Here is a 56,711-nt window from a genome sequence, read left to right on the forward strand (position 1 = left end):
GCTTGCACAGGGCGGCCATCTCGGCCACCCACGCGATCAGCTTCGCGTTCTTGACGTAGGAGGGCGCCTGCATGGCAAGACCCTTCAGCGGTGCGTTCATCGTCTATCTCCTAAGTTGAAAATCGTTTTTTCGAACGGGACGCGACGCCGCGGGGCGATCGAAATCCGTTGGAGAAAACGCTTCCGTCTAGGGAGGGGGCTGGATGGAAGACCGTGTGGACCGGGGCAGGGGTCGGCGCGGCGACGACCGACCCGGCAGCGGCATCGCGCCCCGCTGGCGGCACGCAATGCCGCGCGGTGGCGCTGCCGGGTTCAGGCCATGTAGATGGCGATGGAGGCCAGGAGGAGCATCAGCACCCCGCCCACCAGCGGCAGAACCAGGGGCATGAGAGGGACGATCGACTCGACCGCGTCTTGTTCGACCGCGGCGGCGTGGCCGGGTTCGATGGGGGTGGGGTTGGACATCTGGGTTCCTTGTATTCTCACGACTGGGGCCATTTTACCGGCTGGGCCCCGGGCCGCGGTCTAGGGGGTTGCCAGACCTTTTTCGGGTCGCGGAGGCGACCGATCGAGCCATTCACCCCAGTCGGTGGCGCACCACGGGTTCCTGGATTTCGCCGCCGCCCGGTACTTGAGCTCGCGCCAGCCCGAGCGCCTCCAGGGCCAGGCCTCGGTCAGTGCGAGCCGCCGGTGATGCGCATAGCGGGGGAACCACGGCTTGCCCAGGCTGCCGATCGAAAAATACAGGAACGCCCACCAGGCCATGTGCCAATAGGTGTTGCCTAGTTCCTTGCGGCAGTCGCCGAACAGCAGGACGACGTCGATGTCCAGCCGGTCGAGCAGGGCGTCCAGCCAGGCGGCCAATCGGCCATCGCACCCTTGAAGGAGAAGGCGCCGCGCCGGTAGAACAGGTGGTCGCCGGCATTGAAGTTGACCTTGAACACACGGGCGCCCGCCAGTTGCAGGTCGTGGGCCAGGCGGCTGAAAAAAGGCCCCACCGGGCCTTGCAGCAAGAGGACGCCTTGTGTTCGGAAGGCGTGTATTCCGCGTTCGATCATGTCGCCCGGAGGCGAATGGCGAAGCGGCGTGAATCCGAGCGGCCTGGTGCGTGCGAGCACTTTCCGCGCGAATTGACCGAATTTTCCGAAAGGTTGGCCGACCCGTTTTCAGCGCTGCTCGACGGCCTCGAACCCTGCCGCCGTCAGGGCCGCCAGCACGGCCGCCAGATGCTCCCGCCCCCGGGTCTGCAGCACCAGTTCGACGTCGACGTTCTGTGCCGCCAGCATGGTGAAGGCGCGCTGATGGTGGACTTCGTCGATGTTGGCACCCGCTTCGGCGACAGTGGCCGTGATATGGGCCAGGGAGCCCGGCACGTCGCGGGCGCTGACCCGCACGCGCGCGAGCCGGCCGGCGCGCACCATGCCGCGCTCGATGATCGCCGCCAGCAGCAGCGGGTCGATGTTGCCGCCCGACAGCACCAGGCCGACGCGCTGGCCCCGGAAGCGGTCGGGATGGCGGATCAGCGCGGCCAGTCCGGCGGCGCCCGCGCCCTCCACCAGCGTCTTCTCGATCTCGAGGAGCATCAGCACCGCCTGCTCGATGTCGCCCTCGTCGACCAGGAGCAGCTCGTCAACCTCCCGGGCGATGATCTCGCGCGTCAGCACGCCGGGCGTGCCCACGGCGATGCCTTCGGCGATGGTGCTGGTCCCCTGGGGGTGGTGCGTGCCCTGCACCGCGTTCACCATGGCCGGGAAGCGCGAGGTCTGGACGCCCACGATGCGGATGTCCGGCTTGCGCGCCTTGGCGGCCAGCGCCATGCCGGCGGCCAGGCCGCCGCCGCCGACCGACACCACCAGCACGTCCAGGTCGGGGACCGCATCAAGCATCTCGAGCGCCACCGTGCCCTGGCCGGCGATGATCGCCTCGTCGTCGTAGGGATGGACGAAGGCCAGTCCCTCGCGTTCGGCCAGCGCCAGCGCATGCGCGCGGGCCGCCTCGAGGGTGTCGCCGTGCAGCACGACTTCGGCGCCGAATCCGCGCGTGCGTTCGATCTTCACGCCCGGCGTGAAGCGCGGCATGACGATCAGGGCCCGCAGTCCGAGGCGCTGCGCGTGGTAGGCCACGCCCTGCGCGTGGTTTCCGGCCGACATGGCGATCACGCCACGGGTGCCGCCTTCGGCCAGGTCGACGAGTTTGTTACAGGCTCCGCGCTCCTTGAACGAGGCGGTGAACTGCAGGTTCTCGAACTTCAGGAACACCTGGGCGCCGACGATCTCGGACAGGGTCCGCGATTCGACGCAGGGGGTTTCGAGCAACTGCCCGTTGAGACGGAGGGCCGCGCGCTCAATGTCTTCGATTCCAACCATCGGCGTCATTGTGGACGGAATCGCAACATCCTGGTATTTCGTGTCCGCAGGCTTCCCGAAGCCAATACTCTGCGTTATGGTCGCTTCCAGATTCACACATCCCCTCGCGGGAGGTTGCCAGATGGTCAAGCGTTCCGGTGTCGATGCAGTGGCTGCGGCTTCCCGCGGCCATGCACTGCCGTCGCCCGGACTCAAGGAAGCGCCGGTGCTCGAACTCATGTGTTCGCACTTCGTGCTCACGCTCGCGGCCAAGCAGGGCCCGCGCTTCAACGTGCGCCGGGACCTCAACGGCCTGCTGTCGCTCACCGGCCGCCACCTGGTCTGGCCGCTGCCGGTGCTGCACCGGCTGCGCGAGTTCCTCGGCCGGCGTTGCGTCGGCAACGAGGTCTGGAAGGGGGTCGAGGGTTTCGACGGCCGCACGCTGCTCGACCGCCACGGCGTCTGGCGCGGCCCCTACGAAGAGGGCACGCTGTTCTTCTACCTGGACGAATACGCCAAGGACCAGCCCAAGGACCTGCTGTCGGTGCTGTCGGTCACGCGCGACTGGCTCACCCATGCGCTGCGCAAGCAGTCGACCCTGGTCGAGAAGAACATCGATGCGCTGGCCGGCCTGCTGCAGCTCAACAAGGCCGAGCGCGCGCTGCTGCTCTACGGCACCCTGGCGCGCTACCAGCGCGACCTGCGTTCCCTGCTGGTCGAGTTCAAGGTCAACAACGCGCCCGAGGCCTACGCCGCGATCGCCGAGGTGGCCGGCGTCAATGCGAGCGAAGTCGGCGAGGCGCTGCGTGCGGGCTCGCGGCTCGAGCGCATCGGGCTGGTCGAGAACCTGATCTCCGAGCACAACATCACCGACCTGGCCGACCTCATGAAGGTCAGCGAGAAGCTGCCGCCGGTGCTGATGCGCGAGTACCGCGACCGCAACGAGCTGATGGCCGTGTTCACGCGGCCGTCCGCCAAGAGCAGCCTCTCGGTGCACGATTTCTCCTTCGTCGAGGACGAGGCCCGGATGCTGGTCACCTTGCTGCGGGCGGCGGTCGCTCGCAAGGAGCCCGGTGTCAACGTGCTGCTCTACGGCCCGCCCGGCACCGGCAAGACCGAACTCGCCAAGGTGGTGGCGCAGGCCGCGGGACTGGAGCTGTTCGAGGTCGAATACGCCGACCGCGACGGCAACTCGCTGTCGGGCCGCGACCGCTACCGTTCGCTGCAGATCGCGCAGGTGTTCCTCAAGGGCAGCGAGCAGTCGGCGCTGCTGTTCGACGAGGTCGAGGACGTGTTTCCGCCCATCAGCACCGAGGCCGCGCAGCTGATGGCGCGCGCCGAGCAGATTCCCTCGCCGGCCAGCGGCAGCGTGAGCGGCAAGGCCTGGGTCAACCAGATCCTCGAATCGAACGCGGTGCCGACCTTGTGGGTCACCAACCGCATCGAGCAGATCGACCCGGCTTTCCGGCGCCGCTTCGCCTACCACCTCGAGCTCAAGTCGCCGCCGCCCGGCGCCCGCGAGCAGCTGGTGCGCAAGACGCTCGAAGGCGTCTCGGTGTCCGAGGCCTTCACCGCCAAGCTGGCCGGGCGCAAGGGCCTGACACCGGCCCAGATCCGCACCGCGGTGCGCTTCGCCGAGCTCGCCATGACCGAGGGCGGCTCGGTCGAGAAGCTCATCGAGCGCCAACTCAAGAACGCCGACCTCGCGCTCGGCACGCCCGATGCCCTGGGCGCGCGCCGCAGCGTCACGACCTACGACCTCGACATGCTCAACGTCGAGACCCGCTTCGAGATCCCGCGCATCGTCGACGCCCTGAAGGCCCGCGGCCACGGCACCCTGTGCTTCTACGGCGCGCCCGGCACCGGCAAGACCGCCCTGGCGGAGCACATCGCGAAGGCGATCGGCCGGCCGCTGATCATCAAGCAGGCCAGCGACCTGATGAGCAAGTACGTGGGCGAGACCGAGCAGAACATGGCCGCCATGTTCAAGGAGGCCGAGGCCGAGAAGGCGGTGCTGCTGCTCGACGAGGCCGACAGCTTCCTGCAGGACCGCCGCGGCGCCCAGCGCACCTACGAAGTGACCGAGGTCAACGAGATGCTGCAGGGCATGGAGCGCTTCGACGGCATCTTCGTCTGCACCACCAACCTGCTCGACCGGCTCGACCAGGCAGCGCTGCGCCGCTTCACCTTCAAGATCAAGTTCATGCCGCTGACCGGCGAGCAGCGCGAGCGGATGTTCGTCACCGAGGCGCTCGCCGGCGATGCGGACCAGCTGACCCACGAGATCAAGTTGCGGCTCGCCAGGCTGCCGCAGCTGTGTCCGGGCGACTTCGCGGCCGTCAAGCGCCAGACCGACATCCTGGCGGTGGCCTTCTCGGCCGACGAGTTTCTCGACCAGCTCGATGCCGAACACCGTATCAAGCCCGAAGTGCGCGAGTCCCGCGGCATCGGCTTCGTTCAGTAGGGCTCCACACAAGAAAAGCGCGGGTCGCCGCGCGCGGGGGAGAGCGATCGATGAGGGCTGTCCGGACCGCCCGGAGGATGGACGCGGCGCGCGGCGCCTTGAGCGCTGCCGCACTGGCGCTGGTGGGTCTGCTCGGTGCCTGCGGCGGTGGCGGTGGCGGTGGCGGCGCAGCGTTGCCATTGGCCGCGCCGGCCGCCTTGGCGCCGGGCGACGACCCGATCGTCCCCTCGTCCAGCGTGCAAGGCCAGTGCGCCGCGCCGCGTGGCGGCATCGACCCGGACACCGGCGCGGCGTTCCCCGACCAGCCCGGCTCGGCGACTACCGAGAAGCGCTGGCTGCGGGCCTGGATCGACGAGACCTATCTCTGGTATGCCGAAATCCCCAGCACGCTGGTGGCCGGCGAATACGCGACCCCGCTCGCCTACTTCAACGTCCTCAAGACACCGCTGTCGACCCCCTCGGGCAGGCCCAAGGACCGCTTCCACTTCACCGCCGACACTGCGCAATACCGGGGCCTGTCGCAAGGCGGCGTGCTGATCGGCTACGGACTCGAACTCGCCTTCCTGAGCGCCGCGCCACCGCGCGACATCCGCGTGGCCTTCACCGAGCCCGGCTCGCCGGCGGCGCAGGCGGCCTTCGACCGCGGCCTCAAGCTGGTCGAGATCGACGGCATCGATGTGGTGGCGGGCGCGGACGTGGCGGCACTCAACGCCGCGCTGTCGCCCACCCGCGTCGGCGAAACGCACAGCTTCAAGCTGCAGGCGCCCGACGGTAGCCTGCGCAGCGTGAGCCTGGCGGCGGCCGCTGTCACCCGCACCTCGGTGCAGAACGTGAAGACCATCGCCACCGACAGCGGGCCGGTCGGCTACATGCTGTTCAACGACCACACGGCCGGCGCCGAAGCGCAGCTGGTCGCGGCGATCTATCAGTTCAAGGCGGCGTCGGTCAGCGACCTCGTGATCGACATGCGCTACAACGGCGGCGGCTTTCTCGACATCGCCAGCGAACTGGCCTACATGGTCGCCACGCCGGCGGCCACCCGCGGCACGGTCTTCGAGGCGCTCCGGTTCAACAGCAAGAATCCGTTCCGGATCACGGCGGCGCAGGCCACCGTGCCCTTCCATGCGACCGCGCGCGGCTTCTCGGTGTCGGCCGGCCTGCCGCTGCCGCAACTGGGCCTGTCGCGCGTCATCGTACTGGCGGGCCCCGACACCTGTTCGGCCAGCGAATCGGTCGTCAACGGCTTGCGCGGAGTCGGGATCGCGGTGGACCTGATCGGTGGCGGCACCTGTGGCAAGCCGTACGGCTTCTACCCGCAGGACAACTGCGGCACGACCTATTTCGCGATCCAGTTCCAGGGCGTGAACCAGCAGGGCTTCGGCGACTATGGCGACGGCTTCGTGCCGACCTGCGCGGTGGCGGACGACTTCGGCCATGCGCTGGGCGACACCGCCGAGAGCCGGCTCGCCGCCGCGCTGACCTTGCGCAGCACGGGTGCTTGCCCCGCCGCGCCGCAGGCCCGGGGCGGTGGCGCGCTCGGCAAGGCGGAGGCGACCGAAACGCCCTATCTGATCCGCTCGCCGCTGCGCGAGAACCGGATCATTTCACGCCCCTAGAACGCCGCGCAGACCCGCAGCACGTCGGTGCCGTAGGCCTCGAGCTTCTTGGTGCCGATGCCGCTGATGCCCTGCAGGTCTTCGAGCGTCGCGGGCGCGCGCTCGGCGATCGCGGCCAGCGTGGCGTCGTGGAAGATCACGTAGGCCGGCAGGTTGTGCTCCTTCGCGACCTCGGCGCGCCAGGCCTTGAGCGCCGCGAAGCGGGCCTGGCCGGCTGTGTCGAGCGTGGCGGCGGCCGGCGAGGGCGCGCCGCGCGCGGTTTTTTCGCGCCGCGACTTGCGCTCGGCCGGCGACGAGATCGATTCGCGCAGCATCACCTGGACCTCGCCCTTGAGCACGGCCCGCGAGCCGTCTGTCAGCTGCAAGGTGTTGTACGCCTGGGCGTCGACCGAGAGCGCGCCGGTGGCGATCAGCTGGCGCAGCACGCCGCGCAGCTGCGCCTCGCTGAACTCGTCGCCGATGCCGAAGGTGCTGACCCGCTCGTGCCCGAACTGCTTGACCTTCTCGGTGGCCTTGCCGCGCAGGATGTCCATGACGTGGCCGGCACCGAAGCTGATGCCGCTCTGCTGCTGCACACGGTAGATGGTGGAGAGCAGCTTGCGCGCCGCATCGGTGCCGTCCCACACCTGCGGCGGGGTGATGCAGTTGTCGCAATTGCCGCAGGGAACGCTCTTCTCGCCGAAGTAGCCGAGCAGCCGCACCCGCCGGCAGTCGCTGGCCTCGGCCAGTGACAGCAGCGCATCGAGCTTGCCGCGCATCACCTGCTTGAACTCCTCGCCGGCCGGGCTCTCGTCGATCATGCGGCGCTGGTTGACCACGTCTTGCAGGCCGTAGGCCATCCAGGCGTCGGCGGGTGCGCCGTCGCGGCCCGCGCGGCCGGTCTCCTGGTAGTAGCCCTCGATGTTCTTCGGCATGTCGAGGTGGGCCACGAAGCGCACGTCGGGCTTGTCGATGCCCATGCCGAAGGCGATGGTCGCGACCATCACGATGCCTTCGTCGCGCAGGAAGCGGTCCTGGTGCTTCTGGCGCACCGCGGCGTCGAGGCCGGCGTGGTAGGGCAAGGCGTTGATGCCGGCGTCGACCAGGGTCTGGGCCACGTCCTCGACCCGCTTGCGCGACTGGCAATAGACCACGCCCGCGTCACCCTCGTGCTCGCGCTCGATGAAGCGCAGCAGCTGGGTGGTGGCTTCCTTTTTCTCGACGATGGTGTAGCGGATGTTCGGCCGGTCGAAGCTGGAGACGAACTGGCGCGCTTCCTCGAGCTGCAGCCGCTCGACGATGTCGGCGCGCGTGAGCGCATCGGCGGTGGCGGTGAGCGCGATCCGCGGCACGCCGGCATAGCGCTCGTGCAGCACCGTGAGTGCGCGGTACTCGGGCCGGAAGTCGTGGCCCCACTGGCTCACGCAATGGGCCTCGTCGATGGCGAACAGCGCCAGCTTGCCGCGCTCCCTGAGCGAATCGAGCTGCGACAGGAAGCGCGGCGTGTTGACGCGCTCGGGCGCCGCGTACAGCAAGGTGATCTCTCCGCGCAGCATGCGGCGCTCGACGTCCTGGGTCTGCTCCCAGTCGAGCGTGGAATTGAGGAAGGCGGCATCGACGCCGGCCTCGTGCAGTGCGCCGACCTGGTCGTGCATCAGCGCGATCAGCGGCGACACGACCACGGTCACGCCGTGGCCGGCGCGTTGGCGCGCGATGGCGGGGATCTGGTAGCACAGCGACTTCCCGCCGCCGGTGGGCATCAGCACCAGGGCGTCGCCGCCGGCCACGACGTGGTCGACGATCGACTGCTGCGGGCCGCGGAACTGCGCGTAGCCGAAGATCTCGTGGAGGATCGACTGCGGATCGTCGGCGCCGGACGAAGGCGCGGAGTCGGAAGAGGCGAGGGGCAAGGCGGACACGGTTCGGCGTTGGATGAGGGCCGGCCCGCCAGCGACGCGGCGGCGGGCCGGCCCTGATTGTCGCTTGGTGGCGCCGCCCGGCTGTCAGCTGCGGATGTTTTCGCGCCCGAAAACCGCCATCAGCGTGCATCCCATGGTGGCGACCAGCTTTTCGCGGCCCTCCTCCAGGGCGTAGGCATGGCCCTCGCAGACCGTCACCGTGCGCCCGGGCTTGACCACGCTGCCGACCATGCGGAAGGTCTGGCCCTTGGCGGGCGCGAGCAGGTTGATCTTGTATTCGATGGTCAGCACCGCGGCGTCGGCCGGCATCAGCGTGAAGCCGGCGTAGCCGCAGGCCGAGTCGAGCGCGGTGGCCACCATGCCGGCATGCAGGAAGCCGTGCTGCTGGGTCAGGCCGGCGGCCCAGTCGAGTTCGATCGCCACGCGGCCCGGCGCGATCTCGCCCAGCCGTGCGCCGATGGTGGCCATGGCGCCCTGGCGCTCGAAGCTCTGGCGCACGCGTTGCACGAAGTGCGGGTCCGGGGGGACGAAGGCGGTGGTTGGCATCACGGGTGGAATTGACGTTTACGTAAAGGTCAATTATGGGGTGGAGGTGCATGGCGGACAAGCCGCCAGTCAGCCCAGCACGATGCGCGCGATGATGTTGCGCTGGATTTCCGACGAGCCCTCGTAGATGCGCAGGATGCGGGCATCCCGCACGTAGCGCTCGAGCGGCATCTCGCGCGTGAAGCCGTAGCCGCCATGGATCTGCAGCGCGGTGTCGGCGACGAAGGCCACCATCTCGGAGGCGTAGAGCTTGGCCATCGCCGACTGCAGCGTGAACGGCTGGCCTGCCGAGCGCAGCGCCAGGGCCTGCATCGTGAGGCCCCAGGCCGCCTCGAGCCGCAGCTTCATGTCGGCCAGCATCCACTGGATGCCCTGCTTGCCGGCCAGCGCCTCACCGCCGACCTGGCGCTCGCGCGCCCAGTCCAGTGCTGCCGCCAGCGCGGCTTCGGCGATGCCGAGCGAAGTCGCGGCGACGTCGAGGCGGCTGTTGTCCAGCACCTTCATGGCGGTCTTGAAGCCGCTGCCCTCGTCGCCGAGGCGGTTGGCGAGCGGCACCTCGACCGACTCGAAGGCGACCTCGAAGGCGTGGCCGCCGCGGATGCCCATGAGCTTCTCGGGCGCCGAGACCTTCACGCCCGGGCGGTCGGTGTCGACGATGAAGGCGCTGACGCCGCGGGCGCCGGCCGTGGCATCGGTCCTGGCGAACACCACCAGGAACTTCGCTTCGGCCGCGTTCGAGATGAAATGCTTGACGCCGTCGATGCGGTAGCGGTCGCCGTCCCGGACGGCGCGCGTGCGCAGGTCGGCGGGATGCGAGCCGCCGCGCGGCTCGGTCAGTGCGAAGCCTGCCAGCCACTCGCCACTGGCCGCGCGCGGCAGGTAGCGGCCGCGCTGGTCGTCGTCGCCGCCGATCAGCACCGCATCGGTGCCCAGGTAGTGGGCGCCGATCATCGAGGAGGTCGCGGCGCAGGCACGCGAGATCTCGACCAGCGACAGCAGCATCGCGGTCGGCATCACGCCGGGACCGCCCCAGCGCTCGGGCAGGTTCATGCCCATCACGCCGAGGGCCGCGAGCCCCGGCACGTGGCAGGTGGCCGAGCGCTCGTGCGCATCGATGTCGCTGGCCAGCGGGGCGATGGCCTCGGTCGCGTAGCGCGCGACCGCATCGGCCAGGGCCTGGTCTTCTGCGGTGATGCCGAGTCGTGTCATGGGTCTTCCTTCAGAGGGGGGAGGGGATGGCGGTGGGGCCGAAGGCACCGGCCAGGCGCAGCTCGGCGAGCTTGTCGAGGCCGCAGCCGAGAAGCTGCGCGAGCAGGTCATCCGTGTGCTCGCCCAGCGCCGGCGCGCGTTCGGCCCGGTTCGACGCGGCGCCGTTGAAGCGTACCGGCTGGGTCGGCAGCCGGAGGCCCGGCAGCCGATCGTCCTGCACGCCGCGCAGGAGTTCGCGCGCCTGGGCCTGGGGCGATTCGAGGGCCTGTGCGATGTTCCAGATCGGCGCGGCGGGAACGCCCGCGGCCTCGAGCCGGCGCACGACCTCATCGACCGGATGCGCGGCGGCCCAGCCTTCGATCAGGGCGCGCAAGGCGGGCTCCTGCGCGGAGCGCAGCTCGTCGCTGGTGAAGCGCGGGTCGTTCGCGAGCCCGGGCATCGCCATCGCCGCGGCCAGCGCGTCGAACAGTTTCTTGTTGAGCACCGCCAGCGCGAAGTGGCCGTCCTGCGCGCGATAGACGCCGAACGGCGCCGACAGCGGATGCCGGTTGCCCACGCGCCGCGCCGGGCGGCCCGTGAACAGGAAGCGCGCCATCGAGGTGGCGAGGAAGCTCAGCGTGGTGTCGAACATCGCGACGTCGACGTGCTGGCCGTGGCCGGTGCGCTGGGTCTGCAGCAGCGCGGCCAGCGTGGCCCAGGAGGCGAAGAGGCCGGCGACCACGTCCGACACCGCCTCGCCGACCAGCGTCGGTGCGCCGTCGGGGTCGCCGGTGGCTTCCATCAGGCCGCTCATGGCCTGGACGATGATGTCGTAGGCCGGGCGGTGCGCGTAGGGGCCGGTCTGGCCGAAGCCCGAGACGCTGACGTAGACCAGCTTCGGGTTCTGCCGCGCCAGCGCCTCGGCGCCGATGCCCAGCCGCTCGGCGACGCCGGGGCGGAAGTTCTCGACCACCACGTCGGCTCGGGCCGCCAGTTCATGCACCAGGCGCACCGCATCGGGATTCTTCAGGTCGAGCACCATGCTCTTCTTGTTGCGGTTCATCACCGTGAAGAGTGCGCTCTGGCCGTTCTTCATCGGGCCGATGGCGCGGTAGTCGTCGCCCTGTGGCGGCTCGATCTTGATCACCTCGGCCCCCAGGTCGGCCAACAATGCAGTGGACAGCGGGCCCGCGAGCACGCGAGTGAAATCGAGGATGCGGATGCCGTCGAGCGGACGGGTGGATGGCGTCATGGCGGGTGCTTTGGTGACTGTGGGCCGCCATGGTCGATCCCTTTTGAATCAAATGAAAATACGCATCGTTGATGCCTTGGATCGAAAAAGATGATTCACCTGAACCTTCGCCAGCTCGAGTACTTCGTCGCCGCCGCACACCATGGCGGGGCCGCGCGGGCAGCCGATGCGCTCGGCGTGTCGCAGCCTTCGATCTCCAAGGCCATCGCGGACCTGGAAGCGCTGTGGGGCGAGCGGCTGTTCGTCCGGCTGCATGCGCGCGGGCTCGAACTCACCGGCGCCGGCGCGCTGCGGCACCGCGAGGCGCATGCGCTGCTCGAGCAGGCCCGCACGCTGGCCGCGCCACGCTCGGGCGCGCTCGCCGGCCTGCTGCGGGTGGGCTGCCTGAGCACGCTGGCGCCGCGTTGGCTGCCCGACATCCTGGCGCGCATGGCCAAGGCGTTTCCGGCCATCGAAGTGCAACTGGTCGAGGGCGACACCGAGACGCTCACGCGCATGCTCGAACGCGGCGCGCTCGATGTCGCGCTGATGTACGACCTCGGCCTGGCGCGCGGGGTGCGGCTCGAACCCCTGACGCAGCTTCGCCCCTACGCGCTGCTGCCCTGGGGGCATCGACTGGCCGCGGCCGGCACCCTGCGCATCGCCGATCTCGCGCGCGAGCCCCTGGTGCTGATCAACCTGCCGCACAGCCGCGAGTACTTCCTTTCGCTGTTTCGAGATGCCGGCGTCGTGCCGCGGATCGCGCACGAGAGCGCATCGCTGGAAATGGTGCGCTCGCTGGTCGCCAACGGCCTCGGCGTCTCGCTTCTGACGACCCGTCCGGTGCGCGACCAGGCCTACGACGGCAAGCGCATCGCCTGCCGGCGGCTGCGCGGCCGGCTCGCGCTGCAGTCGGTGGCGTTGGCGCATCCGCCGCCGGGCAGCTACGCGTCGCCGCTGGCTGCGGCTTTTGCCGAGGTGGCGCATGCGGGCGTGGCGAAACAGGCGGACGCATTGACAGGCTGAGCCTCGCGCGCTCGCCTGGCACGTCGCTTGCATTCGACCGCCATATTCGCCGCGTCTGTTCCTGTCTAGACAACTTTTGGTGCATGAAACCGCTTTCGCGCACTGCGGGAGTGCAAGGCGCCACTTGCCATCGACCCAAATTCCGGGTTAACCTGTATATACAGGTGCAGCGCGGGGAATGAAACTCGGCTGCCCTGCTGGACTACGAATACTTTTTCCTGCCCGGCTAGCCGAAAACTTTTGAAACGCAACAGGAGAACCTGAATGGTCAAGACGGTCGGAAAAATCGCCTCGCTGCTGGCGGCTGGTGCATGCATCGCGGGCATGGCGGCGAGCGCCCACGCCGAAGACACCAAGATCACGCTGGGCATGTCGGGCTGGACCGGCTTCGCGCCGTTGACGCTGGCCGACAAGGCCGGCATCTTCAAGAAGAACGGCCTCGATGTCGACCTGCGCATGATTCCGCAGAAGGACCGCCACCTGGCGCTGGCCTCGGGCGCGATCCAGTGCGCGGCCACCACGGTCGAGACGCACGTGGCCTGGAACGCCAACGGTGTGCCGATCGTCCAGATCTTCCAGATGGACAAGTCCTATGGCGCCGACGGCCTGGCCGTGCGCAACGACGTCAAGAGCTTCGCCGACCTGAAGGGCAAGGCGATCGGCGTCAGCGCGCCCGGCACCGCGCCGTACTTCGGCCTGGCCTGGATGCTCAACAAGAACGGCATGAGCATGAAGGACGTGAAGCTGGTGTCGCTCGAGCCGCAGCCCGCCGCCCAGGCCTTCGTGGCCGGCCAGAACGACGGCGCGATGACCTACGAGCCGTACCTCTCGACCGTCCGCGCCAACCCCGCCGCCGGCAAGATCCTGGCCACCACGCTCGACTACCCGATGGTGATGGACACCGTCGGCTGCGCCCCGACCTGGCTCAAGTCCAACGCCAAGGCGGCCCAGGCGCTGGCCAATTCGTACTTTGAGGCCCTCGACATGATCAAGGCCGACCCGGCCAAGGCGAACGAGATCATGGGCGCGGCGGTCAAGCAGAGCGGAGAGCAGTTCGCCAAGTCGTCGGCCAACCTGCGCTGGTCGGACAAGGCGGCAAACCAGAAGTTCTTCGCCAACGACATCCTCCCGTTCATGAAGGACGCGCAGGTGATCCTGCTGGAGTCCGGCGTGATCCGCAAGGCTCCCGACGACCTGGCCACCACCTTCGACACCAGCTTCGTCAAGTAAGAGGCACGGACGATCATGAGCGCGACGCCTGTCATGCACTCCTCCACGCCGGCGGCCTCGGCCGCGCCGGCCGCCCCCCAGTCGCCTCGCCGGCGCCGCGCGCTGGCCCCGCTCGAACCGGTCGGCGCACGGGCGCGCTGGCTGCTGGGCGTCGGCTTCTTCGTCCTGTTCGTGGCGGTCTGGGGCTTCTTCACGCTCGGCGGCTTCGTGTCGCCGACCTTCCTGGCCAGCCCGGTCACGATGGTCAAGGAAGCCGTGCTGCTCTTCACCGAGTTCAACTTCGGCCACGACATCGGCATGACCGTCTGGCGCGTGTTCGGCGGCTTCGTGCTGGCGACCATCGTGGCCGTGCCGCTGGGCATCGCGATGGGCACCTGGAAGAGCGTCGAGGCTTTCTTCGAGCCCTTCGTCTCGTTCTGCCGCTACCTGCCGGCCTCGGCCTTCATTCCGCTCCTGATCCTCTGGGCCGGCATCGGCGAGACCCAGAAGCTGCTGGTGATCTTCATCGGCTCGGTGTTCCAGATCACGCTGATGGTGGCGGTCACGGTGGGCAGCGCGCGGCGCGACCTGGTCGAGGCCGCCTACACGCTGGGCGCCAACAGCCGCGGCATCGTGCTGCGGGTGCTGATCCCCGGCGCCGCGCCCGGCATCGCCGAGACGCTGCGCCTGGTGCTGGGCTGGGCCTGGACCTACGTGATCGTGGCCGAGTTGATCGGATCGTCGTCCGGCATCGGCCACATGATCACCGACAGCCAGGCGCTGCTGAACACCGGGCAGATCATCTTCGGGATCATCGTCATCGGCGTGATCGGCCTCATTTCCGACTTCGCTTTCAAGGCGCTCAACCGCCGTCTCTTCGCCTGGAGCACGATCTGATGAACCAGCTTTCGATTCGCGGCGTGTCCCGCACCTTCACCGGCACGCGCGGCCAGACCACGCAGGCGCTGCTGCCGATCGACTTCGAAGTGCGCGAGAACGACTTCGTTACCATCCTCGGCCCGTCGGGCTGCGGCAAGTCCACCCTGCTGCGCATCGTGGCCGGCCTCGACTACCCGACCGAAGGCCGCGTGCTGCTCGACGGCCAGACCGTCGAGGGCCCGGGCGCCGACCGCGGCGTGGTGTTCCAGAGCTACACGCTGTTCCCCTGGCTCACGATCGCGCAGAACATCCGCTTCGGCCTGCGGGAGCGCGGCATGAGCGAGGCCGACCAGAAGGAGCGCAGCGATTTCTTCATCGCCAAGGTCGGCCTGCGCGGCTTCGAGAACCATTTCCCCAAGCAGCTCTCCGGCGGCATGCAGCAGCGCACCGCCATCGCCCGCGCGCTGGCCAACGATCCCAAGATGCTGCTGCTCGACGAGCCCTTCGGCGCGCTCGACAACCAGACCCGCGTGCTGATGCAGGAACTGCTGCTGGGCATCTGGGAGTCGGCCCGCAAGACGGTGCTGTTCGTCACGCACGACATCGACGAGGCGATCTTCATGGCCAACCGCGTGGCCGTGTTCAGCGCCCGGCCCGGCCGCATCAAGACCGAGATCCCGGTCGACTTCGGCCATCCGCGCCACTACACAATCAAGACCTCGCCCGAGTTCATGGACATCAAGGCACGGCTCACCGAAGAGATCCGCGCCGAATCGATGGCCGCCGCCGAGCATTGATCCCCAGTCCCGAGAAAGTCCGCATGACAGCCGCCAGCCTCCGCAAAGCCTCCGACGCCCACCGCACCGCGCCTGCGCGCGCGGCGGCCTCGACGTCGCCCGCGCTGGCGCTGTACGAGCAGATCAAGGCCTTCATCACGCACAAGATCCAGGACGGCTCCTGGGGGGCCGGCCATCGCCTGCCGTCCGAGAGCGAGCTGGTGGCGCAGTTCGGCGTGGCCCGCATGACGGTCAACCGCGCGCTGCGCGAGCTGGTCGAGCAGGGGCGCATCGTGCGCGTGGCGGGTGTCGGCAGCTTCGTCGCCGAGGACAAGCCGCAGTCGACCTTGCTGCAGATCGCCAACATCGCCAGCGAGATCCGAGACCGCGGGCACGACTACCGCTGCGAGTTCCTCACGGCCGAGCGCATCGCCGCCTCGCCCGACGTCGCGGTCTGGCTCGACCTGCGGCCCGGCGAGTCGGTGTTCCACACGGTCTGCCTGCACATGGAGAACGAAATCCCGGTGCAGCTCGAAGACCGCTACGTGAACCCGCGCGTGGTGCCCGACTTCCTCGACCAGGATTTCTCGCTGGTCCCGCCGAGCGAGTACCTGGTGCGCAACGTGCCCTTCGACCAGATCGAGCATGTGGTCGACGCCGTGCTGCCGACGCCCGAGCAGGCCGAACGGCTGGCGATGGCGGTGACCGACCCCTGCCTGCTGCTGACGCGCCGCACCTGGACCCGCACCCTGCCGGTGACGGTGGTGCGCTGCCTGCACCCGGCTTCGCGCTATCGCCTCGGCAGCCGGTTCCGGGCCGACGGCAACCCTTCCTTCGGCTGAACGCGCACGCCCGGCCTTCGATTTCGCGCGCACCTACTTGTATAGACAGGAGAACCCATGAACGCCACCCCTTCCGCCCACGCGCCGATCGTCCTCGCGCCCGGCGATGTCGATCTCGCCACCCTGCGCCGCGTGCATGCCGGTGGCGTCCAGCTCGCGCTCGATCCGGCGGCGCGCGCCGGCCTGCTCGCGGCGCAGGCCACGGTCAAGCGCATCGTCGATGCCGGCGAAGTGGTCTACGGCATCAACACCGGCTTCGGCAAGCTGGCCCAGACCATCATCCCGCCCGAGCGCCTGGCCGAACTGCAGCGCAACCTGGTGCTGTCGCACAGCGCCGGCACCGGCGAGCCGCTGGCGGCCGGCGTGGTCCGGCTGGTGCTGGCGACCAAGGCCGTGAGCCTGGCGCGCGGGCATTCCGGCGTGCGGCCCGAGATCGTCGATGCGCTGCTGGCGCTGTCGAACGCCGGCCTGCTGCCGCGCATTCCGTCGAAGGGATCGGTGGGCGCCTCCGGCGACCTGGCGCCGCTGGCGCACCTGGCCTGCGTGCTGATCGGCGAGGGCGAAGTCACGACGCCCGACGGCGAAGTCATCGGCGGCGCCGATGCGCTGCGCCGCATCGGCCTCGCGCCCTTCGTGCTCGGCCCCAAGGAAGGCCTGGCGCTGCTCAACGGCACCCAGGTCTCGACCGCGCTGGCGCTGGCCGGCCTGTTCGGCGCCGAGGACGTCTTCGCGGCCGGCCTGATGGCGGGTGCGCTGTCGCTCGAGGCGATCCAGGGCTCGATCAAGCCCTTCGACGCCCGCATCCATGCCGCGCGCGGCCAGCCGGGCCAGATCGCGGTGGCGGGCGCGGTGCGCGCGCTGCTCGAAGGCAGCGAGATCGTGCCCTCGCACGCCGACTGCGGCCGGGTGCAGGACCCGTACTCGATCCGCTGCGTGCCGCAGGTGATGGGCGCCTGCCTCGACAACCTCGCGCACGCGGCGCGCGTGCTTCGCATCGAGGCCAATGCGGCCTCCGACAACCCACTTGTTTTCGACAACGGCGACGTGATCTCGGGCGGCAACTTCCACGCCGAGCCGGTGGCCTTCGCGGCCGACATCATCGCGCTGTCGGTGGCTGAGATCGGCGCCATCTCCGAGCGCCGCATGGCGCTGCTGCTCGACAGCGGCCTGTCGGGCCTGCCGCCCTTCCTGGTGCGCGACGGCGGCGTCAACTCCGGCTTCATGATCGCCCAGGTGACGGCCGCGGCGCTGGCCTCCGAGAACAAGTCGCTGGCCCATCCGGCCAGCGTCGACAGCCTGCCGACCTCGGCCAACCAGGAAGACCACGTGTCGATGGCGACCTTCGCCGGCCGCCGGCTCGGCGACATGGTGAACAACACCGCGGTCGTGGTCGGCATCGAGGCCATGGCCGCCGCGCAAGGGATCGAACTGAAGAGGGGGCCGAAGAGCTCGCCCTTGATCGAAGCCGAGTTCGCCGCCATCCGCGAGCGGGTTCCCTTCATCGACCAGGACATCTATCTCGCACCGACCATCGAAGCCATGCGCACCTGGGCGCGTCAGGAGAACTGGCCCCAGGCCGTGCAATCTATCCTGCCCAGCCAGGCCTGAATCAACGATCACGTTCCGACATCGAAAGGACATCCCGCCATGAACGCACCCGACAAATTCCTCGCCGCCGCCACCGATCCCCGCCATGACGCGAGCCGCGTGATCCGATCGCCGCGCGGCAGCACGCTGAGCTGCAAGAGCTGGCTCACCGAGGCGCCGTTCCGCATGCTGCAGAACAACCTCGACCCCGAGGTGGCCGAGCGGCCGCAAGACCTGGTCGTGTACGGCGGCATCGGCCGCGCCGCGCGCGACTGGGCCTCGTTCGACCAGATCCTCGAATCGCTCAAGCAACTGAACGACGACGAGACGCTGCTGGTGCAGTCGGGCAAGCCGGTGGGCGTGTTCAAGACCCACGAGAACGCGCCGCGCGTGCTGATCGCCAATTCGAACCTGGTGCCCAAGTGGGCCACCTGGGAGCACTTCAGCGAGCTCGACCGCAAGGGCCTGATGATGTACGGCCAGATGACTGCCGGCAGCTGGATCTACATCGGCAGCCAGGGCATCGTGCAGGGCACCTTCGAGACCTTCGTCGAGGCCGGCCGCCAGCACTACGGCAACGATCTCTCGGGCAAGTGGATCCTGACCGCCGGCCTCGGCGGCATGGGTGGCGCGCAGCCGCTGGCCGCGACCCTGGCCGGCGCCGTATCGCTCAACATCGAATGCCAGCAGGCCAGCATCGACTTCCGCCTGCGCACGCGCTACCTCGACAAGCAGGCCAAGGACATCGACGACGCGATCGCGCTGATCAAGCAGCACACGGCCGCGAAGGAAGCGGTCTCGATCGGCCTGCTCGGCAACGCCGCCGAGATCCTGCCGGAACTGGTCAAGCGCGCCCAGGCCGGTGGCCTCAAGCCCGATCTCGTGACCGACCAGACCTCGGCCCACGACCTCGCGAGCGGCTACCTGCCGATCGGCTGGACGCTGGCGCAGTGGGAGGCCGCCAAGGCCGACGCCACGCAGCATCCGACATTGCGCCGCGCGGCGGCCAAGTCCTGCGCTGTGCACGTGCAGGCGATGCTCGACTTCCAGGCCATGGGCATCCCGACGGTCGACTACGGCAACAACATCCGCCAGGTCGCCTTCGACGAGGGCGTCAAGAACGCCTTCGACTTCCCGGGCTTCGTGCCGGCGTACATCCGGCCGCTGTTCTGCGAGGGCAAGGGCCCGTTCCGCTGGGTCGCGCTCTCGGGCGACCCGGAAGACATCTACAAGACCGACGCCAAGATCAAGGAACTGTTCCCTGACAACAAGCACACCCACCGCTGGCTCGACATGGCGCGCGAGCGCATCGCCTTCCAGGGCCTGCCGGCGCGCATCTGCTGGCTCGGCCTGGGCGAGCGGCACCTGGCCGGGCTGGCTTTCAACGAGATGGTGAAGTCGGGCGAGCTCAAGGGCCCGATCGTGATCGGCCGCGACCACCTCGACACCGGCTCGGTGGCGAGCCCGAACCGCGAGACCGAGAGCATGAAGGACGGCAGCGATGCGGTCTCCGACTGGCCGCTGCTCAACGCGCTGCTGAACACCGCCGGCGGCGCGACCTGGGTCAGCCTGCACCACGGGGGCGGCGTCGGCATGGGCTACTCGCAGCACTCGGGCGTGGTGATCGTCTGCGACGGCACCGACGCCGCCGCCAAGCGCATCGAGCGCGTGCTGTGGAACGACCCGGCCACCGGCGTCATGCGCCATGCCGATGCCGGCTACGACATCGCCATCGCGACCGCGAAGAAGCAGGGCTTGAACCTGCCGATGATCAAGTAGTCCGGCAAGGCCGTGCGAATCCATCGCTTCGGCACCGCCTCGCTGGCCGCCGCGCCGTGGAAGAACGGCGGCGGGACGACGCGCGAGATCGCCGCCTGGCCCCAAGGCGCCGGCATGGATGGTTTCGACTGGCGGGTGAGCATCGCGACCATCGACCAGGCTGGGCCGTTCTCGGCCTTTGCCGGCGTCGACCGCGTGATCATGCTGCTCGACGGCAGCGGCGTGCGGCTGCGCTCGGGCGACGGCCGGATCGACCACTGGCTCGGTCGGCCGCACGCGCCGTTTGCCTTTTCCGGCGACATGGCGCTCGACTGCGAGCTGCTCGGCGGCCCGTCGACGGACTTCAACGTGATGACGCGGCGCGGCCGCCTGCGCGCCGAGGTGCGCGTGCTGGCCGGCGACAGCCAGGTGGGACCGGCACCGGCCGGCCTGCTGCTCGCGTTGCGCGGCCGATGGCAGCTGCAGGGCGGCGACACGACCACCCTCGAACCCGGCGCGGGACTCTGGTGGGCCCAGGGCCCTGCCGGCTGGCACGCGACCCCCCTCGATGCCGAGGCCGCGCTGGTCGCGGTCCGCTTCGAAGAAGCGCTCACTCCTTCCACCTGAACACCATGACTCATTCCGCGCCTCCTTCCGCCGACGGCGTCTGGCAGCACCTGCGGCTCGCGCCCGGCGCGCTGGCCGACGACCGGGACGCCGTCGCCGATGCGGCGATCGTCGTCCTCGGCGGCAAGATCGAATGGATCGGCGAGCGTGCGTCGCTGCCCGCGATGCACGCCGGCCTGCCGCGCTTTGATGGCGGCGGCGCGCTCGTCACGCCGGGCCTGGTGGACTGCCACACGCACCTGGTCTACGGCGGCCAGCGCGCCAACGAGTTCGCGATGCGCCTGGCCGGTGCGACGTACGAAGAGGTCGCGAAGGCCGGCGGCGGCATCGTGTCGTCGGTGCGTGCCACGCGCGAGGCCGATGAAGACACGCTGTTCGTTCAGGCCGCGGCGCGGCTCGAGCAACTGCTGGCCGACGGCGTCTGCGCGATCGAGATCAAGTCGGGCTACGGCCTCGCGCTCGACCACGAACGCAAGCAATTGCGTGTCGCACGGCGGCTCGGCGAGGCCTATGGCGTGACGGTGCGCACGACCTTCCTCGGCGCCCATGCGCTGCCGCCCGAATACGCGGGCCGCAGCGGTGACTACATCGACCTGGTCTGCAGCGAGATGCTGCCGGCACTGGCCGCCGAGGGACTGGTCGATGCGGTCGACGTCTTCTGCGAACGCATCGCGTTCTCGCTGGCCGAGACCGAGCGCGTGTTCCAGGCTGCGCAGGCGCTCGGTCTGCCGGTCAAGCTGCATGCCGAGCAGCTGTCGGACATGGGCGGCGCCGCGCTGGCGGCGCACTACGGCGCGCTGTCCTGCGACCACATCGAGCACCTGTCGGCCGAAGGCATCGAAGCGATGCGCGCGGCCGGCACGGTGGCCGTGCTGCTGCCCGGCGCCTACTACACGCTGCGCGACACGCACCTGCCGCCGATAGCCGCGCTGCGCGCCGCCGGCGTGCCGATGGCCGTGTCGACCGACCACAACCCTGGCACCTCGCCGGCGCTGAGCCTGCTGCTGATGGCCAACATGGCCTGCACCCTGTTCCGCCTCACGGTGCCCGAGGCGCTGGCCGGCGTGACCCGCCATGCGGCGCGCGCGCTGGGCCTGCAGCACACGCACGGCGCCTTGCATGTCGGCCAGCCGGCCAACTTCGTGCTGTGGAACGTCCGGGACGCGGCCGAGCTCGCGTACTGGTTCGGCCAGCGGCCGCTGCGCACCGTGGTGCGCCAGGGCCGCATCGCGGCGGGAGCGGCCGCATGACCACGCGCACCCTGTTCGCGGCCGATGCGCTGCTGCCGACCGGATGGGCGAAGAACGTGCTGCTGGCATGGGACGACGCCGGCCGGCTGACGCAGGTGCAATCCGATGCGCCCCGGCCGTCCGCTGCACCCGCCGTGCGCGGCCCCTTGATCCCGGGCATGCCGAACCTGCATTCGCACGCCTTCCAGCGCGCTTTCGCAGGGCTCACCGAGCACCGCGCCGAGCAGCAGGACAGCTTCTGGAGCTGGCGCACGCTGATGTACCGCTTCGCCGCGCGCCTCGGCCCCGAGCAGATGGAAGCTGTCGCGACCTGGCTCTATGCCGAGATGCTCGAAGCCGGCTACACCAGCGTCTGCGAGTTCCAGTACGTGCACCATGACGGCGACGGCCGCCCCTATGCCGACGACGCCACGCTGAGCCTGGCGCTGCTGCGCGCCGCTCAGCGCACCGGCATCGGCTTCACGCTGCTGCCGGTGCTCTACCAGACCAGCGGCTTCGGCGGCACGCCGCCGAACCCGGGCCAGCGCCGCTTCATCCGCTCGACCGAGTCGATGCTGCGCCTGCTCGACGCGCTGAAGCCGACCTGCGATGCGCAGGGCGCGCGCCTGGGCCTGGCGCCGCATTCGCTGCGCGCGGTGCCTCCCGATGCCCTGCGCGATGCGCTCGCCGGCCTCGATGCGCTCGATGCCAGCGCGCCGATCCACATCCACATCGCGGAGCAGACGCAGGAGGTCGACGACTGCGTCGCCTGGAGCGGCCAGCGGCCGGTCGCCTGGCTGCTCGACCATGCGCCGGTCGATGCGCGCTGGTGCCTGGTGCATGCCACGCACATGGACGCGCAGGAGTACCAGCGCGCGGCCACGCGCGGCGCGGTCGCCGGCCTCTGTCCCACGACCGAGGCCAACCTCGGCGACGGCATCTTCGACTTCGCGGCCTGGCGCGGCCATGGCGGCGCCTGGGGCGTGGGCTCGGACAGCCATGCATGCGTCAACGCGGCCGAAGAGCTGCTGCTGCTCGAATACAGCCAGCGCCTGGCCACTCGCCAGCGCAATGTCGGCGCCGATGCGGCGCACCCGCAGGTCGCGACCGCGCTCACGCTGGCCGCCTTGCACGGCGGCGCGCAGGCCGCGGGCCGCGCGGTCTGCGGCCTGGCGCCGGGCCAGCAGGCCGACTTCGTCGTCCTCGACGCCGCACACCTCGCACTGCAAGGGCTCGACGCGCCCGACATGCTCTCGGCGCATGTCTTCGCGAGCCACCGCACGTCGGCGATCGATGCGGTGTGGGTCGCCGGCCAGCCGCGCGTCGCCGCCGGCCGGCATGCACTGCACGACCATGCCGCGGCCGGTTTCGTCGCCGCGCGCAGCCAACTTCTGAAGGATTGAGACCCATGCGCTTCATCACCACCGAGCCGCCATTCCGCTTCCGCGCCGGCAAGCGCCCCTTGCTGATCTCGATGCCGCATGTCGGCACCCACGTGCCGCCGCAGCTTGCGGCGCGCCTCACCGACGAAGCCCGCCAGGTGCCCGACACCGACTGGCATCTCGAACGCCTCTATGACTTCGCGGACGAACTCGGCGCCTCGGTGCTGGTCGCCACGCACTCGCGCTACGTGGTCGACCTGAACCGTCCGCCCGATGGCGCCAGCCTCTATCCGGGCCAGAGCGTCACCGGCCTGTGCCCGGTCGACACCTTCGACGACACGCCGATCTACGCCGCCGGCGATGTGCCCGACGAGGCCGAGGTCGCCGAACGCCGGGAAGCCATCTGGCAGCCCTACCACCGCCAGCTTGCGGACGAACTGGCGCGCCTCAAGGCGCAGCACGGCATCGCCGCGCTCTGGGACGCGCACTCGATCCGCTCGGTGCTGCCGCGCTTCTTCGAGGGCAGGCTGCCCGACCTGAACCTCGGCACCGCCAACGGCGCGAGCTGCGATCCGGCGCTGGCGCAGCGGCTGAAGCAGATCGCCGGCGAGGCGAACGGCTTCAGCTCGGTGCTCAACGGCCGCTTCACGGGCGGCTATATCACGCGCCATCACGGCCAGCCGGCGCAGGGCGTGCATGCGGTGCAGCTCGAGATGACGCAGTGCAGCTACATGCAGGAAGCCTTGCCCTTCGACTACCAGCCCGAGGTGGCGCAGCGCGTCCAGCCGCACGTGCGGCGCATGCTCGAAGCCGTGCTGGACTTCGTCGAGCGCAAGCACGACTGAACGGCATGGAATTCCTCGCCGCCCTCGAACGTGCGATCGGCGCCGGCCTCGTGCAGACCGGCGAAGCGATCGCCGCGCGCCACCACACCGACTGGAGCGGTGCGCCGCCGGTGGTGCCGCTGGCGCTGGTGCGGCCGCGCAGCACCGAGGAGGTGGCTGCGGTGCTGCGGGTCTGCGGCGACCACCGGGTGGCGGTGGTGCCGCAGGGCGGACTCACGGGACTGGCCGGGGCGGCGGTGCCGCGCGCGGATGCGATCGCGCTCTCGCTAGATCGGATGAACGCCATCGAATCGGTCGACCTCGCGGCCGCCACGATCACCGTGCAGGCCGGCGCCACGCTGCAGGCGGTCCAGGAGGCGGCGGCCGCGCACGGGCTGCAGTTCGGCGTCGATCTCGGCGCGCGCGGGTCCTGCCAGATCGGCGGCAACCTCTCGACCAACGCGGGCGGCAACGGCGTGCTGCAGTTCGGCATGATGCGCGAGCAGACGCTGGGCCTCGAAGTGGTGCTGGCCGACGGCAGCGTGCTGCCGATGCTGCGGCCGATGCTGAAGAACAACACGGGCTACGACCTCAAGCAGTTCTTCATCGGCGCCGAAGGCACGCTCGGGGTCATCACGCGCGCGGTGCTGCGGCTGCATCCGGCACCTCGCGCCCGCGCTACCGCGCTGGTGGCACTGGCCGATTTCGATGCCTCGCTGGCCTTGCTCGGGCGCCTGCAGTCGCGCTTCCCGGGTGCCGTGGCGGCCTTCGAGCTGATGTGGCGCGACTTCATCGAGACCTCGCTGGTCTGGCAAGGCCTGCGAGAGCCCTTCGACGCGCCGCATCCCTTCGCGGCGCTGGTCGAGCTGACCGGCAGCGACGAGGCCGCGCTCGGCGAGGCGCTCGAAGCGCTGCTGGCCGAGGCGATGGAGGCCGGGCAAGCGGTCGATGCGGCGATCGCGCAGTCGCGGGCCCAGGCGCTCGCCTTCTGGAAGATCCGCGAAGCCACGGCCGAGCTGCCGGTCCACATGCAGCCGCCGATCAACTTCGACGTCAGCCTGCCGATGGCCGGGATCGGCCGCTTCGCCGCGGCCTGCCGCAGCGCCTTCGATGCCCGCTGGCCGGGCCACCACTCGATCTTCTTCGGCCATGTCGGCGACAGCAACCTGCACATCACGACCGACGGCCGCTCGATCGGCGGCGACGAGGCCGGCATCGAGCGCGTCGTCTACGACCAGGTGGCGGCTTTCGGCGGCAGTGTCTCGGCGGAGCACGGCATCGGCCTGCACAAGAAGCCCTATCTGCATGCCAGCCGTACGCCGGCCGAAATGGCCGCCATGCGCGCGATCAAGCGCGCGCTCGATCCGCTCGACCTCCTCAACCCCGGCAAGGTATTCGACCAATGAACATGTCCGCCATCCACGCACTCGCACGCCCCGAGGTGCCTGCGCTCCCCGCCTACAACGCCGGCCTGTCGTCACAGGCGGTGCGCGCGCGCTACGGCGTCAGCGAGATCGCGCGGCTCGCCAGCAACGAGAATCCCTTCGGCGCCAGTCCCGCGGTGGCGCGCGCGCTGGTCGACCTGGCGCTGCAGGTCGGCACCTATCCCGATGCGAACTGCAGCGCGCTGCGCGCCGCGATCGCGCAGCGCAGCGGCGCCCGGCCCGAGGAGGTGGTGATCGGCAATGGCTCCGAGGACATCCTCCAGATGCTGTGCCAGGCCTTCCTGTCGCCCGGCGACCGGGTGCTGACGCAGCGGCCCGCCTTCGGCCTGCACGAGATCTACCCGCGCATGATGGGCGCGCAGGTCGAAGCGCTGGCGCTGACGCCCGCGCTCGGCTTCGACATCGACGCCTGGTGCGAGGCCCTGGCGCACGGGCCGAAGCTGGTGATGCTGGCGAACCCGTCGAACCCGGTGGGCTGCATGTTCGATGCCGACGAGTTCGCCCGGCTGCTCGCCGCCATGCCGCCGGCCACGCTGCTGGTGCTCGACGAGGCGTACTACGAATACGCGCGGACCGCGCCCGGCTTTCCCGATGCGCTGGCCGCGCTGCGCGCGCAGCAGCGGCCCTGGATCGTGCTGCGCACGTTTTCCAAAGCCTGGGGGCTGGCGGGCCTGCGGGTCGGCTACGGCATCGCGTCGGATGCCGCGCTGGTCCAGTTGCTGGACCGGGTGCGCACGCCCTTCAACGTCAACCTGGCGGCCCAGGCGGCCGCACTGGCGGCGTGGGGCGACGAGGCCCACATGGTCCATGCGGTGGCCGAAACGGTGCGCCGGCGCGACGCGATGGCGGAGGCGCTGCGTGCGATGGCCTGGCCGGCGCTGCGTGTCGCGCCTTCGGCGGCCAATTTCCTGTTCATCGACCTGGCGCGTCCGAACGGCCCGGTCAATGAAGCGCTGCTGGCGCGCGGCATCATCGTCAAGCCATGGAAGGAGCCCGGTTTCGAGAGCTTCATCCGGGTGTCGATCGGCACGCCGGAAGAGAACGCGCGCTTCCTCGGCGCGCTGGCGGAGATCGCCAGCGCGCCGGCTTGACAAGACCCGCCGCCGCGGCGGGCGCGGCGGCGCTTCCTACAATCGGGTCATGAAGCCCGTCGTCTACACCCGCGCCCAGCAACTTCCCGCCATCCTGGCCCAACGCATCGCCATCCTCGATGGCGCGATGGGCACCATGATCCAGCGCTTCAAGCTGACCGAGGCGCAGTACCGCGGCGAGCGCTTCAAGGACTTCCCGCGCGACGTCAAGGGCAACAACGAGCTGCTCTCGCTGACCCGGCCCGATGTCATCCGCGACATCCACGAGGGCTATCTCGCGGCCGGCGCCGACCTGATCGAGACCAACACCTTCGGCGCCACCCGGATCGCGCAGGAGGACTACAAGATGGCCGAACTGGCGCGCGAGATGAACCTCGAGTCCGCGAAGCTGGCGCGCGCCGCGTGCGACAAGTTCAGCACCCCCGACAAGCCTCGCTTCGTCGCCGGCGCCCTCGGCCCGACGCCCAAGACCGCCAGCATCAGCCCCGACGTCAACGATCCCGGCGCGCGCAACGTCAGCTTCGAGGAACTGCGGGCTTCCTACTACGAGCAGGTCGAGGCCCTGGTCGAAGGCGGCTCCGACGTGCTGCTGGTCGAGACCATCTTCGACACGCTGAACGCCAAGGCGGCGCTGTTCGCCATCGACGAGTACTTCGAGGCCAGCGGCGAGCGGCTGCCGCTGATCATCAGCGGCACCGTGACCGACGCCTCGGGCCGGATCCTGAGCGGACAGACCGTGACCGCCTTCTGGCACAGCGTTCGCCATGCACGGCCGCTGGCCATCGGCCTGAACTGCGCGCTGGGCGCGGCGCTGATGCGGCCCTACATCCAGGAGCTGGCACGCGTCGCCGACGACACCTTCATCAGCTGCTACCCCAACGCCGGCCTGCCCAACCCGATGAGCGAGACCGGCTTCGACGAGACCCCCGACGTCACCTCGCGCCTGTTGCACGAGTTCGCAGCCGAGGGGCTGGTCAACATCGTCGGCGGCTGCTGCGGCACCACGCCGGAGCACATCGCGGCCATCGGCCAGGCGGTGGCACCGCTCGCCGGCCGCAGCCTGCATCGCGCGGCCTTCTACAGCGAAGCCGCTTGAGGCCGCCGCGCCCGGCGCATGTGAAGCCGGGATGAAGAAAGTCTCCAGACGTTCCGCGTGTGCGCGAAGACGCGCGCTGTGGCGTTCTCGTTTGAAGGCCGTGGCTGATTGACATCGGGCTGCAGCCCCTTCTACCCTGGACCGCAAAGGAATTCTTCATGAACAACAAGGCAATGCGATGGTTCGGCCTGGCCGCCATCGCCCTGGCGGTGCCGTTGGCCGCCTCGGCTCAGCAGGCATTCACCCGCGGGCCGGTCAACCTGCGTGCCGGTCCTGGCGACAGCTATCCGCTGGTGGCCACCTTGGGGCCCGGGCAGTCGCTGCAGGTGATGGGCTGCACCGCCGGCTACGGCTGGTGCGACGTGGTGCTGCCGGACGGCCTTCGCGGTTGGTCCTATGCGGCCAGCCTCGAATACGCCTACCAGGAGCAGCGCGTTCCGCTGGCGACCTATGGCGCGATCATCGGCGTGCCGCTGGTGACCTTCGCCATCGGCAGCTACTGGTCCAACTACTACCGCGACCGCCCCTGGTACAACCAGCCGCGCTGGTGGGGCGGCCGCCCGCCGCCGCCGCCGGGCCCGGGCTGGCGCCCCCCGCCGCCGCCGGTGGCGGGCTGGCGTCCCAATCCGTGGCCGGGCTATGCGCCGCATCCGCCGGGCTTCCGTCCGCCGTCGGCGCCGGGCTTCGGTCCGCCGCCATCACCCGGTTTCCGGCCGCCGCCATCACCCGGCTGGCGCCCGCCGCCCGGTGCGCGTCCGCCCGGTTTCCAGACTGGCGGCCGGCCGCCGGGGCAGGGCGGGGGTGACCACGGCCGCGGAGGCGGCCGCGGTGGCGACCATGGCGGTGGCGGGGATGGCGGTCGCAATGGCCATGGCGGGGGCCACGGAGGTGGAGGTGGTGGTGGCGGCGGCCACGGAGGAGGCGGTGGCCACGGTGGCGGCCATGGTGGAGGCGGTGGAGGCGGCGGAGGCCGCGACCGCTAGCCGGCGCCTTCCTCAGTCCTTCTTGCGGGCGATCAGTGCCACGAAGCGCTGGGCCCCGAGGCCCAGCGGCCGCTCGCGCGACCACACGACATCGACCCACAGGTCGAGCCCGTTCGACAGGTTCTCGAACGGAATCTCGACCAGCGCGCCAGCGGCCACGTGCGGCCGCGCGAAGTTGCGCGGCAGCCAGCCCCAGCCCAGGCCGGCGGTGATCAGGCTCAGTGCGGCCAGCGCGTTGTCGGTGCGCCAGACATGGCGCGCGAAGACGAAACGCGGGTCGCTGGTGGCGAGGTCGCGTCCGGCGACCACGATCTGCCGCGTGGTCGTCAGGTGTTCTTCGCGCAACCGTCCCCCCGCCGCGGCCAGCACCGGATGGTCGGGCGCCATCACGGCCACCATGGTGTCGTTGGCCACTTCCTGGAAACCCTCGCGGCCGTCGAGGCTGGGGCGCTCGAACACCAAAGCCAGCTGGGCCCTGCCGCTGTGCAGCAGCGCCAGTGCATCGGCCTGCGGCGCCGCCAGCACCTCGACCTCCAGCAGCGGGTATTCGGCCGCCAGAGCGGCCAGCGGCCCGCTCCAGGGCGCGGCCAGCAACTCGGGCGCAATGGCCAGCGTCAGCCGGTTCTCCAGCCCCTGGGTCAACGCCAACGCCTGGACCTGAAGTTGCTTGAGTTGCGCCGCCAGCAGGCGCGCCTGCGGCTCCAGCGATCGCGCGGCCGCGGTCGGCTGCGGCTCGCGGCCGCTGCGGTCGAACAGGCTGAGGTCGAGCTCGGCTTCGAGACTGGCGATCGCCATGCTGACCGCCGACGGCACCCGGCCCAGCGCCCGCGCGGCCGCCGAGAAGGAGCCGTGATCGACCACTGCGAGAAACACCGCCACGTTGTCGCTGGAAAAACCCATGCCGAACCCGATCTATCAACAAATCTGAAAGAAGATGACTTTTTATATCAAATAAACCAACATAAAGTCCATCCCAACGCCAACCAACACAGGATCGATTTCATGCAAGGGCTCAAGCGCCGCGTCGTCTACATCAGCCTCTACGAGGGCATCGCCATCGTCGCGGCCAGCGCGGGCCTGGCGCTGATGTCCGGCCAAGGACTGGGACATTCGGGGGTGCTGGCGGTCATCGCCTCGGTCATCGCGGTGCTCTGGAACCTGTCATTCAACGCCCTGTTCGAGCGCTGGGAGTCCGGCCAGGCGGTGCGCGGCCGCAGCCTGCGCCGCCGGATCGCCCACGCGATCGGCTTCGAAGGCGGCCTGGTTGCCTTCCTGGTGCCGGTGTTCGCCTGGTGGCTCGGCGTCAGTCTCTGGGATGCGCTGGTGATGGACCTCGGCCTGGTGGTTTTCTTCCTGGTCTACACCTTCGTCTTCAACTGGGCCTTCGACGCCATCTTCGGCTTGCCGGCATCGGCCGCCGGTGCCGCGCAGCCAGCGTAAAATCCGCGGCTCCCAAGGAGCGTTGCAGCGCCGCCGGCCGTCTGGCCGGCCGCGTCAGGCTTGGGCTTCCAGGCACTGGAGTGCAACGACGCTCGCCTGACCCCGTTTCCACAGGTGAGCCCATGCCAATCGATTCTTCCGCGTCCCAGACCCCGCCCCCGATGAAGCTGTCCGGCCTCGAGCCGGTGCAGATCGGCGATGGCGCGCTGTTCGTCAACATCGGCGAGCGCACCAACGTCACCGGTTCCAAGGCCTTCGCGCGGATGATCCTGAACGGCCAGTTCGAGGAAGCGCTGGCGGTGGCGCGCCAGCAGGTCGAGAACGGTGCCCAGGTCATCGACATCAACATGGACGAGGCCATGCTCGACAGCAAGGCCGCGATGGTGCGTTTCCTGAACCTGATCGCGAGCGAGCCCGACATCGCGCGGGTGCCGATCATGGTCGACAGCTCGAAATGGGAAGTCATCGAGGCCGGCCTGCGCTGCATCCAGGGCAAGGGCATCGTCAACTCGATCAGCATGAAAGAGGGCGAGGACCAGTTCCGCCACCAGGCCCGGCTGCTGCGCCGCTACGGCGCTGCAGCGGTCGTGATGGCCTTCGACGAGAAGGGCCAGGCCGACACTTACGAACGCAAGATCGAGATCTGCGAGCGCGCCTACCGCATCCTGGTCGACGAGATCGGCTTCCCGCCCGAGGACATCATCTTCGACCCGAACATCTTCGCGATCGCCACCGGCATCGAGGAGCACAACAACTACGCGGTCGACTTCATCAACGCAGTGCGCTGGATCAAGCAGAACCTGCCCGGCGCCAAGGTGTCGGGCGGGGTGTCGAACGTGAGCTTCAGCTTCCGCGGCAACGACCCCGTGCGCGAGGCCATCCACACCGTGTTCCTGTACCACGCGATCAAGGCCGGCATGGACATGGGCATCGTCAACGCCGGCATGGTCGGCGTCTACGACGACCTCGAGCCCGAACTGCGCGAGCGGGTGGAGGACGTGGTGCTGAACCGCCGCCCCGATGCCGGCGAGCGCCTGGTGGAAGTCGCCGAGACCGCCAAGAGCGGCGCCAAGGACGAGAGCAAGAAGCTCGAATGGCGCGGCACGCCCGAGCATCCGGTGCACGTCAACCAGCGCCTGTCGCACGCCATGGTGCACGGCATCACCGACTTCATCGTGGAAGACACGGAAGAGGCCTACCAGCAGATCCTGGCCACCGGCGGGCGTCCGCTGCATGTGATCGAAGGCCCGCTGATGGCCGGCATGAACATCGTCGGCGACCTGTTCGGCCAGGGCAAGATGTTCCTGCCGCAGGTGGTGAAGTCGGCCCGCGTGATGAAGTCCGCGGTGGCGCACCTCATTCCCTACATCGAGGAAGAAAAACGCCAGGACGAGGCCGCCGGCCGCGATGTCCGCACCAAGGGCAAGATCGTCATCGCGACGGTCAAGGGCGACGTCCACGACATCGGCAAGAACATCGTCACGGTCGTGCTCCAGTGCAACAACTTCGAGGTCGTGAACATGGGCGTGATGGTGCCCTGCCACGAGATCCTGGCGCGCGCCAAGGTCGAGGGCGCCGATATCGTCGGCCTCTCGGGCCTGATCACGCCCAGCCTCGAGGAGATGCAGTACGTGGCCGGCGAGATGCAGAAGGACGAGCACTTCCGGATCAAGAAGATCCCGCTCATGATCGGCGGCGCCACCACCAGCCGGGTCCACACGGCCGTGAAGATCGCGCCGCACTACGAAGGCCCGGTGGTCTATGTGCCCGATGCCTCGCGCAGCGTGAGCGTGGCCCAGTCGCTGCTGTCGGACCAGGCGGCGAGCTACATCGACGAGCTCAATGCCGACTACGACAAGGTGCGCCACCAGCACGCCAACAAGAAGCAGGTGGCGCTGTGGCCGCTGGCCAAGGCGCGCGCCAACAAGACGCCGGTCGACTGGTCCGGCTATGTACCGCCGATGCCCAAGTTCATCGGACGGCGCGTGTTCAAGAACTTCGACCTGACCGAACTCGCCAAGTACATCGACTGGGGCCCCTTCTTCCAGACATGGGACCTGGCCGGGCCGTTCCCCGCCATCCTCAAGGACGAGGTGGTCGGCACCGAGGCGGTGCGGGTCTACGCCGACGGCCAGCGCATGCTCAAGCGCCTGATCGAAGGCCGCTGGCTCACGGCCAGCGGCGTGATCGGCTTCTGGCCCGCCAACACCGAGCGCGACGACGACATCGTGCTCTACACCGACGAGTCGCGCAGCGAGGTCGCGCTCACCTGGTGGGGCATGCGCCAGCAGGCCGAGAAGCAGGTGATCGACGGCGTGACCCGGCCGAGCCGCTGCCTGGCGGACTTCGTGGCGCCGCGCGAGAGCGGGCTCAAGGACTACGTGGGCATGTTCGCGGTCACCGCGGGCATCGGCATCGAGAAGAAAGAGAAGTACTTCATCGACGACCTCGACGACTACTCGGCGATCATGCTCAAGTCGCTGGCCGACCGGCTGGCCGAGGCCTTCGCCGAGGCGATGCACCACCGTGTGCGGACCGACCTGTGGGGCTACGCGCCCGACGAGGCGCTCAGCAATGCCGACATGATCGACGAGAAGTACCGCGGCATCCGGCCCGCGCCCGGCTACCCGGCCTGCCCCGACCACAGCGTCAAGGGCCCGATGTTCGACCTGCTGAACTGCGCCGAGATCGGCATGAGCGTGACCGAAAGCCTCGCGATGATGCCGGCCGCCAGCGTCAGCGGCTTCTACCTGAGCCACCCCGACTCGACCTACTTCAACGTCGGCAAGATCGGCCACGACCAGCTGCAGGACCAGGCAGCGCGCCGCCACCAGAGCGAGGTCGAACTCGAACGCCTGCTGGCGCCGAACCTGTGACACGAAGCGCCGTCGCGAGCACCGCCGGCCAGCGGGAGTTCCTATTCAAAAGCTGATGTTCGGGGCCGCCCACTATGCGGCGATGGCGGTCTTCGCGGTCGCCTGCTGGGGGGTCGGGCGGTCGCTGCTGGCGCGCATCGGCGCGCCAGGGCGACGCGACGCCGCGCTCGAAGCCGCGATGGCGGCCGCGGCCGGGCTCGGGCTCTATGTCTGCGTCTTCCAGGCGATCGCGATCGCCGGGCTGTTCGGCCGCGGCGCCGTCGTCGGCACGGTGGCGCTCGGCCTGCTGGCGGCCGTGCTGCAGTGGCCGGCCTGGCGGCGCGAACGCGGCCCGCGGCTGCCGTCCGAGCCCTTCGGCTTCGTCGAGAAGCTGGCGCTGGTGGCCTTCGTGCTGACGGCGCTGCCGGCCCTGGTCGAACCGCTGGCGCCGCCGGCCGCGTTCGACGAGCTGATGTACCACCTGCCCTATGCGCGCGAAGTGCTGCAGAGCGGGCGGCTCGGCGTCCACGAGTGGCTGCGCTATCCCTGGTTTCCGTACAACTACAACCTGATCCATGCCGGCGCGCTGGCGGTCGGCGACGACGTCCTGCCGCACCTGCTGAGCGCCCTCGCGGGCTGGCTGTCGGTGGCGATGGTCTACCGGCTGGGTGCGCAGCATGCGAGCCGGCTGACCGGGCTGGCCGCGGCCGCGATCTGGCTCGGCATCGGCGACTACGAAAGCGCGCTGATCGACATCAGCGTCGCCCTCTTCGTGCTCGCCGCCTGCACCGCCCTGTGGTGGTGGCGCGAGTCCGACGATCCGGCGCGTGGCGCGCGCTGGCTGGCGCTGGCCGCCTTCTTCCTCGGCGTCGCGGCGGGCTCCAAGTACCAGGCCCTGACGGTGCTGCCGCTGGTGGCCGTGTTCGTGGTCCGGCGCGAGCGCCGGCTCAAGGTCTGGGCGCTGGCGCTGGTGTGCTTCCTGGTCCCCTGCATCTACTGGTATGCGCGCAACGCGGTCATGACGGGCGACCCGTTCAATCCGATCGGCGCGCGCCTGTTCGGCTTCACCAACTGGAACGCGGCCGACTACAAGAACCAGTTCGACGACGTGCGCGCCCATGCCGCGTGGCCGAACGGCTTCCTGTGGGGCGTGCTGTTCGCGCCGTTCGCGCTGGCATGGAAGCGCTCGCCGGCGGTGCGCGCGGCGGCCGTGTTCAGCCTCTACTCGCTGGGCGTCTGGGCCCTGACCTCGCGCTATCCGCGCTACCTGGCCGCCTCGGTGCCGCTGATCGCGCTGGTGTCGGTGGTCGGCTGGCAGGCATTGCTGGCCCGCCTGGCCGACGGGCTGCGCCGCGCGCTGCCGGCGTGGAACGCGCGCGGCCTGCTCGACCGCGCCGGCCGCTGGCTCGGCGTGCTGCTGCTGTTGGTGGGCGTCGGCGGCTCGTTCTACATGACGCGGCGCAGCGTGGCGGCGATCGCGACCACGCCGGCCGAGCGCGCCGCCTTCCTCGACGCCCACGTGCCCGGCTATGCGGTCATGAACTACCTGCGCGAACACGCGACCGGGCGGGTCTACCAGATCGCGCTCAGCGAAGCGATCTACTATGGGCCGGCCCCGGTCTGGGGCGATGCGATCGGGCCCTGGCGCTATGCCGACTTCATCGTGCTGCCGCCGGCCGAATTCGCGCGCAAACTGCGGGGCCTTGGCTTCGAGGCGATCGCGGTCGGCGCCAGCGCCGCGCCGACGCTCGCCGCCCAGCCCGGCTTCCTTGACCATTTCGCCTTGATGTACGAAAAAGCCGGTGCCAAGGCCTACCGCATCCTGCCTGCCAAGAATGACTGAACGTTTCGACTCGAGCCCGCTGCGCATCGCCGCCGTGATCCCGTGCTTCAACGAGGCGCTGGCCATCGCGCAGGTGGTGAGCGAGTTTCAGGCGTCCCTGCCCGAGGCCGAGATCCACGTCTTCGACAACAACTCGACCGACGACACCGCGGCCGTGGCCCGGGCCGCCGGCGCGCGCGTGACGCACGTCCCGCTGCGCGGCAAGGGCAACGTGGCGCGGCGGATGTTCGCGGACGTCGAGGCCGACGTCTACGTGATGGTCGACGGCGACGCCACCTACGACGTCGGCGAGGTGCGGCGGCTGATCGAACTGATGGTCGAAGGCAACCTCGACATGGTGGTCGGCTCGCGGGTCGACGACGGCGCCGACATGCAGACCTACCGGCGCGGCCACCGCTTCGGCAACGCCTTGCTGACCGGCGCGGTGGCGAGCCTCTTCGACGGCCGGATGACCGACATGCTGTCGGGCTATCGCGTCTTCTCGAGGCGCTACGCCAAGTCCTTCCCGGCATTGTCCAGGGGCTTCGAGATCGAAACCGAATTGACAGTCCATGCGCTCGAATTGCGGATGCCCTTCGCCGAGGTCCCGATGCCCTACCGCTCGCGGCCCGAAGGCTCCGAAAGCAAGCTGTCGACCTACCGCGACGGCTGGCGCATCCTCAAGACCATCTGCAAGCTGTTCGTGAGCGAGCGGCCGCTGCAGTTCTTCTCCAGTGCCGCGGGCCTGCTGGTGCTGCTGTCGCTGATCCTCGCCGAGCCGCTGGTGTCCACCTACCTGAACACCGGGCTGGTGCCGCGGCAGCCGACCGCGGTGCTGGTCACCGGGATGATGCTGATGGCGATGTTGTCCTTCGTCTGCGGCGTGGTGCTGCACACCGTGACCATCGGCCGGCGCGAGGCCAAGCGGCTGTGCTACCTGGGGATTCCCGGCGTCCGCTCCGCCGCCGGCCGGCCATGAAGCTCGGGCGGGAGTTCCTGTCGTTCGCGGTCGTCGGCGCGATCGGCTTCGTCGTCGACCTCGGCGTGCTCTACGTGGTGGCGCCGGCGTTCGGCTGGTATGGCGGGCGCGTGCTGTCGTTCCTCGCTGCCGCCACCGTCACCTGGGCGCTGAACCGGCGCTTCACCTTCGCCGGGAGGCATTCGGGCGCGTCGATCGGGCGCGAGTACCTGCGCTACCTGCTGACGATGATGGGGGGCGCGCTGGTCAACTACGGGGCCTACGTGCTGACCTTGCACTGGCTGGGCGGGCCGCTGGCCCCCGCGCTCGGCGTGGCGTTCGGCAGCTGCGCCGGGCTGGCGGTCAACTTCCTGACGGCGCGTTTCCTGGTGTTCGGCTCGGCGCGCGGGTCCTGAGCGCGCCGTTCAATGCCCGCCTGACACCACCACCGGAATCTCCGTCGCCGGCGGCGTGTTGCGGCTGCGTCCGCAGCGCACGATGCCGTCGATCATGACCATCCCGACGCCCGGGATGTCGCCCAGCTGCACGCTCTCGAGCAGGCCGGGGGCGGGCGAGTGCTGGGCCCGGTCCATGAAGACGAAGTCGGCGTCGCGGCCGACCTCGACCAGCCCGCAGTTGAGCTTGCGGATGCGCGCCGTGTTGCCGGTCGCGAAGCAGAACACCAGCTCGGCCGGGATGTTGGCGATCGACGAGAGCATCGCCACCATGCGCAGGATGCCCAGCGGCTGCACGCCCGAGCCGGCCGGCCCATCGGTGCCGAGGATCACGCGGTGCGGGCACTTGAGGTCGAGCGCCGCCTTGGCGGCTGCGATGGCGACGCGCTCGTTGCCGTTGTGCACGATCTCGATCGCCCGCGACGACTTCTCGCACAGCTCGCACACGTGCGCCTCGGGCAGCGAGGTATGGCCGCCATTGATGTGGCCGATGATGTCGGCGTCGGCTTCGAGCACCACGTCCTTGTCGATCAGGCCCGAGCCCGGGATCGACGGGCCGCCCGTGTGGATGGTGCTCTGGATGCCGTACTTGCGGGCCCAGGCGACCATTTCCTTGGCCTCGTAGCCGGCCTTGACCGAGCCCAGGCCCACTTCGCCGAGCAGGCCCACGCCGGCCTCGGCCAGTTCCTTGAAGTCGCTCTCGACCATGCCCTTCTCGATCACCGGCGCGCCGGCCAGCACCTTGACGCCGCCGGGGCGGAAGTTGTCGAAGGCGCGCTGCGCGGTGATGGCCAGCGCCTTCAGGCCGACGATGTCCTTGGGCCGCCCGGGCAGGTGAACCTCGCCGGCCGAGATCATGGTCGTGACGCCGCCGTTCATGGTGGAGTCGATCCAGCCGATCTGGCCCTGGCGCGGCGTCCAGTCGCCGAACACCGGATGCACATGGCTGTCAATCAGGCCCGGCGCGACGCAGGTCTTCTTGCAGTCGATGACGGTCTTCGCGCCTTCGAGGTCGCAGTCCTTCTCCTTGCCGACCGCGACGATCAGCCCGTCGACGACGACGATGGTGTCGGCGTCCAGGATGGGCTTGTCGATGTCGCCCGACAGCAGCAGGCCTATGTTCCGGATGACGACCTTGCCCGACTTGGCGCCGGTTGCGACTTCTGCCATTTCTTTTCCTCGTGAGTGGATTCTTCCTCGGAAGCTCCGGCATCGACGGTGCGCAGCACGGTCTCGATCACGAAGTCTTCCCAATGCGCGACCGCCTCCGGCGTCTCCAGGGGCTCGCCGAGGAACGCGGTCAGCGTGTGCCGGTTCGACGTGTAGAAATAGCCGGTCGAGGCGATCAGCAGGTACAGGTCGCGCGGTGCCACTTCGTCGCGGAACAGCCCCTGCTGGACGCCCGCGGCGACGATCTCGCTGATGATCGAGATGGCCCGCGACGAGTATTCGCGCGCCCGCAGCGACTTGGCGATGTGCCGGCCCTTGTGCAGGTTCTCGGTGTTCAGGAGCGTGACGAACTCGGGGTTCTTGCGGTAGTAGCCGAGCACGAAGCGGATCACCGCGGTGAGCGACTCCACCGGCCGCGAGGCATCGAGGTCGATCGCGGCCTCGGCGTCGTCCATGCGCCGGTAGATGCCTTCGAGCACCGCGATGAACAGGCCTTCCTTGCTTCCGAAGTAGTAGTAGATCATGCGGTCGTACGACTTGGCGGCCTTCGAGATCTTCTCGACGCTGCCGCCGTCGTAGCCGTACTTCGCGAACACCTTGGTGGCCGCGCGCAGGATGCTCTCGCGGGTGGCTTGCGCCGCGGCCTCGCGCACGCCGGTGCGGCGCGTCGCGGGCTTGGGCGCGCTCTTGCGCGCGGCTGCCTTGGCCTCGGGCATCTGCGGCTTCGCTCTACTTTTCGGCAAAGGCGCGCTCGACCACGTAGTCGCCCGGCGTCGAGGTATTGCCTTCCTTGAAGCCGCGGGCCTCGAGGATGTGCTTGAGGTCGACCAGCAGGCCCGGGCTGCCGCACAGCATGACGCGGTCTTCGGCGGCATTGAGCGGCGGCAGGCCGAGGTCGTCGGTGAGCTTGTTGCTTTCGATCAGCTCGGTGATCCGGCCCATGTTGCGGAACTCCTCGCGCGTCACGGTCGGGTAGTAGAGCAACTGCTTCTCGATCATCTCGCCGAGGATCTCGTGCTTGGGCAGATGGTCGGTGACCAGGTCGTGGTAGGCCAGCTCGTCGACCTGGCGCACGCCGTGCACCAGGACGACCTGCTCGTACTTCTCGTAGGTCTCGGGGTCGCGGATGATGCTCATGAACGGCGCCAGGCCGGTGCCGGTGCCGAACAGGTAGAGCCGCTTGCCCGGCAGCGTGTAGTCGATCAGCAGGGTGCCGGTGGGCTTGCGGCCCACGATGACCGTGTCGCCGACCTGGATGTGCTGCAGCCGGGAGGTCAGCGGGCCTTCTTCCACCTTGATGCTGAGGAACTCCAGGTGCTCCTCGTAGTTCGGGCTGACGATGCTGTAGGCCCGCAGCAGCGGCTTGTTGTTGACCTTCAGGCCGATCATCGTGAAGTGGCCGTTGGAGAAACGCAGGGCCGGATCGCGGGTGGTGGTGAAGGTGAACAGCCGGTCGGTCCAGTGGTGGACGCTGAGCACGCGTTCTTCGCTGAATGCACTCATAAGGGTCAGGAATGGTTATGAACGAACAAGGGATGCACCAATTGTCGGCGATGCCCGCGAAAACCCCAATGCAAGCATCGGGCCCGCTTGCTACATTGGATCAATAAATGTAGCGTTCACCACATGAAAGTGTAGGGAATGCTACACAAACGTCAGTTCCAGCACAAGAGAAGGTGCCAGCGGGCGGCCGGCACAGATGTTGCACCTCCGCTCGCCTTCCCTCCCCAGACTGCCACGAGACCCCCGCGATGACCGAACACACCAAGACAGATGGATTGCCCGGCATGGACATGCCGGTGGTGCCCGAAGCCCTGGGCCGCGCGCCGCTGCGCAACGAGCGCATGAGCACCAGCAAGGTCGAGTGCAACGCCTGCCCGGTGCTGTGCCAGATCTCCGACGGCCGCACCGGCGCCTGCGACCGCTACGCCAACCGCGCCGGCGTGCTGGTGCGGGTCGACCCGGTGGTGCTGTTGCGGCGCGAACTGGCGAGCGAATCGCCGGCGCTGGTGCCGTTCGCGCGCATCGGCAACGAGGTCGATGGGGGCGGGCAAGCCGAAGTGCCGGTGGCCGATGCCGACTGGGACGGCGATCTCCTGCATGCCGACGAGGTCTTCGTGACCGGCGTGGGCTCCTCCACCACTTATCCCGACTACAAGCCGGCGCCGTTCATCGTCGCCTCGAAGGCGCAGGGCGTCGACATGGTCACGGTCGTCACCGAAGGCATCTTCAGCTATTGCAGCTTCAAGGTGAAGATCGACACCGACCGCTTCCTCGGCGCCGAGCAGGCCAACGTCCGCTACAAGGGCGAGGTGGTTGGCCACGTCACCACGGCCGAATACGGCTCGCAGATGCTGTCGCTGGGTGGCGTGCACCACCTCACGGGCGGCAGCAAGAAGGAAGGCCGCATGACCTGCGAGCTGATGCAGCTGCTGGGCAACAAGAAGGCGGTCGAATGCGTGATCGACGGCGGCGCCAGCATGGTGATCCAGGCCGGCAAGGCGCCGATCGTCAATGGCGTCGAAGAGCAGCGCATGCGCGTGGGCTGCGGCTCGGCCGCGGTCGGCATCTTCGCGCGCCAGCTGTTCGGCCACGCCGACGAGGTGGTGGTGGTCGACGACCACATCACGGGCGTGCTGACCGAGCATCAGGCCGGGCGCTGCCTCGACATGGCGCCGTCGGGCATCCAGATGCGCGGGCGCAAGTCGACGCCGGGGCGCTATTTCCAGGTCGCGAATCCGGGCAATGGCTGGGGCGGCACCGACATCGACGATCCGCTGTCGATCATCGAGGGCTGGGAGGAGGGCGTGGCCCGGCCGGGCCTGCGCCTGCTGATGACCTCCACCACCGGCGAGCACGCGCAGTGGTATGTGCTCGACGAGCAATTGCAGCCTGTCGAGCAGCCGATGCCGGCCGAGGTGCGCCGCATCGTCGAGCGCATCGGCGAGAACTGCGAACCCTCGCTGTGCACGGTGCTGTTCCTCGGCGGCGCCGGCGGGTCCCTGCGCGCCGGCGTGACCGAGAACCCGGTGCTGCTCACGCGGGCCATCAAGCGGGCGCTGGTCAACGTGACCTGCGGCGGCGCGCCGGCCTACGTGTGGCCCGGCGGCGGCATCACGGTGATGGCCGACGTGCTGCGGATGCCCGACAACAGCTTCGGCACCGTGCCGACCCCGGCGATCGTCGCGCCCATCGAGTTCAGCATGCGGCGCGACGACTATGCCGCTCTGGGCGGCCACATGGAGCATGTGTTCTCGCTCGAACAGGCCCTGGCCCGCGGTGCCTGGCAGGACGACGGCGCCCCGCTGGCGCGCCGGTGGCTGCGCATGGATGCGGCCAATCCCTGGCCGCTGGGCCAGCCGCCGATGCTGGGTTGAATTTCATGCCCGCACAACGCACCGCGCTCGATGCAGGCCGCTGGCATCTGAACCACGGGCCGATCGACATCATCGCCGAAGCCCACGGCGATGCGGTCGAGGTCGCGGTGGCGCACGAGCATGTCTGGCGGCGCTTCGCCGCGCTGCTCGACGAGCTGGTGGCCGAGCTGCCCCTGCTGCGCCAGCCGGTGGCCGAGGGCGACTGTCCGCTGCGCGGCCCGGTGGCGCGCCGCATGTGGGAGGCTTGCGCGCCGTTTCGCGCCGGCTTCATCACGCCGATGGCCGCGGTCGCCGGTGCGGTGGCGCAGGAGCTGATCCCCTGCTACCACCGGCCGGGCATCGAGCGCGCCTGGATCAACAACGGCGGCGACATCGCCCTGCACCTGGCGACTGGCCAGAGCGCGCGCATCGGCTTGTTCGCCGACATCGCGCGCTTCGACCCGCGCGCGCCGGGCCTCATCACCACCGACGGCCAGTTCGAACTGCGCGCAGAAGATCCGGTGCGCGGCGTCGCCACCAGCGGCTGGCGCGGCCGCAGCTTCTCGCTCGGCATCGCCGACAGCGTGACGGTGCTGGCCGCAACCGCGGCCCAGGCCGACGCCGCGGCCACCGTGATCGCCAATGCGGTCGACGTCGACGATGCCGGCATCCAGCGCCGGCCGGCGAACGAATGCAAGGACGACAGCGACCTCGGCGACATCCCGGTGACGGTCGACGTCGGCACGCTGGCGCCCTCGAAAGTGCATCGTGCACTGGATGCGGGCGCCGAGCGCGCCAAGGCGCTGCAGCGTCTCGGGCTCGTGGCCTCCGCGGTGCTGGTCTGCCAGGGGCAGTGGCGGGTCGTCCAGCCCTTAAGCTCCGGGTTTGCGGAGCGGCTGCCGCAGAGCGAGGGCAGCATCGCTGCCGATGCAGTTGGTTCAGTATTTGCTTAACGAAAAGCAGGACACCTTTTCATGATCGATATCCGCCGCGTCTTCACCCATGTCGAGCACATCCACCACGAGTTCGGACCGCGCGCCGCGACGCCGCTGGTGCGGGGCGCCATCGGCGCGGTGCTGACCAATCCCTTCGCGGGCCGCTACGAACCCGACATCCTGCCGATGATGGCGCTGCTCGACCCGGTCGGCGTCGACATGGCGCACCGCCTGCGCGGCGCCATGGACGTGCCGGTCGAGCAGATCGCCACCTACGGCAAGGGCGCCATCGTCGGCGCCGCCGGCGAACTCGAGCACGGCGCGCTGTGGCATGTGCCCGGCGGCTATGCAATGCGCGAGCTGCTGGGCTGGAAAGGCGACCGCGAGGCCTACCGCAAGGGCCAGGCCGAAGAGAAGACCGGCCAGCCCGGCAACGCGCTGTCGATCGTGCCGTCGACCAAGAAGGTCGGCCCGCCCGGCGCCGCGCTCGACGTGCCGCTGACCAACATCAACGCCAGCTACGTGCGCGGCCAGTTCGATGCCATCGAGGTCCGCGTGCCGGGTGCGCCGGCGGCCGACGAGATCGTCTTCATCCTCGCGATGAGCACCGGCTACCGCGTGCATGATCGCGTTGGCGGTCTGCGGGCCGAGAACATTTCCAAGTGGGACGGCCTCCGCTGAACCCGACAGAGACAAGGAACCAACCATGAGTGCAAATATCCGCAAGCTCGTCGTCCAGGTCGACGAAACCCGCAAGGAAATGGGCCAGGCGATCGACCCGCCGACGCGCCGCGCGGTCGCCATCGCCGTGATCGACAACCCCTACGCCGGCCGCTACAGCGAATCGCTCGACGAGCTGATCGCGATCGGCGAGGAACTCGGCGCGCTGCTGGGCCAGAAGGCCGTGGCCGCGCTCGGCATCGCGCCCGGCCAGGCCCATAGCTATGGCAAGGCGGCGATCGTCGGCGAAGCGGGCGAGCTCGAGCATGCCGCGGCCATCCTCCATCCGAAGCTCGGCGCGCCGCTGCGGGTGGCGGTCGAGAAGGGTGCCGCGCTGGTGCCGTCGAGCAAGAAGCGCGGCACGCTCGGCACCGCCATCGACGTGCCGCTGGGCCACAAGGACGCGGCCTTCGTGCGCAGCCATTTCGACGCCATCGAGGCCCGGGTGTCCGATGCGCCGCGCGCCAACGAGATCGTGGTCGCGGTGGCGGTCACCGACAGCGGCCGCCCGCTGCCGCGGATCGGCGGCCTGCAAGTGTCCGAGATCAAGGGCGAAGACGGCCTCCGGTGATGAATGTGACCCCCACGCTCCTCACTTCGTGTGTCGCTGCCCCCCGAGGGGGCCGCAGGCCGCCTTGGGGCGGCCCGGCGCCGGCCTGATTGCCGCAAAATTTTCTTTCTGTTCGATCCCAAGGAGTTCCCGATGAATCCCATGCGCCTAGCCTTCACCGCGGCCGCCGTCGCCACGCTCGCCACCGCACTCGCTCCGGCGCATGCGCAGGGCGTCATCAAGATCGGCGAGATCAACAGCTACAAGGCGCAGCCCGCCTTCCTCGAGCCCTACAAGAAGGGGATGGAGCTGGCGGTCGACGAGATCAATGCGGCCGGCGGCGTCAACGGCAAGAAGATCGAACTGATCAGCCGCGACGACAACGCCAACCCGGGCGACGCGGTGCGCGTGGCCGAAGAACTGGTCTCGCGCGAGAAGGTCGACATCCTGGCCGGCACCTTCCTGTCGAACACCGGCATGGCGGTGGCCGACTTCGCCAAGCAGAAGAAGTTCTTCTTCCTGGCCGGCGAGCCGCTGACCGACAAGCTCACCTGGCAGGGCGGCAACGCCTACACCGTGCGCCTGCGTCCCGGCACCTACATGCAGGCCGCGATGCTGGTGCCCGAGGCGGCCAAGCTCAAGAAGAAGCGCTGGGCGGTGGTGTACCCCAACTACGAATACGGCCAGTCGGCCGTGGCGGCCTTCAAGACGCTGCTGAAGGCAGCCCAGCCCGATGTCGAGTTCGTCGCCGAGCAGGCCACGCCGCTCGGCAAGGTCGACGCCGGCAGCGTGGTGCAGGCGCTGTCCGATGCCAAGCCCGACGCGATCTTCAACGTGCTCTTTGGTGCCGACCTGTCGAAGTTCGTGCGCGAGGGCAACACCCGCGGCCTGTTCAAGGACCGCGAGGTGGTGAGCGTGCTCACCGGCGAGCCCGAATACATGGACCCGCTCAAGGACGAGGCGCCCAACGGCTGGATCGTCACCGGCTACCCGTGGTACGGCATCACGACGGCCGATCACAAGAAATTCGAGCAGGCCTACCAGGCCAAGTTCAAGGACTATCCGCGCCTGGGCTCGGTGGTCGGCTACAGCATGATCAAGTCGGCCGCGGCGGGCATCGCGAAGGCCAAGAGCACCGACACCGAGAAGGTGGTCGCGGCCTTCAAGGGCCTGCAGGTCGACACGCCCTTCGGCAAGATCACCTACCGCCCCGAGGACAACCAGTCGACCATGGGCGCCTTCGTGGGCCGCACCAAGAACGAGGGCGGCAAGGGCGTGATGGTCGACTACGTGTATCTCGACGGCGCCGACGCCAAGTACCAGCCGAGCGCCGCCGAGATCAAGAAGTCGCGCGCCGCCGACTGAGCCAGGAACGAACGGGTCATGAGCTTTTCAGGTTTCATCGTCCAGCTGCTCAACGGGCTGGCGAGCGCGTCCTCGCTGTTCCTCGTGGCGGCCGGGCTGTCGCTGATCTTCGGCGTCACGCGCATCGTGAACTTCGCCCATGGCTCGTTCTTCATGGTCGGCATCTACGTCGCCTACACGCTGGTCGACCGGCTGGGCACCGGCTTCGGCTTCTGGCCGGCGCTGGTGATGGCGGCACTCGCGGTCGGCGTGCTGGGTGCGCTGATCGAGGTGGTACTGCTGCGGCGCATCTACAAGGCGCCCGAGCTCTTTCAACTGCTGGCCACCTTCGCGCTCGTGCTGGTCATCAAGGACGCGGTGCTGTGGCTCTGGGGCCCCGACGAACTGCTGGGGCCGCGCGCGCCGGGCCTCGCCGGTTCGGTCATGATCCTCGGGCGGCAGTTTCCTTCCTACGACCTGTTCCTGATCGTGGTCGGTCCGGTGGTGCTCGGCCTGGTCTGGCTGCTGCTGACCCGCACCCGCTTCGGCACCCTGGTGCGCGCCGCCACGCAAGACCGTGAGATGGTCAGCGCGCTGGGCGTCAACCAGGCCTGGCTGTTCACCGCGGTGTTCGCGCTCGGCGCGCTGCTCGCGGGCCTGGGCGGCGCGCTGCAGCTGCCGCGCGAGCCCGCCACGCTCGAGATGGACCTCAACACCATCGGCGCGGCCTTCGTGGTGGTGGTGGTCGGCGGCATGGGCTCGATCCCCGGCGCCTACGCCGCCGCGCTGCTGATCGCCGAGATCAAGGCGATCTGCATCTGGCTCGGCGTGGTCGACGTGTTCGGCATCCCGGTCTCGTTCTCCAAGCTCACGCTGGTGGTCGACTTCCTGGTCATGGCCGTGGTGCTGGTCTGGCGCCCCTGGGGCCTGTTCGGCAAGCCGCAGGCGCCGAGCCGCTACGTCGGCATGCAGGAAGAGCCTCTGCGGCGGCCCAGCCGCGCCTACGTGATCGCAGTCGCGCTGTTCGGCCTGGCGCTGGTCGCGATGCCCCTGCTCACGGCCGGCTCGCCCTACACCACCGTGCTGCTGATCGACCTGCTGATCGCCGCCCTGTTCGCTGCCAGCCTGCACTTCATCATGGGCCCGGCCGGCATGCACTCCTTCGGCCACGCGGCCTATTTCGGGCTCGGTGCCTACGGCGCCGCGCTGCTGGTGCGCGCCAGCGGGATGCCGATGGAACTGGCGCTGGTCGTCGCGCCGCTGGTGGCCGCGGCGGGCGCCTTCGTCTATGGCTGGTTCGCGGTGCGGCTGTCCGGGGTCTATCTCGCGATGCTCACCTTGGCCTTCGCCCAGATCACCTGGGCCATCACCTACCAGTGGGACAGCTTCACCGGCGGCAGCAACGGCCTCACGGGTGTCTGGCCTTCCGAGTGGCTGGCCGACAAGCGGACCTACTACTGGGTCACGCTGGCGCTGGTCGGGCTGGGCGTGTGGTGGCTGCGCCGCGTGCTGTTCTCGCCCTTCGGCTATGCGCTGCGCGCCGGCCGCGATTCGCAGCTGCGTGCCGATGCGATCGGCATCGACGTCAAGCGCATGCAGTGGGCCGCCTTCGTGATCGCCGGCACCGCGGCGGGCCTGGCGGGGGCGCTCTATGCCTTCTCCAAGGGCAGCATCTCGCCTGAATCGCTGAGCGTCGGCAAGTCGGTCGACGGGCTGGTGATGGTGCTGCTCGGCGGCATCCAGACACTGGCCGGCCCGGTGGTCGGCGCGGTCACCTTCACCTGGCTGCACGACACCGTGGCGCGCAACACCGACTACTGGCGCGCGATGCTGGGCGGCATCATCCTGCTGCTGGTGCTGCTGTTCCCGCAGGGCATCGCGGGCTTCGCCAAGCAGCTCTTCGATCGCCGCCGGCACAAGGCCGAAGCGGTCGAACTGGAAGAGGTGAAGGCATGAGCCTCCTCAAAGTCAACGAACTCGGCAAGTCCTTCGGCGGCGTCAAGGCGGTCGACGGCATCAGCTTCGAGCTCGCGGCCGGCGAACTGCTGGCACTCATCGGCCCCAACGGCGCGGGCAAGTCGACCACCTTCAACATGGTCAACGGCCAGCTCAACGCCGACCGCGGATCGATCCTGCTCGACGGCCAGGAACTGGTGGGGCGCAAGCCGCGCGAGATCTGGCGCCTGGGCGTGGGACGCACCTTCCAGATCGCCGAGACCTTCGCCTCGCTCACCGTGGTCGAGAACGTGCAGATGGCGCTGCTGTCGCACGACCACAAGCTGTTCTCGACCTGGCGCCGCGCCTCGGACCACAAGCGCGACGAGGCGCTGGCGCTGCTCGACCAGGTCGGCATGAAGTCGCAAGCCGACCGGCCCTGCAGCGTGCTGGCCTACGGCGACGTCAAGCGGGTCGAGCTCGCGATCGCGATGGCCAACAGCCCGAAGCTGCTGCTCATGGACGAACCCACCGCGGGCATGGCACCCAAGGAGCGCAACTCGCTGATGGCCCTGACCAAGCAGCTCGTGATCGACCGCGGCATGGCGGTGCTGTTCACGGAACACAGCATGGACGTCGTGTTCGCCTACGCCGACCGCATGATCGTGCTGGCCCGCGGGCGCCTGATCGCCCAGGGCAAGCCGCTCGAGATCCGCGACCATCCGAAGGTGCAGGAGGTGTACTTCGGCAGCGGCAAGACCTTCGAGAAGATTGCACAGAAGGCCGCTGCGGTGAACGCGGCGGTCGGGGAGCACGCATGAGTTCACACGAGACCTTGCTCGAAGCCAAGGCCCTGTGCGCCTGGTATGGCGCCGCGCAGATCCTCTACGACGTCGATCTCGAGGTCCGGCGCGGCGAAGTGGTCGCGCTGATGGGCCGCAACGGCGCCGGCAAGTCGACCACGCTCAAGGCGCTGATCGGCATGCTGGCCAAGCGCCGCGGCGCGGTGCGCTTCCTCGGCCACGACATCTCGAAGAGCGAGCCGCATCTGGCGGCCCGGCTGGGCCTGGGCTTCGTGCCCGAGGACCGGCGCGTGTTCACCGACCTCAGCGTGATGGAGAACCTCGAGGTCGGGCGGCAGCCGGCACGCCGCTGGAGCGACGGCACCGACGCGCCGCTGTGGACGCCCGAGCGCCTGTTCAAGCTGTTCCCGAACCTTGGCGAGATGCCGAACCGCCCGGGCGGCCGCATGAGCGGCGGCGAGCAGCAGATGCTGACCGTGGCGCGCACGCTGATGGGCAACCCGTACCTGGTGCTGCTCGACGAGCCCTCGGAGGGTGTCGCGCCCGTGATCGTCGAGCAGATGGCGAACATGATCCTGGAGCTGAAGGCGCAGGGCGTGAGCATCCTGCTGTCCGAGCAGAACATGCACTTCGCGGAGCTGGTGTCCGACCGGGCCTACGTGCTCGAGAAGGGGCAGATCCGCTACCAGGCGTCGATGGCCGAACTGGCGGCCAACGACGAAGTCCGCCGTGCCTACCTGAGCGTCTGAGTCTTTGTTCAACCCGAGGAGCGACACCATGCAACGCAGAACCGTCCTGAAATCCGCGGCCGCTTTCGGCCTTGTCGGTGGCCTTGGCATTTCGATGCCGCTGTTCGCGGCCGCGAAGATCAAGCCGGCGGCCAATGCGGCGCTGATCGTGGTCGACGTGCAGAACTGCTTCATCGAAGGCGGCACGCTGCCGGTGAAGGGCGGCGCCGAAGTGGTGCCGGTCATCAACAAGCTCGCCGATGCGTTCCAGAACATCGTCGTCACGCAGGACTGGCACACGCCCGGCCATGCCTCGTTCGCCAGCACCTACGCCGGCAAGAAGCCCTTCGAGAGCACCAAGCTCAGCTACGGCTCGCAGGTGCTGTGGCCCGACCACTGCGTGCAGGGCACCGACGACGCCGCGCTCAACAAGGACCTGAAGCTGCCGACCGCGCAGATCATCATCCGCAAGGGCTTCCACAAGGACATGGACAGCTATTCGGCCTTCGAGGAGGCCGACCACAAGACCGCCACCGGGCTGGCCGGCTACCTGAAGGCGCGGGGCGTGAAGACCGTGTTCGTCACCGGCCTGGCGACCGACTTCTGCGTCGCCTGGACCGCGATGGATGCACGCAAGGCGGGCTTCGAGGTCTACGTGATCGAGGACGCGACGCGCGCCATCGACCTCAATGGCTCGCTGGCCGCGGCATGGAAGCAGATGGCGGCCAAGGGCGTGAAGCGCATCCAGTCCACGGACATCGTCTGAGCCGCCCGGGAAGATGCCGGAGCTCGGACTCAAGGTCAACGGACGCAGCGTCGAACTCAGGGCGTCGCATGAGGCCTCGCTGCTGCATGTGCTGCGCAACGACCTGGGGCTCAACGGGCCCAAGTTCGGCTGCGGCCTCGGCCAGTGCGGCGCCTGCACCGTGTGGGTCGACGGCACGGCGGCGCGGGCCTGCGTGATTCCGGCGCACGGCGTGGCCGGCCGCGAGATCACCACGCTCGAAGGCCTCGGCACCCGTGAGCACTGGCATCCCGTGCAGCAGGGCTTCGAAGACGCCCAGGCCGCGCAGTGCGGCTACTGCCTCAACGGCATGGTAATGCAGGCCGCGGCGCTGCTCGCGCGCGAGCCGAATCCGAGCGAGGCGCGCATCCGCAGCGAGCTGTCGGGCAACCTGTGCCGTTGCGGCACCCACGTCGAGATCCTGGACGCGGTGCAGCGTGCCGCGCTGCGGATCGCGGAAGGCGCCGGCACGTGACGCGCCGCGCCGACCTGCCCCGCACGCGCAGCGATTTCCTCCAGGCCGACGGCGTTCTCGTCGTCGTGCGCGAGACGCCCCCGGCGCCGCCGCCGTCGCCGGGCCAGCCGGCGGCAGTGGCGGGCGATCCGGCCGAGGGGCCGGAGGTGCTGCTTGCGGTCTGGGACGACGGCAGCGTCACGGCGCTGAACGGCCATGTCGACCTCGGCACCGGCATCCAGACCGCCCTGTCGCAGATCGTGGCCGAGGAGCTCGACCTGCCGATGGCGCAGGTCCGCATGGTGCTCGGAGACACCGCGCGCGCGCCCAACCAGGGGGCGACGATCGCCAGCGCCTCGATCCAGATCCACGCGGCCCCGCTGCGGCATGCGGCGGCACAGGCGCGCGGCTGGCTGATCGCGCAGGCAGCGGAGCAACTGGGCGTGCAGCCCGCGCTGCTGACCCTGCGCGACGGCCGGGTCCGGCACCGCGACGACCCGGCCTTCGGCATCGGCATCGGCGAGCTGGTGGCCGGCGGCCGCAGCGTGCTGCAGCTGGACACGTTGTCGAAACCGAAGGACCCGGCCGACTACCGCATCGTCGGCCGTTCGCAGCCGCGCGTCGATATCCCTGCCAAGCTGGCCGGCGAGACCGTCTTCGTGCACGACATGCGCCTGCCCGGCATGCTGCACGGCCGCGTCGTGCGGCCGCCCTATGCGGGGGCGGACCATGGCGACTACATCGGCAACACGCTGGAGTCGGTCGACGAGGCCTCGATCGCGCACATTCCCGGCATCCGTGCCGTGGTCGTGATCCGCGATTTCGTCGGCATCGTCGCCGAGCGCGAGGAGCACGCCGAACAGGCGCTGCGCGAACTGCGCGTGCACTGGAAGGCCTGGCCCGGCCTGCCGCCGCTGGACGACCTCGAAGGGGCGATCAGCGCCAATCCGTCGACGCAGCGCCTGCTGGTCGACGAAGGCGATGCCGACGCCGGGCTGGCGGGGGCGGCGCAGCCGATGCCGCGCACCTATGTCTGGCCCTATCAGATGCATGCGTCGATCGGTCCTTCGTGCGCGCTGGCGCATTGGCAGCCGGGTGGTGAGGCCGAACTCCGCGTCTGGGCCGGTTCCCAGAACCCGCACGTGCTGCGGGCCGACCTGGCGAAGCTGATGGGCCTGGACGACACCGCGGTCGACGTGGTGCGCATGGAGGCCGCCGGCTGCTACGGCCGCAACGGCGCCGACGATGTCGCGGCCGACGCGGCCCTGCTGGCGCGCGCGGCCGGCGCCCCGGTGCGGGTGCAGCTCACGCGCGAGCAGGAGCACCTGTGGGAGCCCAAGGGCGCCGCGCAGCTGATGCGCGTCCAGGGCGGGCTCGATGCCGAGGGCGGCGTCGCGGCCTACGACTTCGAGACCTCCTACCCGTCGAACGGCGCGCCGACGCTGGCCTTGCTGCTGACCCGGGCCGTCGAGCCGGTGGCGCAGGCCTTCGAGATGGGCGACCGCACCGCGCGGCCGCCCTACACCTATCCGAACCTGCGGGTGAAGGTCAACGACATGGCGCCGATCGTGCGCGCCTCGTGGCTGCGCGGGGTGTCGGCGCTGCCGAGCTCGTTCGCCCACGAGTCCTATGTCGACGAACTCGCGACCGCCGCGGGTGTCGACCCGGTGGCTTTCCGGCTGCGCCATCTGCACGATCCGCGCGCCGCCGAGCTGGTGCGCCAGACCGCGCAGAAGGCCGGCTGGCGCATGCGCACGGGCCCGCAGGAGAACGCCGACAACGGCCTCGGCCCGGGCGGCGACGTGCTGTTCGGCCAGGGCTTCGCGTATGCGCGCTACGTACACAGCAAGTGGCCGGGCTTCGGCGCCGCCTGGTCGGCCTGGGTGGCCGATGTCGAGGTCAACCGCAAGACCGGCGAGGTGCATGTGCGGCGCGTGGTGGTCGGCCATGACGCCGGGCTGATGGTCAACCCGGCCGGTGTCGAGCACCAGATCCACGGCAACGTGATCCAGACGACCAGCCGCGCGCTCAAGGAGCAGGTGCGCTTCGCGCCGCAGGCCGCGCCCGGGTCGGCGCTGCTGCCCGGCCGGCCGCCCTCGGGCGTGGTCGCCAGCCGCGAGTGGGGCAGCTACCCGATCATCAACTTCCGCGAAGTGCCGGTGATCGAGGTGATGCACCTGCAGCGGCCCGGCGAGCCGTCGCTGGGCGCCGGCGAATCGTCCTCGGTGCCGGGCACCGCCGCGATCGCCAACGCGATCTTCGATGCCACCGGCGTGCGCTTCCGCTCGCCGCCGTTCACGCCCGAAGTGGTGCGGGCGGCGCTCAATCCGCTGCCGGCGCCGGCCGGGCCCGAAACCGCTCCCGCGGCGGCCCCGCGGCAGCTGCCGGCCTCCGCACCATGGCCGAAGCGGCGCGGCCTGTGGGCCGGCGCCGGCGCGCTCATCGTCGGCGGCATCGGCGTGGTCGCGGGGCTCGCGGGCTGGCGCTCGGCGATCGCGCCGGTCAGCTTCAGTGCGCCGGCTTACAGCGAGGCGACGATCGAGCGCGGCCGCCGGCTGGCCGCGCTCGGCGACTGCGCGGTCTGCCACACGGCGCCGGGCGGCACGCCCAACGCGGGCGGCCGGGCGATGGAGACGCCCTTCGGCACCATCTACACCACCAACCTCACGCCCGATGCCGACACCGGCCTCGGCCGCTGGTCGTTCACGGCCTTCCAGCGGGCGATGCGCGAGGGCATCTCGCGCGACGGCCATCACCTGTACCCGGCCTTTCCGTACACCGCCTTCGCCAAGACCAGCGACGACGACCTGCAGGCGCTCTACGCCTACTTCATGTCGCTGCCGCCGGTGCGCGCCGAGACGCCGCCGGCGGCGCTCAAGTTCCCCTTCGGCCTGCGTCCGCTGATGGCCGGCTGGAACGCGCTGTTCCACGACCCCGCGCCCTACCGGCCGGTGACGGCCCAGAGCGCCGAATGGAACCGTGGCGCCTACCTGGTCAACGGCCTGGGCCACTGCGGCGCCTGCCACACGCCGCGCAATGCGCTCGGCGCCGAGCGGGGCGGCAGCGCCTCGCTGTCGGGCGCGATGATCGATGGCTGGGAGGCGCCGGCGCTGACCGCGCTGTCGACCGCCGGCGTGCCGTGGACCGCCGACGCGCTCTACGGCTACCTGCGCCACGGCCATGCGAAAGCGCACGGCATCGCCGGCGGTCCGATGGCCGAGGTGGTGCGCGAGCTGGCGCAGGTGCCCGACGCCGACATCCGCGCCATGGCCACCTACCTGGCGTCCTTCAACACCGCCACCACGCCGGCGGAGGCGGAGGCCCGGGCGCAGCGCCTGGTGGCGGAGGCGGCGGCGCAGCAAGGCCGGCTGCTCGGGCCCGCGCAGCGCATGTTCGACAGCGCCTGCGCCGCCTGCCACCACGATGGCGACGGGCCGACGCTGCTGGGCGTGAACACGCCGCTGGCGCTCAACAGCAACCTCACGAGCGCGCGGCCCGACAACCTGCTGCGCACCATCCTCGACGGGGTGCGCGAACCGGCTGCGCGCGACATCGGCTTCATGCCGGCCTTCCGCGAGGCGCTCGACGATGCTCAGATCGCCGAGCTGGCCGGCTACATGCGAGCCCGCTTCGCGCCGCAGGAACCGGCCTGGGCGGACCTGCCCGGGCGCGTGGCCCGCCTGCGGGCCGAGACGCCGAGCGCCCCGCGACGCTGAGAGTCCCGTACGATCCGGGGCGCAGAGGCCGAAATCGCCGGCCCGCTCCCTGGAGACCTTCGCATGACCTCGATGCTTTCGCCCGCCCAGTCCCTGCCTCGCGATGCCGAGCGCGCCACCCTGGTCGGGCGCCTCTGGCAGCCCGACATCGGCCCGGTGCTGGTCGCCGTGCACGAAGGCGGCCTGCACGACCTGTCGCGGGTCGCCGCCACCGCAAGCCAGCTGCTGGAACTCGACGATCCGGTCGGCGCGGTGCGCGAGGCCCTGCGCGACGAGCGCACGCAGCGCGTGGCGTCGCTCGAGCAGGCGCTGGCCAACAGCGACGAGACCCGGCGCGACGCGCAGCACCCGTGGCTGCTCGCGCCCTGCGACCTGCAGGCGGTCAAGGCCAGCGGCGTGACCTTCATCGCCAGCCTGCTGGAGCGTGTGATCGAAGAGCAGTCGCGCGGCGATGCCTCCAAGGCCGAATCGATCCGCGCCGCGCTCGGCGGCGTGCTGGGCGACAACCTGGCGGGCATCGTGCCCGGCTCGCCGCAGGCCGCCAAGGTCAAGGACGTGCTGATCGCGCAGGGCGCCTGGTCGCAGTACCTCGAGGTCGGCATCGGGCCCGACGCCGAGATCTTCACCAAGGCCCCGGTGCTGGCCGCGGTCGGCACCGGCGCCGACGTCGGGATCCATTCGGGTTCGGTCTGGAACAACCCCGAGCCCGAGGTGGTGCTGGCGGTCGACAGCCGCGGCCGGACGCTCGGCGCGGCGCTGGGCAACGACGTCAACCTGCGCGACTTCGAGGGCCGCAGCGCGCTGCTGCTCGGCAAGGCCAAGGACAACAACGCGTCGTGCGCGATCGGGCCTTTCATCCGGCTGTTCGACGAGCACTTCGGCATCGACGACGTGCGCCGCGTCACGGTGGCGCTGCGGGTGGTCGGGCCCGAGGGCTTCACGCTCGACGGCGCGAGTTCGCTTTCGAAGATCAGCCGCGACCCGCTCGACCTGGTGTCGCAGGCGATCGGCCCGCACCACGCCTATCCGGATGGCTTGATGCTGTTCCTGGGCACCATGTTCGCGCCGACCCAGGACCGGCACGGGCCGGGCCAGGGCTTCACGCACGTGGTCGGCGACCGGGTGACGATCTCGGCGCCCGAACTCGGCGCGCTGCACAACCGAGTGGTGCATGCGGACCAGGCACCGCGCTGGACCTTCGGCATCGGCGCCTTGATGCGCAACCTGGCCGGCAGAGGGATCATCTGACGCGCCGCCGCTGGGCGCCGAGCAGCGCCAGCACGGCGACCAGGCTGGCCGCCAGCAGGATCCACAGGCCGGCCGTATAGCCGCCCGCGGGCGTCCACAGCAGGCCCAGCATCAGCGGCGCGATGGCGCGGGCGATCGCACTCGGCAGGCCGAGGGCGCCGTTCAGCGTCGCCACGTGCTCGCGGTTCACGTACTGCGCGATCGCGGTGCCCTTGACGATCGTCAGCATGCCGTTGCCCATGCCGTAGAACAGCACGAAGGCGAGCGCCGCGGCCGGATGCCCGGCGCCGGCCAGCAGGGTCGCCAGGCCGATCGGGATCAGGCAGGGAATCAGCCGGTTCGCCAGATGCAGGTCGAAGTGGTGCTCGAAGAAGTAGAGCAGGGCGCGGCCGAACACCTGCACGATGCCGATCGCGGCCGGCACCGCGATGGCCCAGGTCTCCGACAGCCCGGCGCCGCGCAGCAGGCTCACCATGTGCGGCGGCAGCGCGGCGGTCACGGCCATCAGCAGCACGGTGAAGACGCCGATGAGCAGGAAGGGTGCGCTGCGCAGGTAGTGGCCGACGGGACGCCGCGCCGCCGTGGCGCCCGCCGCCGGCACGGCGATGCTGCGCTTCGGCGCATGACGCAGGATGCGCGCGTGCAGCGGCGCGCACAGCAGCAGGTGGACCGCGGCCAGCACCCACAGTGCATGGCGCCAGCCCAGCTGCGCGATCAGCCAGGCATCGAGCGGAATGAAGACCGTGCTGGCCAGCCCGCCAAGGAAGGTGAGCGTGATGATGGCGCGCCGGAAGTCGTTGGGGAAGCGGCGCGTGACGACCGCGAAGGCCGGCGTGTAGAGCGTGGCCGCGAGCGCCGCGCCGAGCAGCAGCCAGGCCGCGTAGAAGCCGGCGGCGGTGTGCGCCACGCTGTTCAGCAGCAGTCCGGCGGCGATCAGCACCGAGCCGCCGGTCATCACGGCGCGCTCGTGTCCGCGGTCGATCCAGCGGCCGACGGGCCAGGCCATGACCCCCTCCGCCAGCAGCGCGAGGCTGAAGGCCAGCGAGGATTGGGCCCGGCTCAGGCCGAGCTCGCGCTCGACCGGCTCCATCAGGAGCGCGAAGGTGTAGAAGACGCTGCCCCAGGTCACGAGCTGGCCGAGGGAGAGCCAGCCGACGAGGCGGCGGTCGTAGGGGGGCGGCGGGGAGGGGGAGAGGCCCATGGGCCGACTCTACCGACCCGGGTCCGCGCTCAGCCTGCGGTTTCGAGTGCCGACGCCGCCGCGCGTGCTTCGCCAGCCGCCGAAGCCAGCAGCAGCTTGTAGATCACCGCCCCGATGACCGCGCCCATGATCGGCGCGACCCAGAACAGCCACAGCTGGTCGACCGCGATGGCCGGGCCGAACAGCGCCGGGCCGGTGCTGCGTGCCGGGTTGACCGAGGTGTTGGTCACCGGGATCGAGACCAGGTGGATCAAGGTCAGGCACAAGCCGATCGCCAGGCCGCCGAAGCCCGCGGCGCTGTTCCTGGCCGTGGCGCCGAGGATCACGATCAGGAAGATGGCGGTCAGCACGACCTCGGTCAAAAGCGCCGCCTTGAAGCCGAAGCCGCCCGGCGAATGTTCGCCGAAGCCGTTGGTCGCGAAGCCGCCGATCTCGGCGCCCGGCTTGCCGGTGGCGATCGCGTAGAGCACGAGGGCCGCGGCGATGGCGCCGAGCACCTGGGCGACGATGTAGCCGGGCAGCTCGGCGGCGCGGAAGCGCCCTGCCACCACCAGGCCCACCGACACGGCGGGATTGAAGTGGCCCCCGGAGACCGGGCCGAGGGCATAGGCGCCGGTCAGCACCGTGAGGCCGAAGGCCAGCGAGACACCGACGAAGCCAATGCCCAGGCCTGGGAAGGCGGCGGCCAGGACGGCGCTGCCGCAGCCGCCGAAAACGAGCCAGAACGTGCCGATGAATTCGGCCGACAGCTTCTTGAAGGTACTGTGTTCCATATTTTTTTGATCCCTGAATCTTCATGTGTGACAAACAAGCCCGTCGACCGAGGCCGAGGGCGGCCGGATTCTAGGGAGCCGGGCGGACCAAGAAAGCCGGCGCCGCGGAGCGGGCCGCGGTGATGCGCCGTTGTTCACGGAAGCTCGCGTTTTCTTTGCTGCCGCGGCGTCGGCAGGGGTGCCGAAGGCCCTCGGCGCTGATACACGGCGTTAAATTTTGTAATCGCCACGCGATGCCAACCACGCGCCGACGGCCTGCGCGAGCCAGGGCCCGTCGTCCAGCGGCAGGTCGTGCCCGGCGGTCGGATGCTCCACGATGTCCGCCTGCCATCGGCGCGCCAGGCTGTGCGAATTGCGCGCGTCGACCAGGGCGTCGCAGCGGCTCGCCAGCACCAGCATCGGCACGGCCGGCGGCTCTGCCGATGCGCGGTAGCGGGTGGCCGCGATCAGTTGCCGCAGCGCGTTGGCGCCGCTGACCGGCCGCGCCCGCCGCAGCGCGACCCATTGGCCGACGCTGTCGTCGTCCGGTGGCGGATGGCGGCTGGTGATGCGCAGGATCGTCTGTTCGCGCTGACTATCGCTCAACCATGGGCGCAGGAACCCGAGCAGGGCGGGGTAGTTCGCCGGACGCAGGCGCCAGTACCACGGGCTGAACGGGCGCAGGCTGGTGTTGACGAGCACGCAGGCGGCCAGCTCCCGGGGATGGCGGCGGGCCCAGTCGACCGCCACCATCCCGCCCAGCGACATGGCGAGCAGGTGGACCGGGGTCTCGACCCCGAGGGCCCGAAGCTGCGCGCGGCAGTGCTGCACCATGGCCTCGATGCGCAGCGGGCTGGTCTCGCGGTTCAGGCGCCCGTTGCCCGGCAGGTCGATGGCCAGCACGCGCGCGCCGGGCAGCCGCTCGCGCAGCAACCGCGGGAACTCGCCCCAGTGGCCGACTTCGCGCGTCAGCCCGCGCAGCAGCACCCAGGTCGTCATCGAGGCCCCCCGCTGTCGTACCAGCGCGCCAGCGCGCGCCGTGCATGGTCCGCGCGCTGGGCACCGGTCGGCACCCAGCGGGCGTGGCTGCAGGCCGCGCGCACGATGAAATCGAGCCACGCGACATGGCGGCGCAGCACCCGTTGCTGCCGGTGGGCGATGACCGGGTTGAAGATGCCGTGGCGCGAGAAGATCTGGCGCGGGTTCTTCTTGATCCAGAGCCAGGAGCCCATCTCCAGCGTCAACGGAAGGAACATGCCGGGCCGGTCGCAGGCGCGCAGGTAGAGGTGATCCCAGAGGTCGCCGTGCGTGAGGTACTGGCGGCTCTGCGGCTCCAGCACGAAGCGGTGGTGGGGCAGGGTGTCGTCGTGGATCTCGCACAGCGCATGCACCTCCGCCAGGTGCGCGATCGGCCGCGGCGTGTGGGCGTACGGAAACCAGATG

Annotated in this window: 50 protein-coding genes and 1 riboswitch (2 of these 51 only partly in view); of the genes, 34 read left to right on the forward strand and 16 right to left on the reverse strand. The window is 69.7% G+C overall.

Going from position 1 to position 56,711, the window contains the following annotated elements; translation table 11 throughout:
• The 4 genes from QZH52_RS04405 to QZH52_RS04420 form a co-directional block, all read right to left on the reverse strand.
• Positions 1-100: the 5' end (the start) of a phosphoenolpyruvate carboxykinase (GTP) gene (locus QZH52_RS04405; RefSeq protein WP_301804450.1), read on the reverse strand. Its footprint begins 1,748 nt before the window's first position; 100 of the gene's 1,848 nt are visible here — the first part of the coding sequence; it begins with the start codon at positions 98-100; its stop codon lies off the left edge, out of view.
• A 212-nt stretch (positions 101-312) separates the two neighbouring features.
• Complete coding sequence (locus tag QZH52_RS04410; protein WP_286372168.1) at positions 313-465, reverse strand: hypothetical protein; 153 nt, start codon at positions 463-465, stop codon at positions 313-315.
• 60 nt (positions 466-525) lie between these two features.
• Entirely contained in the window at positions 526-864 is a 339-nt protein-coding gene (locus tag QZH52_RS04415; protein ID WP_301804455.1) for a hypothetical protein, read from the reverse strand.
• 302 nt (positions 865-1,166) lie between these two features.
• Positions 1,167-2,366, reverse strand: a complete 1,200-nt coding sequence (locus tag QZH52_RS04420) for a threonine ammonia-lyase (protein ID WP_301804457.1) — start codon at positions 2,364-2,366, stop codon at positions 1,167-1,169.
• A gap of 121 nt (positions 2,367-2,487) precedes the next feature.
• On the opposite strand from QZH52_RS04420, the gene QZH52_RS04425 reads away from it, so the two are divergent.
• Together QZH52_RS04425 and QZH52_RS04430 are read left to right on the forward strand one after the other, a co-directional pair.
• Positions 2,488-4,809: an ATP-binding protein gene (locus QZH52_RS04425; protein WP_301804459.1), complete on the forward strand. Its 2,322-nt coding sequence runs from the start codon at positions 2,488-2,490 to the stop codon at positions 4,807-4,809.
• A gap of 50 nt (positions 4,810-4,859) precedes the next feature.
• Entirely contained in the window at positions 4,860-6,425 is a 1,566-nt protein-coding gene (locus QZH52_RS04430; RefSeq protein WP_301804463.1) for a S41 family peptidase, read from the forward strand.
• On the opposite strand, the gene recQ is transcribed toward QZH52_RS04430, so the two are convergent.
• The 4 genes from recQ to QZH52_RS04450 form a co-directional block, all read right to left on the reverse strand.
• A complete protein-coding gene (gene recQ, locus QZH52_RS04435) occupies positions 6,422-8,314 on the reverse strand; it encodes a DNA helicase RecQ (RefSeq protein ID WP_301804629.1) in 1,893 nt (630 codons plus the stop codon). The two genes, QZH52_RS04430 and recQ, sit on opposite strands and share 4 nt — an antisense overlap.
• A 93-nt stretch (positions 8,315-8,407) precedes the next feature.
• The gene (locus tag QZH52_RS04440; protein ID WP_301804632.1) at positions 8,408-8,869 is read right to left on the reverse strand and encodes a PaaI family thioesterase; all 462 of its coding nucleotides are present in this window, start codon (positions 8,867-8,869) and stop codon (positions 8,408-8,410) included.
• A 69-nt stretch (positions 8,870-8,938) separates the two neighbouring features.
• Positions 8,939-10,078, reverse strand: a complete 1,140-nt coding sequence (locus QZH52_RS04445; protein WP_301804466.1) for an acyl-CoA dehydrogenase family protein — start codon at positions 10,076-10,078, stop codon at positions 8,939-8,941.
• A 10-nt stretch (positions 10,079-10,088) separates the two neighbouring features.
• Positions 10,089-11,309: a CaiB/BaiF CoA transferase family protein gene (locus QZH52_RS04450; protein ID WP_301804469.1), complete on the reverse strand. Its 1,221-nt coding sequence runs from the start codon at positions 11,307-11,309 to the stop codon at positions 10,089-10,091.
• Positions 11,310-11,399: 90 nt separating this feature from the next.
• Between QZH52_RS04450 and QZH52_RS04455 the strand changes: the two genes are divergently transcribed.
• The 15 genes from QZH52_RS04455 to QZH52_RS04525 all read left to right on the forward strand — a co-directional run bounded on the left by QZH52_RS04455 (position 11,400) and on the right by QZH52_RS04525 (position 28,042).
• Positions 11,400-12,314: a LysR family transcriptional regulator gene (locus QZH52_RS04455; RefSeq protein ID WP_301804472.1), complete on the forward strand. Its 915-nt coding sequence runs from the start codon at positions 11,400-11,402 to the stop codon at positions 12,312-12,314.
• Between the two features lie 264 nt (positions 12,315-12,578).
• The gene (locus tag QZH52_RS04460) at positions 12,579-13,544 is read left to right on the forward strand and encodes an ABC transporter substrate-binding protein (RefSeq protein WP_301804476.1); all 966 of its coding nucleotides are present in this window, start codon (positions 12,579-12,581) and stop codon (positions 13,542-13,544) included.
• A 33-nt stretch (positions 13,545-13,577) separates the two neighbouring features.
• On the forward strand, positions 13,578-14,420 hold the full coding sequence (locus tag QZH52_RS04465) for an ABC transporter permease (protein ID WP_301804635.1): 843 nt from the start codon (positions 13,578-13,580) through the stop codon (positions 14,418-14,420).
• Positions 14,420-15,199, forward strand: a complete 780-nt coding sequence (locus tag QZH52_RS04470) for an ABC transporter ATP-binding protein (RefSeq protein ID WP_286372153.1) — start codon at positions 14,420-14,422, stop codon at positions 15,197-15,199. Before QZH52_RS04465 ends, QZH52_RS04470 begins: the two co-directional genes overlap by 1 nt.
• 23 nt (positions 15,200-15,222) lie before the next feature.
• Positions 15,223-16,020, forward strand: coding sequence for a histidine utilization transcriptional repressor HutC (gene hutC, locus QZH52_RS04475; RefSeq protein ID WP_301804480.1), 798 nt, complete (start codon positions 15,223-15,225; stop codon positions 16,018-16,020).
• 57 nt (positions 16,021-16,077) lie between these two features.
• Entirely contained in the window at positions 16,078-17,628 is a 1,551-nt protein-coding gene (gene hutH / locus QZH52_RS04480; RefSeq protein WP_301804484.1) for a histidine ammonia-lyase, read from the forward strand.
• Positions 17,629-17,667: 39 nt separating this feature from the next.
• Positions 17,668-19,386, forward strand: a complete 1,719-nt coding sequence (hutU, locus tag QZH52_RS04485; RefSeq protein WP_301804486.1) for a urocanate hydratase — start codon at positions 17,668-17,670, stop codon at positions 19,384-19,386.
• A 12-nt stretch (positions 19,387-19,398) separates the two neighbouring features.
• Complete coding sequence (locus QZH52_RS04490; RefSeq protein WP_301804487.1) at positions 19,399-19,992, forward strand: HutD/Ves family protein; 594 nt, start codon at positions 19,399-19,401, stop codon at positions 19,990-19,992.
• 5 nt (positions 19,993-19,997) lie between these two features.
• On the forward strand, positions 19,998-21,242 hold the full coding sequence (hutI, locus tag QZH52_RS04495; protein ID WP_301804490.1) for an imidazolonepropionase: 1,245 nt from the start codon (positions 19,998-20,000) through the stop codon (positions 21,240-21,242).
• Complete coding sequence (locus QZH52_RS04500) at positions 21,239-22,624, forward strand: formimidoylglutamate deiminase (protein ID WP_301804494.1); 1,386 nt, start codon at positions 21,239-21,241, stop codon at positions 22,622-22,624. Before hutI ends, QZH52_RS04500 begins: the two co-directional genes overlap by 4 nt.
• Before the next feature lie 5 nt (positions 22,625-22,629).
• The gene (gene hutG / locus QZH52_RS04505; protein WP_301804496.1) at positions 22,630-23,448 is read left to right on the forward strand and encodes an N-formylglutamate deformylase; all 819 of its coding nucleotides are present in this window, start codon (positions 22,630-22,632) and stop codon (positions 23,446-23,448) included.
• A 5-nt stretch (positions 23,449-23,453) separates the two neighbouring features.
• Entirely contained in the window at positions 23,454-24,833 is a 1,380-nt protein-coding gene (locus QZH52_RS04510; protein WP_301804499.1) for an FAD-binding oxidoreductase, read from the forward strand.
• Positions 24,830-25,963 (forward strand): histidinol-phosphate transaminase, encoded by a 1,134-nt coding sequence (locus tag QZH52_RS04515; protein ID WP_301804502.1) that lies wholly within the window; start codon positions 24,830-24,832, stop codon positions 25,961-25,963. Before QZH52_RS04510 ends, QZH52_RS04515 begins: the two co-directional genes overlap by 4 nt.
• 49 nt (positions 25,964-26,012) lie before the next feature.
• Complete coding sequence (locus QZH52_RS04520; protein ID WP_286535206.1) at positions 26,013-27,059, forward strand: homocysteine S-methyltransferase family protein; 1,047 nt, start codon at positions 26,013-26,015, stop codon at positions 27,057-27,059.
• 158 nt (positions 27,060-27,217) lie between these two features.
• Positions 27,218-28,042: an SH3 domain-containing protein gene (locus tag QZH52_RS04525; RefSeq protein WP_301804507.1), complete on the forward strand. Its 825-nt coding sequence runs from the start codon at positions 27,218-27,220 to the stop codon at positions 28,040-28,042.
• Positions 28,043-28,054: 12 nt separating this feature from the next.
• Here the strand turns inward: QZH52_RS04525 and QZH52_RS04530 are convergent, their stop codons facing one another.
• A complete protein-coding gene (locus QZH52_RS04530; RefSeq protein ID WP_301804509.1) occupies positions 28,055-28,942 on the reverse strand; it encodes a LysR family transcriptional regulator in 888 nt (295 codons plus the stop codon).
• 102 nt (positions 28,943-29,044) lie between these two features.
• Here QZH52_RS04530 and QZH52_RS04535 point away from each other — a divergent pair, with 102 nt between their 5' ends.
• From QZH52_RS04535 to QZH52_RS04555, 5 genes are all read left to right on the forward strand, one after another.
• Positions 29,045-29,482: a PACE efflux transporter gene (locus QZH52_RS04535; RefSeq protein WP_301804512.1), complete on the forward strand. Its 438-nt coding sequence runs from the start codon at positions 29,045-29,047 to the stop codon at positions 29,480-29,482.
• A gap of 8 nt (positions 29,483-29,490) precedes the next feature.
• A riboswitch (S-adenosyl-L-homocysteine riboswitch) is annotated at positions 29,491-29,583 on the forward strand.
• 21 nt (positions 29,584-29,604) lie between these two features.
• Positions 29,605-32,358 carry a methionine synthase gene (gene metH, locus QZH52_RS04540; RefSeq protein WP_301804515.1) on the forward strand — a complete coding sequence of 918 codons (2,754 nt, stop codon included), beginning with the start codon at positions 29,605-29,607 and terminating at the stop codon, positions 32,356-32,358.
• A gap of 55 nt (positions 32,359-32,413) precedes the next feature.
• The gene (locus QZH52_RS04545; RefSeq protein ID WP_301804518.1) at positions 32,414-34,180 is read left to right on the forward strand and encodes a phospholipid carrier-dependent glycosyltransferase; all 1,767 of its coding nucleotides are present in this window, start codon (positions 32,414-32,416) and stop codon (positions 34,178-34,180) included.
• On the forward strand, positions 34,173-35,138 hold the full coding sequence (locus tag QZH52_RS04550) for a glycosyltransferase family 2 protein (RefSeq protein WP_301804522.1): 966 nt from the start codon (positions 34,173-34,175) through the stop codon (positions 35,136-35,138). The genes QZH52_RS04545 and QZH52_RS04550 overlap by 8 nt, the downstream gene beginning before the upstream one ends.
• Positions 35,135-35,533, forward strand: coding sequence for a GtrA family protein (locus QZH52_RS04555; RefSeq protein WP_301804527.1), 399 nt, complete (start codon positions 35,135-35,137; stop codon positions 35,531-35,533). The genes QZH52_RS04550 and QZH52_RS04555 overlap by 4 nt, the downstream gene beginning before the upstream one ends.
• A gap of 9 nt (positions 35,534-35,542) precedes the next feature.
• Here the strand turns inward: QZH52_RS04555 and QZH52_RS04560 are convergent, their stop codons facing one another.
• Genes QZH52_RS04560 through QZH52_RS04570 form a run of 3 tightly spaced genes read right to left on the reverse strand, consistent with a single transcriptional unit; the run spans position 35,543 to position 38,245 of the window.
• Entirely contained in the window at positions 35,543-36,742 is a 1,200-nt protein-coding gene (locus tag QZH52_RS04560) for an amidohydrolase family protein (protein WP_301804529.1), read from the reverse strand.
• A complete protein-coding gene (locus QZH52_RS04565; protein ID WP_301804531.1) occupies positions 36,688-37,458 on the reverse strand; it encodes a TetR/AcrR family transcriptional regulator in 771 nt (256 codons plus the stop codon). Before QZH52_RS04565 ends, QZH52_RS04560 begins: the two co-directional genes overlap by 55 nt.
• Before the next feature lie 13 nt (positions 37,459-37,471).
• A complete protein-coding gene (locus QZH52_RS04570) occupies positions 37,472-38,245 on the reverse strand; it encodes a ferredoxin--NADP reductase (RefSeq protein ID WP_286521705.1) in 774 nt (257 codons plus the stop codon).
• 248 nt (positions 38,246-38,493) lie between these two features.
• On the opposite strand from QZH52_RS04570, the gene QZH52_RS04575 reads away from it, so the two are divergent.
• From QZH52_RS04575 to QZH52_RS04630, 12 genes are all read left to right on the forward strand, one after another.
• Entirely contained in the window at positions 38,494-40,119 is a 1,626-nt protein-coding gene (locus QZH52_RS04575) for a 6-hydroxynicotinate reductase (RefSeq protein WP_301804535.1), read from the forward strand.
• Positions 40,120-40,124: 5 nt separating this feature from the next.
• Positions 40,125-41,051: a UPF0280 family protein gene (locus QZH52_RS04580; protein ID WP_301804539.1), complete on the forward strand. Its 927-nt coding sequence runs from the start codon at positions 40,125-40,127 to the stop codon at positions 41,049-41,051.
• A 21-nt stretch (positions 41,052-41,072) separates the two neighbouring features.
• Positions 41,073-41,714 (forward strand): amino acid synthesis family protein, encoded by a 642-nt coding sequence (locus tag QZH52_RS04585; protein WP_301804541.1) that lies wholly within the window; start codon positions 41,073-41,075, stop codon positions 41,712-41,714.
• A 25-nt stretch (positions 41,715-41,739) separates the two neighbouring features.
• Entirely contained in the window at positions 41,740-42,324 is a 585-nt protein-coding gene (locus QZH52_RS04590; RefSeq protein WP_301804544.1) for an amino acid synthesis family protein, read from the forward strand.
• A 132-nt stretch (positions 42,325-42,456) separates the two neighbouring features.
• Complete coding sequence (locus tag QZH52_RS04595) at positions 42,457-43,668, forward strand: ABC transporter substrate-binding protein (RefSeq protein ID WP_301804547.1); 1,212 nt, start codon at positions 42,457-42,459, stop codon at positions 43,666-43,668.
• An 18-nt stretch (positions 43,669-43,686) separates the two neighbouring features.
• The gene (locus QZH52_RS04600) at positions 43,687-45,603 is read left to right on the forward strand and encodes an ABC transporter permease (protein ID WP_301804550.1); all 1,917 of its coding nucleotides are present in this window, start codon (positions 43,687-43,689) and stop codon (positions 45,601-45,603) included.
• Positions 45,600-46,403 carry an ABC transporter ATP-binding protein gene (locus QZH52_RS04605; protein ID WP_301804551.1) on the forward strand — a complete coding sequence of 268 codons (804 nt, stop codon included), beginning with the start codon at positions 45,600-45,602 and terminating at the stop codon, positions 46,401-46,403. Before QZH52_RS04600 ends, QZH52_RS04605 begins: the two co-directional genes overlap by 4 nt.
• Complete coding sequence (locus tag QZH52_RS04610) at positions 46,400-47,134, forward strand: ABC transporter ATP-binding protein (protein WP_286521712.1); 735 nt, start codon at positions 46,400-46,402, stop codon at positions 47,132-47,134. The genes QZH52_RS04605 and QZH52_RS04610 overlap by 4 nt, the downstream gene beginning before the upstream one ends.
• A gap of 28 nt (positions 47,135-47,162) precedes the next feature.
• Complete coding sequence (gene pncA, locus QZH52_RS04615; protein ID WP_301804555.1) at positions 47,163-47,879, forward strand: bifunctional nicotinamidase/pyrazinamidase; 717 nt, start codon at positions 47,163-47,165, stop codon at positions 47,877-47,879.
• Positions 47,880-47,892: 13 nt separating this feature from the next.
• Complete coding sequence (locus QZH52_RS04620) at positions 47,893-48,372, forward strand: (2Fe-2S)-binding protein (RefSeq protein ID WP_301804558.1); 480 nt, start codon at positions 47,893-47,895, stop codon at positions 48,370-48,372.
• Positions 48,369-52,067, forward strand: a complete 3,699-nt coding sequence (locus QZH52_RS04625; RefSeq protein ID WP_301804562.1) for a molybdopterin cofactor-binding domain-containing protein — start codon at positions 48,369-48,371, stop codon at positions 52,065-52,067. The genes QZH52_RS04620 and QZH52_RS04625 overlap by 4 nt, the downstream gene beginning before the upstream one ends.
• A 63-nt stretch (positions 52,068-52,130) precedes the next feature.
• Positions 52,131-53,315: a fumarylacetoacetate hydrolase family protein gene (locus tag QZH52_RS04630; RefSeq protein ID WP_286535181.1), complete on the forward strand. Its 1,185-nt coding sequence runs from the start codon at positions 52,131-52,133 to the stop codon at positions 53,313-53,315.
• On the opposite strand, the gene QZH52_RS04635 is transcribed toward QZH52_RS04630, so the two are convergent.
• From QZH52_RS04635 to QZH52_RS04650, 4 genes are all read right to left on the reverse strand, one after another.
• Entirely contained in the window at positions 53,308-54,516 is a 1,209-nt protein-coding gene (locus tag QZH52_RS04635; protein WP_286535180.1) for an MFS transporter, read from the reverse strand. The genes QZH52_RS04630 and QZH52_RS04635 overlap by 8 nt on opposite strands.
• Positions 54,517-54,545: 29 nt before the next feature.
• Positions 54,546-55,289: an aquaporin Z gene (gene aqpZ, locus QZH52_RS04640; protein WP_286535179.1), complete on the reverse strand. Its 744-nt coding sequence runs from the start codon at positions 55,287-55,289 to the stop codon at positions 54,546-54,548.
• A gap of 210 nt (positions 55,290-55,499) precedes the next feature.
• Positions 55,500-56,267, reverse strand: coding sequence for an alpha/beta fold hydrolase (locus tag QZH52_RS04645; protein WP_301804571.1), 768 nt, complete (start codon positions 56,265-56,267; stop codon positions 55,500-55,502).
• Positions 56,264-56,711 carry the final stretch of a M14 family zinc carboxypeptidase gene (locus QZH52_RS04650; protein ID WP_436411532.1) on the reverse strand. 578 nt of this gene lie beyond the right edge of the window, so 448 of the gene's 1,026 nt are visible here — the last part of the coding sequence; its start codon lies off the right edge, out of view; its stop codon occupies positions 56,264-56,266. Before QZH52_RS04650 ends, QZH52_RS04645 begins: the two co-directional genes overlap by 4 nt.

The organism is Variovorax ginsengisoli, assembly GCF_030486595.1.
Lineage (GTDB): Bacteria > Pseudomonadota > Gammaproteobacteria > Burkholderiales > Burkholderiaceae_C > Variovorax > Variovorax ginsengisoli_B.

Excerpts from the sequence above, each read along its gene's own strand:
- hutC (WP_301804480.1), top strand. The coding sequence starts at position 15,223 with ATGACAGCCGCCAGCCTCCGCAAAGCCTCCGACGCCCACCGCACCGCG.
- metH (WP_301804515.1), top strand. The coding sequence starts at position 29,605 with ATGCCAATCGATTCTTCCGCGTCCCAGACCCCGCCCCCGATGAAGCTG.
- QZH52_RS04460 (WP_301804476.1), top strand. The coding sequence starts at position 12,579 with ATGGTCAAGACGGTCGGAAAAATCGCCTCGCTGCTGGCGGCTGGTGCA.
- QZH52_RS04440 (WP_301804632.1), bottom strand. The coding sequence starts at position 8,869 with ATGCCAACCACCGCCTTCGTCCCCCCGGACCCGCACTTCGTGCAACGC.
- QZH52_RS04560 (WP_301804529.1), bottom strand. The coding sequence starts at position 36,742 with ATGGCAGAAGTCGCAACCGGCGCCAAGTCGGGCAAGGTCGTCATCCGG.
- QZH52_RS04470 (WP_286372153.1), top strand. The coding sequence starts at position 14,420 with ATGAACCAGCTTTCGATTCGCGGCGTGTCCCGCACCTTCACCGGCACG.
- QZH52_RS04605 (WP_301804551.1), top strand. The coding sequence starts at position 45,600 with ATGAGCCTCCTCAAAGTCAACGAACTCGGCAAGTCCTTCGGCGGCGTC.
- QZH52_RS04535 (WP_301804512.1), top strand. The coding sequence starts at position 29,045 with ATGCAAGGGCTCAAGCGCCGCGTCGTCTACATCAGCCTCTACGAGGGC.
- QZH52_RS04595 (WP_301804547.1), top strand. The coding sequence starts at position 42,457 with ATGAATCCCATGCGCCTAGCCTTCACCGCGGCCGCCGTCGCCACGCTC.
- QZH52_RS04590 (WP_301804544.1), top strand. The coding sequence starts at position 41,740 with ATGAGTGCAAATATCCGCAAGCTCGTCGTCCAGGTCGACGAAACCCGC.
- QZH52_RS04555 (WP_301804527.1), top strand. The coding sequence starts at position 35,135 with ATGAAGCTCGGGCGGGAGTTCCTGTCGTTCGCGGTCGTCGGCGCGATC.
- QZH52_RS04525 (WP_301804507.1), top strand. The coding sequence starts at position 27,218 with ATGAACAACAAGGCAATGCGATGGTTCGGCCTGGCCGCCATCGCCCTG.
- QZH52_RS04520 (WP_286535206.1), top strand. The coding sequence starts at position 26,013 with ATGAAGCCCGTCGTCTACACCCGCGCCCAGCAACTTCCCGCCATCCTG.
- QZH52_RS04635 (WP_286535180.1), bottom strand. The coding sequence starts at position 54,516 with ATGGGCCTCTCCCCCTCCCCGCCGCCCCCCTACGACCGCCGCCTCGTC.
- QZH52_RS04600 (WP_301804550.1), top strand. The coding sequence starts at position 43,687 with ATGAGCTTTTCAGGTTTCATCGTCCAGCTGCTCAACGGGCTGGCGAGC.
- QZH52_RS04620 (WP_301804558.1), top strand. The coding sequence starts at position 47,893 with ATGCCGGAGCTCGGACTCAAGGTCAACGGACGCAGCGTCGAACTCAGG.
- QZH52_RS04545 (WP_301804518.1), top strand. The coding sequence starts at position 32,414 with ATGTTCGGGGCCGCCCACTATGCGGCGATGGCGGTCTTCGCGGTCGCC.
- QZH52_RS04515 (WP_301804502.1), top strand. The coding sequence starts at position 24,830 with ATGAACATGTCCGCCATCCACGCACTCGCACGCCCCGAGGTGCCTGCG.
- hutG (WP_301804496.1), top strand. The coding sequence starts at position 22,630 with ATGCGCTTCATCACCACCGAGCCGCCATTCCGCTTCCGCGCCGGCAAG.
- aqpZ (WP_286535179.1), bottom strand. The coding sequence starts at position 55,289 with ATGGAACACAGTACCTTCAAGAAGCTGTCGGCCGAATTCATCGGCACG.
- QZH52_RS04420 (WP_301804457.1), bottom strand. The coding sequence starts at position 2,366 with ATGGTTGGAATCGAAGACATTGAGCGCGCGGCCCTCCGTCTCAACGGG.
- hutH (WP_301804484.1), top strand. The coding sequence starts at position 16,078 with ATGAACGCCACCCCTTCCGCCCACGCGCCGATCGTCCTCGCGCCCGGC.
- QZH52_RS04410 (WP_286372168.1), bottom strand. The coding sequence starts at position 465 with ATGTCCAACCCCACCCCCATCGAACCCGGCCACGCCGCCGCGGTCGAA.
- QZH52_RS04570 (WP_286521705.1), bottom strand. The coding sequence starts at position 38,245 with ATGAGTGCATTCAGCGAAGAACGCGTGCTCAGCGTCCACCACTGGACC.
- QZH52_RS04430 (WP_301804463.1), top strand. The coding sequence starts at position 4,860 with ATGAGGGCTGTCCGGACCGCCCGGAGGATGGACGCGGCGCGCGGCGCC.
- hutI (WP_301804490.1), top strand. The coding sequence starts at position 19,998 with ATGACTCATTCCGCGCCTCCTTCCGCCGACGGCGTCTGGCAGCACCTG.
- QZH52_RS04575 (WP_301804535.1), top strand. The coding sequence starts at position 38,494 with ATGACCGAACACACCAAGACAGATGGATTGCCCGGCATGGACATGCCG.
- QZH52_RS04530 (WP_301804509.1), bottom strand. The coding sequence starts at position 28,942 with ATGGGTTTTTCCAGCGACAACGTGGCGGTGTTTCTCGCAGTGGTCGAT.
- QZH52_RS04580 (WP_301804539.1), top strand. The coding sequence starts at position 40,125 with ATGCCCGCACAACGCACCGCGCTCGATGCAGGCCGCTGGCATCTGAAC.
- QZH52_RS04425 (WP_301804459.1), top strand. The coding sequence starts at position 2,488 with ATGGTCAAGCGTTCCGGTGTCGATGCAGTGGCTGCGGCTTCCCGCGGC.
- QZH52_RS04610 (WP_286521712.1), top strand. The coding sequence starts at position 46,400 with ATGAGTTCACACGAGACCTTGCTCGAAGCCAAGGCCCTGTGCGCCTGG.
- pncA (WP_301804555.1), top strand. The coding sequence starts at position 47,163 with ATGCAACGCAGAACCGTCCTGAAATCCGCGGCCGCTTTCGGCCTTGTC.
- QZH52_RS04550 (WP_301804522.1), top strand. The coding sequence starts at position 34,173 with ATGACTGAACGTTTCGACTCGAGCCCGCTGCGCATCGCCGCCGTGATC.
- hutU (WP_301804486.1), top strand. The coding sequence starts at position 17,668 with ATGAACGCACCCGACAAATTCCTCGCCGCCGCCACCGATCCCCGCCAT.
- QZH52_RS04630 (WP_286535181.1), top strand. The coding sequence starts at position 52,131 with ATGACCTCGATGCTTTCGCCCGCCCAGTCCCTGCCTCGCGATGCCGAG.
- QZH52_RS04450 (WP_301804469.1), bottom strand. The coding sequence starts at position 11,309 with ATGACGCCATCCACCCGTCCGCTCGACGGCATCCGCATCCTCGATTTC.
- QZH52_RS04585 (WP_301804541.1), top strand. The coding sequence starts at position 41,073 with ATGATCGATATCCGCCGCGTCTTCACCCATGTCGAGCACATCCACCAC.
- QZH52_RS04500 (WP_301804494.1), top strand. The coding sequence starts at position 21,239 with ATGACCACGCGCACCCTGTTCGCGGCCGATGCGCTGCTGCCGACCGGA.
- QZH52_RS04565 (WP_301804531.1), bottom strand. The coding sequence starts at position 37,458 with ATGCCCGAGGCCAAGGCAGCCGCGCGCAAGAGCGCGCCCAAGCCCGCG.
- QZH52_RS04465 (WP_301804635.1), top strand. The coding sequence starts at position 13,578 with ATGCACTCCTCCACGCCGGCGGCCTCGGCCGCGCCGGCCGCCCCCCAG.
- QZH52_RS04510 (WP_301804499.1), top strand. The coding sequence starts at position 23,454 with ATGGAATTCCTCGCCGCCCTCGAACGTGCGATCGGCGCCGGCCTCGTG.
- QZH52_RS04455 (WP_301804472.1), top strand. The coding sequence starts at position 11,400 with ATGATTCACCTGAACCTTCGCCAGCTCGAGTACTTCGTCGCCGCCGCA.
- QZH52_RS04445 (WP_301804466.1), bottom strand. The coding sequence starts at position 10,078 with ATGACACGACTCGGCATCACCGCAGAAGACCAGGCCCTGGCCGATGCG.
- QZH52_RS04645 (WP_301804571.1), bottom strand. The coding sequence starts at position 56,267 with ATGACGACCTGGGTGCTGCTGCGCGGGCTGACGCGCGAAGTCGGCCAC.